We start from the raw sequence: 57,671 nt of genomic DNA, 5'->3' as shown, positions 1-57,671 counted from the left end.
CTTCTGACTTAATTCCTGAGTTACAAGGCCGTCTGCCTATTCGTGTTGAACTACAAGCACTGACTGCAGAAGATTTTGAGCGTATCCTTACTGAGCCAAATGCATCATTAACAAAACAGTATCAAGCATTAATGGCTACCGAAGGGGTAAGCATTAACTTTAGCCAAGACGGTATTCGCAAAATTGCCGAATCTGCTTGGCGTGTAAATGAAACCACTGAAAACATTGGTGCACGTCGTCTACATACGGTATTAGAGCGTTTAATGGAAGAAATTTCCTATGATGCGAGTGAACGTCAAGGCGAAACTATTCTTATTGATGCAGAATATGTGAAACAGCATCTGGATGAGCTTGTAGCAGATGAAGATCTGAGTCGATTTATTTTATAATCAACTTATGCGATCCTTAATCAGCAATATTAACGTGGGAGGCTTGCCTCCCATTCTTATTTTTATAATAACAACGAACATGAGTATTGAATTTCAGCATGAGCGCTCAACATTCCATTAGCCGGACACAAGCCTGGCTTGAAAGTTTACGACCCAAAACCCTACCTTTAGGGTTAATTGCTATTGTGACAGGCTCCGCCTTAGCGTATTGGACGGGTCATTTTGAGCTACCTATTGCATTACTGGCGATTTTAACTGCTGGCACACTACAAATTCTCTCTAACTTAGCGAATGACTATGGTGATGCCGTTAAAGGGACAGATACTGAAGAGCGATTAGGGCCACTGCGTGGAATGCAAAAAGGGGTTATCACCCCTACTCAAATGAAAAAAGCCTTAATTATCAATGTAATTATCTCCTGTGTTTCAGGTATCGCCTTGATAATTGTCGCCTGTAAAAAACCCGAAGATGCTATTGGCTTTTTAGTGATAGGCTTATTGGCTATCGTGGCTGCCATTACCTATACCGTAGGGAAACGCCCTTATGGCTATATGGGATTGGGCGATATTTCGGTATTAATTTTCTTTGGCTGGCTAAGTGTGATTGGCACTTATTATTTGCAAGCTAATGCTTTTAATATTGTGACACTACTGCCTGCCACCGCCTGCGGACTGCTCTCGGTCGCAGTACTTAACATTAACAATATGCGTGACCTTGAAAACGACATTCAAGCCGGTAAAAATACCTTGGCGGTGCGTTTGGGGGCTTCTGGCTCACGAATTTACCACACCTGCGTGATTGCCATAGCCATTATCTGTTTGATTGTGTTCACCCTGATTTATATGCACCGTTGGACGGCGTGGCTATTTTTATTAGCCGTACCAATGCTATTACTGCATATTAAACGCGTTAATGCCGATCTTAGTGGCGAAGCCATGCGACCACTGCTTGAACATATGGTCAAAGCGGCGCTGTTAACCAATATTCTTTTTTCTTTAGGTTTAGTTTTAGAGTAATTTACCGCTATTGTTGATTTGACTCACTGAATTGTCAGTGAGTCTTTTGCCAACACCCCCTGTTAAGGGATATACTGGACTTTCCTGAGGCAACCTGACGTAAATCCTATGAAATATGATACTTCTGAACTCTGTGATATCTATCAAGAAGATATCAATGTCGTAGAACCGCTTTTCTCAAACTTTGGTGGTCGTAGCTCTTTTGGTGGACAAATTACCACTGTCAAATGTTTTGAAGATAATGGTCTGCTTTATGACTTACTAGAAGAAAACGGTAAAGATCGTATTCTATTAGTTGATGGCGGAGGCTCTGTCCGCAAAGCGCTAGTCGACGCTGAATTGGCGCAACTGGCGGTACTCAACGAATGGGAAGGTATTGTTGTTTATGGTGCAGTACGCCAAGTGGACGCTTTATCTGAGCTTGATTTAGGCATTCAAGCGATGGCTGCCATTCCTGCAGGTTGCCCAAATGAAGGCATCGGCGACAGTGATATCCGCGTAAACTTTGGTGGTGTTACTTTCTTCTCTGGTGATTACCTTTATGCTGATAATACTGGCATTATCTTATCTGAAGAGCCTTTAGGCTTAGATGATGACGATTTAGATGATGATTTATTAGAAGAATAATAGACCATTCTCTTATTAACAAAGACAACGCATAAAGAGACAAAAGCCACTTTATCAGTGGCTTTGTTTTTAACTGGCGAAAACGGTGGACGATTATTGTACGTCTTCCATTTTTCCTAGCAGAGCACGTAAACGCTCTTGCCAGCTTGATTGCTCTTGTTTCAGCTCTTCGTTTTCACGAACCAAAGCTTCTCTTGATTCTCTTGCGCCCTGCACTTCTTGATTCAGTGCATCATTTTTCTCTTTTAGCTCTTCAATTTCCATCTGTAATAATGTGATGGTATCTAGTGCTTGTTGTACTTTTGACTCTAATTTTTCAAAAACTTCAAATGACATACTGTAATCCCCCATATAATCGATACTCCCGATTGTAAGTAGCCTATCAACAACTGTCTAGCATCTTCCGTGGAATTACCTGCTTTTTTCAATTTAACAAAAATACTGGTCTGATCACACTCCTAGTGTTGTACAAGTCACTATTTAAGAGCGTTTTCACTCATTTTCATGATGGGACACACAAAATTCAATTTCGCTTATTCTCGTTTACGCTCATTAACGATAAATTTACAGTTATCTTTTCAATACGAAAAGAATACTAACAATTAAAATCACCCTCTTTCAGGATAGAATATATGAGCCAGACGAAAACCTCTCTTATGGGTCAATGCATTTCCGAGTTTATCGGTACTGCATTGCTAGTCTTCTTTGGTCTTGGTTGTGTTGCAGCAGCACGTATCGCAGGCGCTCAACTCGGTCTTTGGGAGATAAGTATTATCTGGGGCTTAGGTGTTGCCTTAGCCGTTTACCTTACTGCGGGTACCTCTGGTGCTCACCTCAACCCGGCGGTCACAGTCGCATTCTGGTTGTTTGCGTGCTTTGAACGTAAAAAAGTTATCCCTTATATTGTTGCACAAATGTTAGGTGGTTTTTTTGCCGCCGCTGTTGTGTACTTTATGTATTACAATTTATTTATCGACTACGAACAGGTCAACGGAATTGTACGAGGATCACAAGAAAGCCTCTTTACTGCGGGCGTCTTCTCTACTTACCCAGCAGCCCAAATCTCTGTGATCCACGCATTTTTTATCGAAGTAATTATTGCCGTTATTCTCGTTGGCTTAATTTTAGCCTTAACAGATGATGGTAACGGTGTACCTCGTGGGCCTTTAGCGCCATTACTTATCGGTATTCTGATTGCGGTTATCGGTGGTGCATTTGGTCCATTAACTGGATTCGCCTTAAACCCTGCCCGTGATTTTGGGCCAAAATTAGTCGCATTCTTTGCCGGATGGGGTGATATTGCTTTAACAGGTGGACGCGATATTCCTTATTTCTTAGTCCCACTCATTGCTCCAATGATTGGGGGTATTTTAGGCGCACTTGCTTATCGTAAACTTATTGGCCGTCACTTACCTTGTGATACCTGCAAAATTGAAAACGACAAATAACGATGCAAGCAATATCGTTGATTATGAAAACAGGTTACTAACATGACAACAGAAACAAACAAATCGAATAGTGAAAAAAAATATATCGTTGCTCTGGATCAGGGAACAACCAGTTCACGCGCTGTCGTAATCGATCATGACGCCAACATTGTTAGCATCTCACAACGCGAATTTACCCAAATTTATCCTAAGCCCGGCTGGGTTGAGCACGATCCAATGGAAATCTGGGCAACTCAAAGCGCAACGCTAATTGAAGTATTGGCCAAAGAAGACATCCCTTCTGATCATGTTGCCGGTATCGGTATTACCAACCAACGTGAAACGACTATCGTCTGGGAAAAAGAGACCGGTAAACCTATCTATAATGCTATTGTGTGGCAATGTCGCCGTACTGCAGACTTTTGTACTCGCTTAAAAGATCAAGAAGGGGTTGAAGAGTACATTCGTCAAAATACTGGGCTTATGGTTGACCCCTATTTTTCAGGCACCAAATTAAAATGGATCCTCGATAATGTTGAAGGCGCTCGTGAACGAGCAGAAAAAGGAGAGTTACTCTTTGGTACCGTTGATACTTGGTTAGTCTGGAAAATGACACAAGGTCGTGTTCACGTAACAGATTATACCAACGCTTCACGTACTATGTTGTTTAATATTCACTCTTTAGATTGGGATCAAAAAATCCTCGATCTGCTGAATATTCCCCGCAATATGCTACCTAAAGTGGTGCCTTCTTCTGAAGTTTATGGTCAAACCAACATTGGTGGTAAAGGTGGTACACGTATTCCTATCGCCGGTATGGCTGGTGACCAACAAGCGGCACTCTATGGTCAGCTCTGTGTACAAAGCGGTATGGCAAAAAACACCTACGGAACAGGCTGCTTCTTGCTGATGAATACGGGTAAAGAAGCCGTGCGCTCTAACCACGGTCTATTAACCACTATCTGCTGTGGCCCACGTGGTGAAGTAAACTATGCCTTAGAAGGTGCAGTCTTCGTCGGTGGTGCTTCCATTCAGTGGCTACGTGATGAGCTAAAATTAATTGATGAAGCAACTGACTCAGAATACTTTGCCACTAAAGTTAATGACACCAACGGTGTTTATGTCGTACCTGCATTTACTGGCTTAGGCGCACCTTATTGGGATCCGTATGCCCGTGGCGCTATCTTCGGTTTAACCCGTGGCGCTAACCGTAATCATATTATTCGAGCTACTTTAGAATCTATCGCTTATCAAACCCGCGATGTCCTTGATGCGATGCAAGCAGACTCCGGAGCACGCTTACAAGCACTACGTGTAGATGGTGGTGCCGTTGCCAATAACTTCTTAATGCAGTTCCAATCTGACATCTTAGGTACCCGTGTTGAACGTCCTGTGGTACGTGAAAGTACTGCGTTAGGGGCTGCGTTCCTTGCAGGCCTTGCGGTAGGTTTCTGGTCTGATCTGGAAGAGGTAAAAAATAAAGCTGAGATTGATAAAGAGTTCCGCCCAGGTATTGAAACCACAGAGCGTAATTATCGTTATAACGGCTGGAAAAAAGCGGTTGCCCGTGCACAAGAATGGGAAGATCGCGGTTAATCGCTAATCCCCCCGATGAGAGAGAATTCGCCTAGGCGACATAAAACAAATGCCGATAGTAGGTATTACACTATCGGCATTTTTATTGGCGAAAACTTAAAGGCAGTCATTAAACCGTATTCTGCTGATGACTAAAACGGTGTGATAACGGGATCCAACACAACATAATAGCCACTGACATAATAAACATAATCATTCCTAAGCTAAATTGATTATGTTGTGGCAATAGTGCAGAGAACCACGTTGCTATCCCTGAGCCAACATTTTGCAATCCGCCCACCAACGCACCAGCCGCTCCAGCTAAATAAGGGAATGGCTCCATCGCCCCTGTCGTTGCCAGCGGAAATAGCATCCCAGCGCCAAAGAAAAACAGGGCAGCGGGCACCAGTAAAGTCCAAATATTAATAATATTCAGCCAGCCGGGAAGCCACATTAAAATACCTGCCGCTACACAGCAAAATACGGAGTGCCACATCAATTGCACAAAGGTTTTACCTTCACGCCCTGCGTACCACGCACCAAAGAAGGCCGCGGGAATAGGTAAAATAAATAGAATACTGATAGTAATACTATTTAAACCCAACACGCCTCCCATCAACACACCGCTGGAAGCTTCAAATACGGCAATACCTGATAATGCACAAATCAACATGATCAAAAAGGCACTAAAAGTACTGTTGGACAGCAATAAATAAAAAGATGACAACATACTGCGTCTTTCAGCCTGTACAGGTCGGGTTTCTGGCATCCAGTGATACATACTAAAGAGTACACTTCCTCCTAATAATAATAGGAAGATATAACAGGCATGCCAGCCAAAGAAGTGCGCCACCACCCCACCGATCATCGGCGCTAAGAGTGGGCTGACTAACACCCCCATATTTAATAAGCTATTTGCATAGCGTAACGCAGTACCGGTATAGAGATCACGAGGCTGAGTACGGGTCATTACCCCTGCTACCCCAGTCCCCATTCCTTGTAAGGTACTGGCGATCACTAAGGTAGTTAAGTTCTGTGAAAAAATAGCCACGATCGTCGCTAAACAGAAAATACTCATCCCCACTAAAATAACCGGACGACGCCCTACACGGTCAGAAATAGGGCCATAAATTAATTGTGAAAAACCATAAGAAAACAGATATGCGCCCATTACTTGCTGTACAGCACCTGTTGGCTCACCAAAATAGACAGCCATATCAGCAATCACAGGAACATAAATCGTCTGTGTCATTTGACCGACAGCAACCAGTGCAATAATCAGTAATAACAGATTTGCATGTTCTAACTTTCTCATTTCTTTTCTTTGCTCAGAAATTAAAAATTAACCGATTAACGGACAGGAAAGTGCTACAGAGCTTTGATAAAATAAACTCTGCAAAATGCACTTGCGCTAAATAATGAGACTAAGGTAACAAATCTAGCAAAATTTGCGAAGTAGTCAGCCATTTTTATCTCGTCAACGATGTCAGTGAAAAACACCATCGTTGTCAATATAAATGTACATTTTGTATTAACGATTAACGAAACTACAGATTAATATCGCCATCACATCATCTTGATAAATAAAAACGCCCTTCCTCTTTAGAATAAATTATCGACATAAGCGCTTTCCTAAAAAGGAGATAAGAGATTATGGCAAATTGGGTCACTGGAAAAGTCATTCAAGTTAGGCATTGGACAGATACATTAATCAGTTTGGTTGTACACGCCTCTATCGATAAGTTTACAGCAGGTCAATTTGCCAAACTGGCACTCGAAATTGACGGTGAACGTATACAGCGCGCCTACTCTTATGTTAACTCCCCGCAAGATCCCAACTTAGAGTTCTATCTAGTCACTGTACCTGAAGGTAAACTCAGCCCACGCTTAGCAGCGTTAACTGTTGGTGATGAACTCTTAGTGACAGAACAAGCCAGTGGCTTTTTTGTTTTAGAAGAGGTGCCTAGCGCGAATACCTTATGGATGTTATCAACAGGTACGGCGATCGGGCCATTTCTCTCTATTTTACAACTTGGTGATGATCTCGACCGTTTCGAAAATATTGTTTTAGTCCATGCAGTACGCTACGCCCGTGATTTAAGCTATCTACCATTAATGGAGCAGTTAGCTGAACGCTACCAAGGGAAACTGCGTATCCAAACTATTGTCAGCCGTGAAAATCATATAGGTTCACTAACCGGGCGCATTCCAGCATTAATTGAAAGTGGTGCATTAGAAAAAACCGTAGGATTAACCATTTCCCCAGAAGAGAGCCATATTATGCTATGTGGTAATCCAGAAATGGTAAGAGACACGCAACAGTTACTGAAAACACAGCGTGATATGAGAAAACATTTACGCCGTAAACCGGGACATATCACCAGTGAACAGTATTGGTAATGATAACATCAGGGCTGAATAGCACTTTATTCAGCCCTGACTGTTTAGCAGTTACACACTTTAACGAAAACTTGAGTAGTCGACCTTTTCAGTCGTGGCACCAAAATAGTTTTCTCCTTGGGTGCCAATAAACACCCCACAATCTAACAACATGATCATCATAATAAATGATGGGAGAAAACGACCTATCGCCCACTGCCAAAAGGGCTCTAAACTACTGGTATCAGTCAATCCTAGCATCACCGCCAGCAACAATAGTAACAGCCATGCACCACGTTTATTTCTATCGTGAAGTCGCTTAGTAAAAATGGCACATAACGGATATAAAATAGCCAGCGAAATTATCCCCACCAGCACAGCAGGCAATGAATAGTGCTGATTAACTGTATATAATCCGCAAAACAGCACAAAACAGAGTGCAAAACCCGCCCAAAAGTCACGGCGTCCAATTCGCCCTTTGAATGAAAAGGCCCAATGTTGTAAGGTCATTAATAATTTCTCAATATAGACTTATTTTAGTGAATTAAGCTGTCCATTTAACATCAAATAATACAGAGTGATTTTATAATATTCTATCGCACAACAGACCAAGGAGGACAGATGATAAAAAAAAGCACGCTTACTCAGTTAGCACTTATCATAATAAGCATCGCTTTATCTTTGCCAACCCTTGCTATGGCAGCGTCGCCCTCTATTGCTCATCAACCCCCAACTAAAGATGATATTCTTTACCTTAAACAGGATGCCCCTGTTTTTGAAACCACCATTCCGGAGATAAGAGCTAAATTCAATCAAAATAATGCGTCGTTATTTCTCAATGAATATAAAATTATCACCAACAACGATATTACTATTCCGTTAGTCAGGGCCGCGACACGAATAACCCCTTATTTATACTCATCAGCGGTATTAGAGCGTGGCAGTGAAAAAATTAAGAGTCTACAGATCACCCTGATCCATTCACTTGATACGCCACAAATCGAAAAAGAGCATCAAGATACTGCAATGCGCTATATCACTGCATTAGTGACACAGTTTGATCCCTCCATTAATGCAACGCAAATTCAAGAGGTGCTCAATTTATTTGCTGTTAAACAAGATGTGCCTGCTTATATTAGCCATAATGTCGGTGCTATTCGCTATATTATTGCCCACGAGGATAATCAACTAACGACCTTTGCCATTGAACCAATTAAGCTTTCACTCAATAGCAATATCGATTCAGCTATTCCGTGATAAAAAACAAAGCTATTCTATTCAATGTTCTCTATACTGTTGTGCATCAACAGAATTTGTGTTTATCGATAAATTAAATTTAAACCACTCGGTTGGAGGAAAAGTTATGCGCCATCCATTAGTCATGGGTAACTGGAAACTTAACGGCAGCATTCATATGGTTCATGAATTAATCGCTGCATTACGTAAAGAAATCAGCGGTGTTGCTGGATGTGATGTTGCTATTGCACCACCAACAGTTTATCTATGCCAAGCTCGTCATGAAATCGGTGGAAGCCGTATTGCGTTAGGTGCCCAAGATACCGGTGTTAACTTATCTGGTGCTTTCACTGGCGAAACTTCCCCAGAAATGCTGAAAAACGTTGATGTTAAATACGTGATCATCGGTCACTCTGAACGTCGCACTTACCATAAAGAATCTGATGAATTTATCGCACAAAAATTTGGTGTGTTAAAAGAGTTAGGCTTAACACCTGTGTTATGTATCGGTGAAACAGAAGCAGAAAACGAAGCTGGTAAAACACAAGAAGTGTGCGCACGTCAAATCGACGCGATTTTAAATGCACATGGTGCACAAGCATTCAAAGATGCAGTGATCGCTTATGAACCTATTTGGGCGATTGGTACAGGTAAATCAGCAACGCCTGCACAAGCACAAGCGGTACATAAATTTATTCGTGATCATATCGCTAAACAAGATGCGGCTATCGCTGAGCAAGTCATTATTCAATACGGCGGTTCAGTCAACGATAAAAACGCAGCAGAGCTATTTAGCCAACCTGATATCGACGGTGCATTAGTTGGTGGCGCGTCACTGAAAGCGGATGCCTTTGCTGTTATCGTGAAAGCGGCAGCAGAAGCAAAAGCGAAAAAATAACTTTGATAGCAAATAGTTATCTTACCGATAAATAACTATCGCGAAAATCACCTTACTGTGTCTTAACAGAAGGTGATTTTTTTATGCGTTACTCGCTAATCACGTCGGCTGATTTCATCAAATATTCCCCCGGTGGCAAAATGAGTTTGTTGTGCTGATTGCCAATCGCCAAAAAGCTCATCAATAGTGAATAATTGCAGGGTTGGAAAACGTTTTTGATATTTCTCAGCAATGCTTTTATCTCTTGGACGATAATAGTTTTTAGCAGCAATTTCTTGCCCTTGAGGTGAATAAAGATACTCTAAATAAGCGGTTGCCACTTCCCGCGTACCTCGCTTATCAACCACTTTATCCACCACAGAGACGGTTGGCTCTGCCAAAATAGAGACGGAAGGGGTGACTATTTCAAACTTATCTGTACCTAACTCATTAATCGCCAATAACGCTTCATTTTCCCATGCAATTAACACATCACCAATACCACGCTCAACAAAAGTATTTGTCGCGCCTCTCGCGCCTGAGTCTAATACTTCAACCTGTTGATACAGTGACTTTACAAAGGCTTTCGCTTTTTCACTGTCTTGCTGATTGGCCTTTAATCCATATCCCCATGCAGCCAGATAATTCCATCTTGCCCCACCGGAGGTTTTAGGATTAGGCGTGATAATCGATACACCGGGTTTAATTAAAGAATCCCAGTCGGTTATCTGTTTGGGATTACCTTTTCTCACTAAAAAAACAATGGTTGAGGTGTAAGGTGCTGAGTTATCAGGTAAGCGGGTGATCCACTGCTTATCTATACGCCCTCTTTGTGCAATGGCATCAATATCATAAGCTAATGCGAGGGTGACAATATCCGCTTCAATACCATTAATTACGGCGGTTGCCTGTTTACCAGAGCCACCATGAGATTGACGAATAGTCACATGATCGCCGGTTTTTTGTTGCCAATATTGACTAAATGCGTGGTTATATTGTTGATAAAGCTCTCGAGTCGGATCGTAAGAAACATTTAATAACTGAATATCCTTCGCCCAGATGCTTTGTGTAAACAGTGCCGTCAGCGCTAGCGTCGTCAATAATCCCCATCGTTTTAACATCGTTATCTACCCCTATCCTATTTCTAGTTGGTTTATTTGTTTTGTTTAACTAGGCTGACAGAAAGATTTATAACGATGAAATAATAAAAAACAGACTGTTATACGTAACAGCTATATAGTTGATAAAACGGGGACTCACACAGTCATTACCCATCGGATAAGAGAAGAAAAGCGCGTAGAATGAAATGTTTTCACTCGGGAAGCTGTTCTGATACAAGCTGATATTGCATCAGAACAGTCCACGAATAAGGATATAACTCAGAAAGGCTCTGGTAATAGAGTAAAACTATGGCTTAATACAGTTTTTTCGCAGTTTCATACCAATCGGCTTTAAAGACACGTTTAATATTCATAACCGCATCAATAATATCATGGTGAACCAGTTTTTCATTTTGGATCCCTACACAACGACCACCATAACCTTCTAGTAGCAGTTGTACCGAGTAAGCACCCATACGAGAGGCTAAAATACGATCGTAAGCAACCGGAGAGCCACCACGTTGAATATGGCCTAATACAGTGGCACGTGTTTCATGTTTGGTTTCTGCTTCAATAAAACGTGCTAGCTCATGTACATCACACACATGTTCAGTAATTGCCACGATAGCATGACGTTTACCACGCTCAATACCCGCTTTAATTTCTGCTAATAATTCATCACGATCAAAAGGTAATTCGGATTCAGGCAACACCACGAACTCACAACCACCCGCAATAGCAGCGGATAAGGTTAAATCACCACAATAACGTCCCATCACTTCAACGATAGAGATACGTTTATGCGATGTAGAGGTATCACGTAAGCGGTCAATCGCTTCTACCGCCGTTTCTAACGCCGTGAAATAACCAATAGTGTAATCAGTACCCGCAACGTCATTATCAATGGTGCCCGGTAAACCAATACATGGGAAACCCGCTTCAGTTAATTTTTTCGCCCCCAGATAAGAACCATCTCCCCCGATAACCACCAGTGCATCTAGCTCATTTTGCTTCATATTTTCAATAGCAACGGCACGCACATTATCTTCGCGGAATTCAGGGAAACGCGCTGAGCCTAAAAAGGTACCACCACGGTTGATCATGTCTGACACACTAAAGCGATCGAGTTTTTTCATACGGTTTTCATATAAGCCCATATAGCCATCAAAAATACCGTACACTTCTAAACCTTCGCTGAGTGCTGCACGGACAACACCACGGATCGCGGCATTCATACCCGGTGCATCACCACCACTTGTTAAAACCCCAATTCTTTTGATCCCATTAACCATGATTACCTCTGATTCTTATTCGATATCATTATTGCAATATATTGTTGGAATAACTGTTATCTTAATACCGGCTTCACGAACGTAATCCACCGATATCTCAAATGCTGAATTGATTCAACAACCCCATTGTACGCATATTTTTTATCACTTCATCATCAACGTACATTTTTTTTTATAAACTTGATGCGCATTAAATTAATTGAGTAGCCTGTATAAATACTATACTAGTCTATCGTCTCTGTATTACACCGATAAGTTAACACTTTTTATACAGATACTTTACAGCCTTTTGCTATCTATCTCAAAAAACAGTGTGTTAGCCATATATTACTATCAAGATATAAAGTGTAATGGGCTTATTGACTGTTTGCTTAACACTTTGCGCGCTGTTATCGATACTTTTGTGTTATTCGGCATAAATAGAAAAAGCGCTCACCCTACACAATTGTGACTGATGACAAAAATTTTGCGTTAATTTACCGTTTATACAATAAGGCTGATACAGTATAACAAACAGTACAGTAGGAGGTTTTATGTTTGATTTAACGGGTAAAATTGCTTTAGTTTCCGGCGGAGCAAAAGGTATTGGTAAAGGCATTGTTAGCGCATTAAAAAACAGCGGTGCACAGGTTATTATTGCTGATATTGATGATGTAGCAGGTAATGCAACCAAACAAGCACTTGGTGTTGATTTTATGCACCTTGATGTCACCTCTCAAGCAGCCTGTGAACAAGTAGTCAATGATATTGTTAAACAGTATGGCAAACTCGATATTCTTTGCTCTAATACCGGTATTTTCCCCCAAGCGACAATTAAAGAGATGAGCGAAGCTGATTGGGATAAAATGCATACCGTCAATTTAAAAGGAATGTTTTTCTTAGTAAAAGCGGCCCTTGCGGTAATGGAAAAACAACAATATGGTCGTGTGATCATCACCTCTTCTATTACAGGCGCCATTACTGGCTATCCGGGCTGGAGCCATTACGGAGCAAGCAAAGCAGGTCAGTTAGGCTTTATGCGCAGTGCTGCACTAGAATATGCACGCCACGGTATTACCATTAATGCCGTTATGCCCGGCAATATTTTAACCGAAGGCTTACAAGCCCAAGGAGAGACGTATCTTAATCAAATGAAGGCCTCTATCCCAACCCATACCTTAGGGGAGCCTGAAGATATCGGCTATGCCGCCGCATTTTTTGCCTCTAATGAAGCAAAATATATTACCGGTCAAACCATTATTGTCGATGGCGGCCAGATTTTACCTGAATCTCCAGAGGCGTTGTTGTAGTTGATTAGATTAATTAAGGAAGAATGAATCGATTATAATTCACTACCAGAAGATAAAATAATATATCAATAATAAAATTAAAAACGCAAAAAAAGCCCCTCTCCAGAGGGGTTAATTATTCAGTTATCGTTAAACATACCGACATCAAAGTCCTGCTAGCTCAATCAACGTATCCGGTCTTTTTTCAACCATTTTAAGTAGTAAAACCGCTTGTTTATTCGGTTTTACTATCCCTTGCTCCCAGTTTTGTAATGTTGTAACCCCCGTATGTAAATACTGAGCAAAAACAGCTTGAAATAAATTCAATTTTTCACGTACTGCTTTTACTTCTGCTGGCGTCATAGAAAGAGGCTTAACATTAATACGGTGAGTCTTTAGTGTTTTTTTCCCTTCATTAAATTCACTCCACGCATTCATTCCTTCTTGAAGCTCAGAAAAAATATCACGTTTAGTCATGATCCCCCCTTTTTTAATCATTTCTAACATTGCTCTCAGCTGTTCACGTTGAGTTATTGTTAAATCATCAGCAATGTTTTTACCGTAAATAAAAATTTAGAATTTGTACCTAAAAACAAAGAACAAAACTGACAAAAAAACGTTATTACATTTTTATCCTTTCTTTTTTCATAGAGGTTAGACAGAAATAAAAAGTAGGTGGTATTACTTTACCGAAGTATAGTCACAAGAAACGGGAAAGAAGCCACTAATTTAACCCACTAAAAAGTAAAGAGGAAATCTAGCATTTATAAGTCTTTAAAATGTCCACAAAGTGTCCACGGACAGCCAAAAACGTCCACCTTTAAAGACTTTTCTAGACTTTCATTACCCTTAAAAATGAAATTTAACTCTTTGTTTTAAAAGGAATGATAAACAAAAACGCAAAAAAAAGCCCCTCTCCAGAGGGGCTGCAAAAGACAGGGATGGTGTCTATGGCAAGGAAAAAACTTCGTTATTGCTACTTACACCCAGCTAGATTATTATTCTACTAATTACTCTTTTTATGTGGTTGTAAAATGAAGAAAATTATTATAACTGGTTTTGATATAGGTGGATTTGGAGGAATGGAAACAGTATTTAATACGTTTCATGATCTTTTATTTAACTATGAAGAGACCGAAGTGCTATTTGTATTCTTTGAAAACAAAAATCATGTTTGCAATCATGAATGGTTAGGTAATAGAAAATTTATAAAGTTAGAGTCAAAAATAAATAATAATAAAATTAAACGATTACATTACGCATATAAATTATCCAAAATAATAAAAAAATATAAACCTGATAATATAATTACTTATGATACTATTGGTTGTTATATTTGCCATTGGGCAAGAAAACTATCATGCTTTAAAATTCCAATTTACTCTTGGAACCATTTTTCCTTACATAATATGTATAAGTCACAATACCTTTTTTTAGCAGATAAACATCTTGCTATTAGTTCTGGTATAAAAAGACAATTAATATCTATGGGTATAGAAAAAGAAAAAATATATACCATATATAACCCTATAATAAAAAAAGAGGAAATAATCCCACGAAGCGAAGATGTGAATTTTCTTTATATGGGAAGAATCCAATTTGCTGGGCAAAAAAACATTCAGGAACTTTTTCATGCATTATCAAAAACAATTGGTAAATATCAGTTACATATAGTTGGTTCTGGTAATGAAAATGACATTATAAAGTTAAAGTCACTAGCTAACACTTTAAAAATAGAAGAAAATATTATATGGCATGGATGGCAAAAATCACCATGGATATACATTAAAAACAACATAAAAAACGTAACAAGTTTAGTATTAACATCAAATTATGAAGGATTCCCAATGGTATTGTGTGAAGCCTTATCTTATGGTATATATTCTATAAGTTCAAATTGCAAAACAGGACCTGAAGATATTATTGTGAATAAAATAAATGGCCAATTATACCAACAAAATAATATCGATGAATTAGCTAGCATCCTCCAATTTTTGATAAATAAAAATATATTATCTGAAAACAAAGAAATAAAGAATTCTATCAATTTATTTTATGATGAAATATATATTAAAAATGTAATTTCTATATTAAAATAAAGCAGTCCCTTAGAAGGACTACTTTAATCAAAGTTCAATAATATTTTTTTTCTTTGCTATAAAAAATTTAGTTATTTTCCAAAGAAAGTAAGATTTAGATTCAATAATCTTTAATCTAAATTTATACTTTCTTGACTTTTTAATTTTACTAAATAAGTGTTCATCATATCTAAATTTATTAAGATAATCATCTAAATATTCAAAATATCCAGAAGACAATAACTTCCACATAAACTGAATTTTCAAATTCAACAATTTTATATTTATTTTATTCAATAATTCATCCTTTTGAGTTAAGGTATAATGTAATTTCGTGTTTTCCAAGATAGCTTCCCAAGCATTTATTTCATCTAAATAATTATTAACTTTCCATTTCTTATTCATTATAGATGTTGGTATATGATAATAATTATACAAATGCTCATTTACACAAGTATACTTACCAAGATAAAGGCTCTGTAATATAAACCAAACATCTTCGCCAACTATCATATTAGTATCAAATTTAATTTGATGCTTTTCTATAAATTGCTTTTTAAGAAAAAGACAACAAATATCAAAATAATCAAAATTTAAAAAATTAATTATTGTATTATTATCTATATATTCTTTAGATGGTCTAATATCATTATTATCAAATACCTTATTAAATAAACAATATGAAAAATCAATATTATTTTCTTCTGTTTCTTTAAGCAGCATCATCAAAAAATCAGGTTCATAAGTATCATCGCTATCTAGAAAACAAATATATTTTCCTTTCGCCAGTTCAATACCTTTGTTTCTTGTTTTTGAAATTCCTTGATTTTCATGTGAAAAAAATATAATTTCCTTATGCAAAACGGATAGTTTTTTTATAATACTCAAAGTATCATCACTAGAACCATCGTTAATAATGATAACTTCTACATTTTTATAACTCTGATTCAATACGCTGTTAACAGCCCGCTCCAAATATTTTTTAGCATTATAGGCTGGAATAATAACAGAAACTACAGGTAGACTTTTTTTATTCATCATACACTCTCTACTTTTTCCCTATAATCTTCCAATAACAGTATATAACACGCCAATAGATTGCATTTATAAATTTATTATCTTTAAATAATTTTGTTGAATAAATTTTAGCTTGTTTATATGTTTCAGGTAATTCTAAACTCTCTTCTTTCCATGGAGATATAATAAAACATCTATAGAAAAAGTCATCATTGTTATACCATGCCTTCCACGGTTTAGGTGTTCCTGTATAATGAATCAATGTTGTATTATCATTTTTTCTAACATTCTCAATAAATCTATTATACTTCCCATCTAAATATAATATTTTATTTTCCAATAAAATATTAAGTACATCTTGATCTGGATATTTATAATTACTCTCATTAATTTTAATTAAAAATTTTTCTAAAATTTTATTTAACTTCCATTCTTCTGTATTTATCAACATTACACCAGAATTAAAATAATACTCGGTATTATTCAAAGATAAACTACTCACATAAGGGTCTATATAGGCATGATTAATAACACCTGCAATTTTATTTTTTAAATTATAGCTAAAAATATCACTTAATTTATTTATACAAATAATATCTGCATCCAAATATAATACTTTATTTATAAAAGGGTGTAATACCTGAGGTATAATAAGTCTAAAATACATAGAGATTGGTAAATTTTCTTTCACTTGCATATTTTTAAATATATTAACATTAATCTTATACAGTGTAAGAGCACATCCTTCTAACTCCAACTTTTTTATTTTATCCAAATTATCATCAGATATATTAGAATAGAAAATATGGAAATGATATTTTTCTTTATCATTTTTAATGATTGAAATAATTGAAATTATAGCATACTTTATAAAGTTATTATCTACTGAATACGCTATGTTAAAGTTTTTACTCTTACCGTCAAAAGATTTTTCTGCGCATAAAACTGAATAATTCTCTATATAACTTGAATTTATATTCATAATGATAAAAATATACCTTGAAAATGATAATCTGTATAATGCAATAAAATAAATGAAAATAAAATATAGGAATTATAAATGATACCGAAAAAAATTCACTATGTCTGGGTTGGCAAAGCTCCTAAATCAGATTTAGTCAAAAACTGCATCACCACCTGGAAAGAAAAATTACCAGATTATGAATTTATTGAGTGGAATGAGCAATGTATTAGTGAAATAAATTGTTCATATCTTTCAGAAGCTTATTCCAATGAAAAATGGGCCTTTGTTTCTGATGTGATAAGGCTTTATGCCCTCTATATTAATGGTGGTATATATTTAGATACAGACGTTGAAGTGATTGATTCTTTTGATGAGTTTTTAACATTAGATTTTTTTAGTTGTCATGAATATCATGAAGGCAATTGCTGGCCTATCACATCAGCAGTTATGGGAGCATGTAAAGAAAATCATATAATTAAAGACTTATTAGAACTCTATATGACTTTACGGTTTGAAACAAAAGAAGGTCTTGATTTGACAGCAAACACACAAAGAATAACAGAGTATTTTAAAACAAAATTCTCTTTAAGTCCGCCATTTTATGAAAATAACACTCTCAATCTTACCAAAAATGAAATCATATTTCCGGCATATTATTTTTGTTGCCCTAAAGTAGGATATCATGGATTTTCTATCCACCATTTTTCAGGTTCTTGGCTACCATCTCACTCAAGAAAAGAAAAACTTTCGTTTTTCAAAAGATTTAAGTTATTGAGATTAATAAAGCTAAGAGAAACAGGAAATTTTCCTTTAACTCGCTCAGAGAAAATTATACTTCAAGTTAGTCTAAAAGGAAAAATTTATATGCTAATAAAGAATACTTTATAGTTATTTAAAATATTATACATTCTTATTTTATTTATACGTATTATTATGCATATGATAATTTTATCATACTAAAATGAATTAACTATCACTTAGTGTACTCGATGCTATGAAAGAATTTATAAAAAAAACATATAAAATTATTAACAATCATTTGGAAAACCCGGTTCATATAGCCTTTGCTGTTGATCATAAATTTATTAATTACGCAGGTATTTCCATATATTCTATATTAAAAAATAATTGCAATAAAGAGATTATATTCCATATATTTACTCCTTTATTAGAAAAGAAAAATTTTCATGAGTTTAAAAATCTAGAATTTAAAAACTTTTCTCTTCACATTCATGAAATAGATACAACAATTTTTGATAATCTACCATCCTCATTAGAAATAACAACCGCAATGTATTATAGATTAGTTATCCCAGAATTCTTATATAACATAACTGAAAAAGTTTTATATCTTGATTCTGACATATTGTGCTTTAATAACTTTGGGAATCTTTTTGAAATAGAATTTAAAAACAATTTAATAGCTGCAGTTAATGACGAATTTGTATTAATAAAAGATAAAGAGTCTCTTAATATAAAAAAAACAACACCTTATTTTAATTCTGGAGTTATACTATTTAATACTAAAGAGTGGGTAAAAAACGATATACTAACCAAATTTATCAATTTGATAAATAAAAGAAAATATTATTATCCTGACCAAGATGTTTTAAATATTATATTAGAAGATAAGGTGCAGTTTCTAACAAAACAATTTAATTGTTTTTGCCAAGAAAATATACCTATTCTTAAGGATGCTATATTTGTTCATTACGCAGGATATCCTAAACCATGGTCTATGATGCACCATAATAATATAGATTATCTAAATTATCTTCTTTCTTCACCTTGGAAAGACATACCCTTGGTAAAGCCCACTAATTATAAAGAAATAAAAAAACTATCAAAAGTTTTATTAAAAAAGAAAGAATACACAAAGTTTATATACTGGTATATAAATTATATAGTGAAAAAAATAAAGTCAGATAAATAAATTACTACATTTATTTTAACTAGACTTAAGTATTTTATTAATCATAAACCTATCATCATTTATAATAATACTTTAATTTTTATAAACTTATTTAAAGATTAAAAAAAAGCCCCTCTCCAGAGGGGCTGCAAAAGACAGGGATGGTGTCTATGGCAAGGAAAAAACTTCGTTGTTGCTACTTACTCTCTAACTAGGTACTGCTTTACTACACTCTTACTACATTACTAAAGGACTTTACTTAATCACTAATTAGCTTTCTCTTGAGTTTGCTGGTTTTGCTGACTAACAGAAGAGACTCGCTGTTGATAATTCTTTTCTAGCTGCGCTTTTTGCTCTGGGGTTAATAGCTGATACATTTGATTATGAACTTTCGCCATTTCAACTCGGCGCTCTATTGCTTGTTTGTCCATATCTTGTATTTGCGCTCTTACCGCTGCTTCATCAAACTTATCCGCGGTAATTAGCTTATGCATATTTTCGTGACGCTGACGAAAATCACTGTTATTAAAACGATCTTGATGATGCTGGCGCATTAAATCGCGCATTTGAGTGCGTTGTTGCTCTGTTAATGTAATACCATTAAACATACGCGACTCACCGAAATTATTGTTACCCATCATATGGCCACGTTGTCCACGATGACCTCGGTTATCACGTCCATCATGCATACCGTAACCGTATCCACAATGGTAATTATCATTATACTGTTGTTGCCCAGCAGGCTGATTATTTGTATTTGATGTTTCAGCCATTACTACCGTCGGAGCTACTAAAAACATTGATGCTAGTGCAACCATTGCTACTTTACGCATTGTCCCACTCCTCATTCGGTTATAATACCGACTTATTAATGCTGACCTAAATATGTGTAATTGTTCTCGATGTGGATTACTATACCTTTACGGCTGCAAACTAGCGTCAGAGCGTGTAAAAGAACGTAAAGTCATAGATTCGCGCTATTTATTATCGTATTTTTCTCTTGGAGGAATTGACGAATGCATAAAATCTTATTAGTGGATGACGATCGCGAATTAACCTCGCTATTGAAAGAACTACTTGAAATGGAAGGCTTTAATGTTGTGCTCGCCACTGACGGCGAACAGGCCTTAAAACTTCTGGACGCGTCTATTGACTTGTTATTACTGGATATCATGATGCCACGTAAGAACGGGATCGAGACACTTAAAGAGTTACGCCAAAATTTCCAAACACCTGTCATTATGTTAACGGCAAGAGGCAGCGATCTTGATCGTGTACTTGGCCTAGAGCTGGGAGCAGATGACTATTTACCTAAGCCATTTAACGATAGAGAGCTAGTTGCACGCATTAGGGCTATTTTACGTCGTTCCAACTGGAGTGAACAGAAACAGACCGATGGCAACACCTCACCGATATTGCAAGTTGATAAGTTACAACTTAATCCGGGTAGACAAGAGGCCAGCTTTGATAATGAACCATTAGAGCTAACAGGTACTGAGTTTACGTTACTTTATCTACTTGCTCAGCATTTAGGACAAGTAGTATCGCGCGAGCATCTCAGCCAAGAAGTGTTAGGTAAACGCTTAACACCTTTTGATAGAGCGATTGATATGCATATTTCCAACTTACGTCGTAAGTTACCGGAAAGAACAGACGGGCAGCCTTGGTTTAAAACATTACGTGGCCGTGGTTATCTTATGGTTTCAATAACTTAATAAAAAATCTTTATGATAAACAGTTTGTCAGCGCGTATATTCGCCATATTCTGGCTGACACTAGCATTAGTTCTAGTGCTAGTTATGATGGTACCCAAGCTGGACTCGCGCCAGCTTACCACTTTACTTGAAAGTGAATACCGTCAAGGTGTTATGCTAGAGCAACATATAGAAGCCGAACTAGCGCAAGATCCGGCTAACGATCTGCTATGGTGGCGGCGATTAATCCGCGCCATTGATAAATGGGCGCCACCTGGTCAACGTCTTATTATTGTCACCAGTGAAGGTCGTATTATTGGTGCTCAACGTAATGAAATACAAGTTGTCAGAAACTTTATGGGACAATCTGATAACGCAGACCATCCGAAAAAGAAAAAATACGGTCGCTCTGAGATGTTAGGCCCCTTTTCCATTAGAGATGGTGAAGATCACTACCAACTTTACTTAGTGCGCCCATCAAGTAGCCCGCAATCTGATTTTATCAATTTATTATTTGATAAACCGCTTTTATTACTGATATTCACCATGCTTATCAGTACACCGCTACTGGTTTGGCTCTCTTGGAGTTTGGCAAAACCGGCCCGAAAACTCAAAAATGCGGCGGATGATGTAGCAAAAGGTAACCTGCGTCCTCACCCTGAGCTGGAAACCGGCCCGCAAGAATTTTTAGCGGCAGGCACTAGTTTTAATCAGATGATCAGCGCCTTAGAACGCATGGTTGAAGCGCAACAGCGATTAATTTCTGATATCTCCCATGAATTGCGCACCCCGTTAACTCGATTACAGCTTGCCAGTGCATTACTACGTCGTCGTAGCGGTGAAAGTAAAGAGCTAGAGCGTATTGAAACAGAAACACAGCGGCTAGATGGCATGATCAATGACTTATTAGTGCTTTCCCGCAATCAATATAAAAATGAGTTATTACGCGAAACCGTAAAAGCGAATGAGCTTTGGAACGATATTTTAGATAATGCGAAATTTGAGGCTGAACAAAGCAATAAAACTCTAACAGTAACCGCCCCACCAGGCCCATGGACAATTTATTGCAATCCTTATTCATTAGCGAGTGCCTTTGAAAATATCGTTCGCAATGCCTTGCGTTATTCACATTCTCGTATTGAAGTGGCCTTTACCGAACAAAATCAGGGTATCACTATTATTGTTGATGATGATGGCCCAGGGGTTAGCCCAGAAGATCGCGAGCATATTTTCCGACCTTTTTATCGTACGGACGAAGCACGTGATAGAGAATCCGGCGGTACAGGGCTGGGACTGGCAATAGTTGAAACCGCAATTAGTCAACATCGAGGCCATGTAAAAGCTGACGATAGCCCATTAGGGGGATTAAGAGTAGAGATTTGGTTGCCGAGAGGGAGTGTGGTAAATAAATCACAACAAGCTTAATTCAGTAATAAAATTACTATATTAAATTATTCTGCCATCTATTGAAGAATAGGTGGCATATTCTTTTCATTCCCATCTTTATAGATATTTCAGAATGATCTTGCTAATTCAGTCGATATTCCGATATTTATATATACCTAATCAATGTTAGAATACCCATCAATTACTTGACCCGCGGGTTTGAAGAGTCTAATCTCAGAGCGGTTTTGCGTACTGTTAAAGTATGCTTATATAATAAAACTCTTATATTACAGATAGATAAGAGATTATCGAGAAATTTTTTGGCGCTCTGGGGGCCATAAACCCAGTGCGGTAGCTTTTCTAAAAATTAGACTACATGATTAAAAATGATGACTATATATACAACATCTTTATATCACATCTAATTATTAATTTAGAAAATCAATATAATATATAAACAACAGTAGTAATTATACGAAAATGAATAAATTAATCGTATCAAATGATCTTCCTTTAGTCTCTGTTATAATTCCTACATATGGAAGACCGCATTTTTTAGAAAGAGCAATAGACAGCGTATTATCTCAATCATATAAAAACATAGAAATAATCGTGGTAGATGATAATTCTAGTAATTTACACCACGAACAAACAGTCAAAATAATAAAAAAATATAATCGCAATAATAAAATAATATACATTTTTGATGGTATCAATGTGGGTGGTTCATTAGCTAGAAATAGAGGAATTATCGAATCTAAAGGAGAATATATTACTTTTTTAGATGATGATGATATATATTTAGAAAAAAAGATAGAGAGTCAGGTGGAACATATTATCAATAATAATATTGATGTCAGTGTATGTAATATGTTTTTTAAAAAAAATAATAATTTCTTGGATATTAGCAATTGTTATAGTAGAGTAGGAAGCATTCAAGAATTTATCTTAAATGGTAATGCTTACACTCCAATGATTATGAGTAAGAAAGAATCACTATTAGAAGTAGGATTATTTACTCATTCCCCTCGCTACCAAGACCATATATTAATGCTAAAATTATTCATGGCAGGTAAAAAAATTAAATCATTAAATGAAAAGCTCTTTATTCATAATGATCATAATGAAAAAAGAATAACTAATAGTAATAAATCAGAGGAAGCTTATAGAATAAGACAGTCGTATGAAAGAAAAAATTTATATAAACTAAATGATATAGAAAAAAAACAATACAAAATTATTGAATGCCTTATTAATGCAAAGATATTGCGTGCAAAAAAAAATTATCTTAATTCATTAAAAAGTGTTATTTCTGCATTTACCTATATAACAAATAGGAATGATCTATATAAAATAATAAAAACATTAATTAGAATACATATCCTACCCAATAAAAAAATATAACATGATGATTAAAAATTTAAAATACGACCCTTTTATTATAATGTTTTTTTTATTGTATGTTTTATATTCTATAAAAAGTGGTTTTTTCTCATTAATTATAAATAATGAATTTATTTTTCAAATCAAGAATTTTATAAATGTATTTCTTATAATTTCATCTGTCACTTCAGCCTTTCTATTATCAAAAACAAGAACAAAATTTTATTTGGCAATATTTACTATTCTATCCATTATTGGATTATTTTTCTTCTCTAACAAAAGTTATTTAGGTTTTTTACTAATCATATCCATGCTAATATTGGCATCAAAAATAAAATGGGAAAACATACTTAAAATTATAATATTTTCAAATATTATAACCATTATATTTATATGTTTTTCCGCATATTTTAGTGAATATTATTTTTTAGAAGATGATAGGTTTGGAGAAAGGTTTACAGCTGGATTTGATAATCCAAATACGTTGGGGCAATATTCTTTAATGTTATTCACAGTAACAGCCCTTTTTTCAGAATTAAAAATTAAAGAAATTACAACTCGATTATTTATTGTAAGTGTAATATTTATTATTATACTTACAATATTATATTTGACATATTCTAGAACTAGTTTATTACTATCGGTTTTATTTTATTTTCTTTTCCTTATTTGCACAATATATAAAAAAAGTAATCAATTTTTACCAAGAAAGAAAATAAAAACTTTACTTTTTTTATTTTCTTTCTCCATTATTATAATTCAATTTTATTTTATTTTATTTTTTAAAATAGATAGTTTTCTTTATGAAGTTAATGATCTCTTAACTAGTAGATTATGGTTTGGAAACATTTTATTTAATTCCATAGGTTTCCCTAATTTTTTTATTGGAACTAATATTGAAGAATATCTTCCCATTGATTTTTATTTTATCCAAATAATATACAGCTTTGGATTAATACCGTTTTCTATCTTATATTTTATGATAACAAAAAAATTCTTTAACACAAAAATAACATTGTTAATGGGATGTACTCTTTTTGTTATGCTATTAGAAACCATGACTGAAACATATTTTTCTGTACCTTTTTATTCAATTGCTTTATTTATTATCTATAGTAAGAAAATTTAACATGAAGAAACTATTATTTTTTATAACTGATATAACAACTGGTGGTGGTACTGAAAGAGCATTAATTACTCTTGTAAATAAATTAGCTGATAAAAATTTCAATATTTATATTTATTCTCTTTACAGGAAAAATACAACACCTTTATTTGAAATAAATAAAAAAATAAAAATAGAATTCTTAAAAAGTAAACACCATATTATTAAACTATTTAATATGAAAAATATTGCTCAAGAAGACCCTTCAGCTATTAAAATTATAGTATCTATGGGAAGATTATCGATTGAAACTGCATTATTATTTAAGCTATTTAAAATAACTAATATTTTTTTATCAGAACATACGTCTTTTGAGTCTTATAGATTTTTAATTAGAAAATTAAAGTTATTAAGCTATAGACTGGCAGATAAAGTTATAGTATTAACTGAACATGATAAAAAATTACTCAATAGTGAGTATAATTTAAATAATATTTATACCATACCTAATATTAACCCATATGAAGAATATAAATATAATTTCAACTTTGACCAAAGAAAAAACATAGCTCTTGCTATAGGAAGATTGTGCTATGCTAAAAATTTTGAAAGACTAATACAATTATGGAGTAAAGCAAACACGCAAAATTGGAAATTACTAATTGTTGGTGATGGCAATGATAGAAAAAAATTAGAAAAAACTATTAATGAAACAGGTGTAAAAAATATAGAAATTTTTCCATTTACAAAAGATATTATTTCTTATTATCAGAAAGCAAAGCTATATTTAATGACCTCGCGATTCGAAGGTTTACCAATGGTTTTAATTGAGTCCCAACATTTTAGCATACCTATTATCTCTTTTAATTGTAAAACAGGTCCATCCGAAATAGTAAAAAATGACTATAATGGTTACCTAGTCGATTATAACAACGATTCACTATTTATAGAAAAGTTAGATTTTTTCATAAGAAACGAATCGTTACAGAGAAAATTAGCTATTAACTCTCCTTTGGTTTCAAGTAATTATTCAAGTAAAATAATTATAAATATGTGGGAAAATATTTTATCTGAAAATAAATCTTATGAAAAATAATACAATTTGTGTTGTTATACCTATTTATATAAATACTAATATTCACCTATTTAAAAAAGCTATTGAATCAATAGTTCAACAATCACATCCAGCAGATGAAATTCTAATTATTTGTGATGGCCTTATATCTACTCAATTAAATAATCTTATAAAAACATTTTCGAATAAATATTCATATATAAAAATAATTCGATACGATCATAATAAAGGTCCAGGCTATGCAAGAGATTATGGAATCAAATGTACTTCTTGTGATTATATAGCTATAATGGATTCCGATGATGTATCTACAATAGACAGATTAGCAATACAATATGAATTCATGCAGAAAAATAACGACATATCTTTGTGTGGTGGATTAATAAGAGAACTCGATGACAATAATCATAAAATTTCAATAAGAAATGTCCCAATGCTCCATTCGGAAATACTAAAAACAATTAAAATAAAATCTCCTATAAACAATGTAACAGCTTTTTTTCGTCGTAAAGATTATTTAGAAACTGATGGATATGCACATATTAGAAGCTCTGAAGATTATGCTCTTTGGGCTAGATTAATATATAAAGAAAAGAAACTACAAAACCTTCCACATATATTTGTCGATGTCAACTTCGATATAGGTTCATTATCCAGAAGAACTGGATTGGCTCATTTTAAAAATGACTTGTTCACACAAAAAGAATTATTAAATTTTAATTTAATAACTCGATATCAATTTTATAAAAATATTTTAAAATACTTTATATTCCGTTGTATTTTGCATAAAAATATAAAAAAAATACTATATAAATATTATTTAAGGAAATAAAATTAACATGTATAAAATCACCATCTCAGGAACCGGCTATGTCGGTCTATCTAACGGGATACTCCTTTCCCAGCACAACAAAGTTGTTGCATTAGATATCAATAAAGAAAAAGTCGAACTATTAAACAAAAAAATCTCTCCTATCTCTGATAAAGAAATTGAAGAGTTTTTAGCCACTAAAGAGCTCGACTTTACGGCAACTTTAGATAAAGAATTCGCTTATAAAGATGCTGAATTTGTTATCATTGCCACTCCTACCGATTATGATCCTAAAACTAACTACTTTAACACCTCTTCTGTCGAGTCGGTTATTCGTGATGTTTTAGAATATAATCCAAACACCACTATGATTATAAAATCAACCATTCCGGTTGGTTTTACTAAACAGATGAGAGAGAAATATAATACCGATAATATTATCTTCTCTCCTGAGTTCTTACGTGAAGGTCGCGCCCTTTACGATAACCTCTATCCATCTCGTATTGTGATTGGTGAGCAGTCTGCAAGAGCAGAGAAATTTGCTGAGCTTTTACAACAAGGGGCATTAAAAAAAGATATTGATGTTCTTTTTACTGATTCTACAGAAGCAGAAGCTATTAAGTTATTTGCTAATACTTATCTCGCACTGCGTGTTGCTTATTTTAATGAACTTGATAGCTACGCCCAAGCTTACGGTCTAAATGCAAGACAAATTATTGAAGGTGTTTGTTTAGATCCGCGTATTGGTAATCACTATAACAACCCATCATTTGGTTATGGTGGCTACTGCTTACCAAAAGATACTAAACAACTGTTAGCAAATTACGAATCAGTACCGAATAATATTATTGGTGCCATTGTTGAAGCTAACCGCACCCGTAAAGACTTTATCGCTGATTCTATTATCGCTAAATCACCAAAGATTGTTGGCGTTTACCGCTTAATTATGAAATCAGGCTCTGATAATTTCCGCTCATCTTCAATTCAAGGCATTATGAAGCGTATTAAAGCAAAAGGCATTGAAGTGGTAATTTATGAGCCAGAAATGAAAGAAGAGACTTTCTTTAACTCAAAACTCATTCGTGATTTAGATGAGTTTAAAGCCATGTCTGATGTCATTATTACCAATAGAATGGCTACAGCGCTAAACGATGTGGAAGAAAAAGTTTATACTCGTGATCTCTTTGGTAACGATTAGTTTTCTTTCTATAGAGATAAAAAGAGTATAATTGAAAATACTTTCAATTATACTCTACTACAATTTTTATATATTTAAAATATAAAATTAGGTTTCTACTATATTGAATAAAAAAATATTACATAATGCTATTTGGATGATTTCTGAAAAAGCAATCTCCATCATAGGATTATTCTTAGTCACTTCTTATGTTGCTAAATACGTTGGTCCAGAAACATTTGGTATTATTGCTTTAGCAACCGCTACATTTCAAATAGTTCAAATCATTGCACAATTGGGTAATGACAACATTATTTTCAAAAGAGTATCAAAAAATAATCGTTCTGGTATTAAACTAATAAAATCTACTTTCCTTATACGCACTATTATTTATATAACTATAACTATACCACTTCTTATATATTTTTATTCATACAAAAATAATTTAACTTTTATATTCTCTATTGCTATTTCTGTAGCATGTTATTTTTCTTCCATAGATGTTTATTCAATTTATAACAATGCCATCCTTAAATCAAAACAAAATACTATATCTAATATGGTTGGATTAACTTTAGGATTAAGCATTCAGTTTATAATAGCTTACAAGAAATATAACCCTATCTATTTATCCATACCAATAATTATAACAACCTTTCTCCCATTTTTGATTAGATTCATTTTATTTAATAAAATGAATCTAGTAAAAGAAATCGTTGTCAAAAAAAAATCAAGGTATAATAAATATATATTAAGCTCTGGTTTAGCAATTGTGTTCTCCTCATTATCAATTGCTATTTATACTAGAATAAATCAATTTATGATTTCTTACTTAGACAGTGATTACAGTTTAGGAATTTATTCAGTTGCAGTAACATTATCAAGCTCATGGGCATTCATTTTATCTGCACTAATAAGTTCAACACTACCTTCTATATTTGGAGAAAAAGATGATAATAAAGCGATTAGAATAGGAGTAAAACTTAACATTATTATAACATTAATATCATTACTAGTTCTTTCTTTTATAACTTTATTTGGTAAGCTTTTTATAAATTTACTTTTTGGTGAAGAATATATCAATGCTTACTATTTATTAAAAATATTATGTATATCAACAATGTTTTCAAACCTTGGAATGCTATCATCTAGATTTATTGTTCGTTCGTCAGGCTATTCATTTCTATCAAAAAAAATGTTTATTATGGTTCTACTTAGTATTCCTATATCTTATTGTCTTATAAAAAATTATGGTTTAATAGGCGCATCATATAGTGTATTGATAATAGAATTTGTCTCATTAACATTAATGAACTATTTTTTCAAGAAAAGAATAGTTTGGAAGCTTCATCTAGAAACATTAAAAATGAATCTAAAATAACAGTAACTTTCTAAATTAGAAATATGCTCAATATCGTCTTATTTGAACCCGAAATTCCACCGAATACGGGTAATATTATTCGCCTGTGTGCCAACACAGGCTTTCATCTTCATTTGATCCAACCATTGGGTTTTACTTGGGATGATAAACGGCTACGCCGTGCAGGGCTTGATTATCGTGAGTTTGCTGATATCAAACAGCATCACGATTATTATACTTTTTTAGAAAGTGAAGGATTAAGCCCTGATAATGCACAATCACCGACAGGTGCGCGGTTGTTTGCATTAACCACTAAAGGTACTCCCGCCCATAGTAATGTAAATTATCAAGATGGGGATTATCTACTCTTTGGCCCTGAGACACGAGGTTTACCACCTTATGTGTTGGATAATATGCCAACACAACAAAAAATCCGTGTACCAATGTTAGCAGATAGCCGCAGTATGAATCTTTCTAATACGGTTGCCGTGGTTGTTTTTGAGGCATGGCGTCAATTAGGCTATCCTGGTGCATTATTAAGAGATTAATTTATCTTTTTAATTTATAACCATAAAAAATGACCTCGAGACTTTATTGTCTCGAGGTCATTTTTATGTATATGCTTTGTGCTAGTTTTAGCTTTTCTTATTTTATATCTTCTTTTTATCTTTTTTATCTTTCGGTTTTATTTCTTAGCTTTTTTAGTTATTTTTCTTATCAAGAAATACCATCTTGCACTTACTTTTATTAAAAATGATGAAAAATCAGTTACTAATACCTTTCTTTCTAATAATCTTTTCTTAAATTCATTTTTTTGTATTAACTCTTTTCGATACTCTTTAGCATTAAATTGTTGGTTAATCTTTTCAAGTAACCTTTTACAGCGTACTACTTGCTCTACTGTTTTTTTATCATTATCCAATAATAATGAATAATCCTCTTTATTCACTTCAATGCCAAAATATATTAATAATTTTCGCCCTACTCTTTCTGCTGTATCTTTTTGTATCGCTTTATATTGTGAGCGATCGACATTTGGATGAGTACGATAATAAAGAAGTGGTACAGGAAGATTATGGAGCTTAAATTTTCCAGCAATAATTAAGTTCACCCATAAACCATAATCTTCTGCATAGAGGTCTGCTTTATCATATCCACCAACAGATAATATATCTTGCTTACGATAGATAATGGTTGGATGCGCTAAGGAGCAATCATAAAGACTAGAAATCACAATATCACTATGTGTTTCTGGATAAGTATTAATTCTATTTGGCTCTTCTTGGTAGATAAAAGCACCACCACAAACACTCACTTCAGGATGTTGTAACATAAATTGATATTGCGCTTCTAGTCTGGTTGAAACGGCAATATCATCTGAGTCCATTCTAGCGACTAAATCACATGAAGCTAATTGTAATCCTTTGTTTAAAGAAGCGATCAATCCGATATTTTGTTCATTAATAATCAGTTTTATTCTGGGATCTTTTTTGGCATTTTCTTTTAAAATAGATAATGAGTTATCCGTTGAGCCATCATTAATGATAAGAAACTCAAATTCTTTAAATGTTTGATTTAATATAGAATCAATAGACTCCTGAAGGTATTTCTCATCATTGTATACCGACATTAATACGGTAATTTTGGGCATATTGTTTTTCATTATCTATTTTCAGCAATATTTATTAATTTCAAAATTCATCTTATTGATATACCGACACCCTTCTCCCACATCCTTTAATACTAATGCATGGGCGCCAATAATCGCATTATCACCAATATTAATCTCTCCACCAATAATGGATGAATTACAGCCAATATAAACATGGTTTCCTACTTGGATATTGGCTTTTCCCCCTTTCTCTTTTACGCCAATAGTCACCCCTTGCATAATAGTGACATATTCCCCCAGTTGACAGTAATTAGTCAGTACAATGCCAATCGGGTGTGGTAAAGAAAGGCCTTTACCAATACGGGTTTTTAACGAGATATCATTACAGTATTTACGGTTATTGCTAGCACCGATCCGAATACCTAATTTATGTAAAAAGCGATGGGGAGAGAAATAAAAATATTGTGCTACCCGCCACCAAAATAGGTAACGGGAACGCTGACAGAAAAACACTCGATGAAACAGTCTTAACCAACTAAAGGGTTTTTTATCACCAATATATTCAGCCTGTAAGCACTCTTTTAGTTCAGCAAGGGTAACCTTAGCTTGGGCATGCATAGTTAAATACCATCACCACACTCAAAGCCGGGTACAACACCATTAAAGTGTTGATCCATATCGAATGACGGTTTTTCACTATCAGGACGACCGACAATGCGGGCAGGCACCCCGGCCACCGTAGTATGAGCTGGTACTTCATGTAATACTACCGAGCCAGCACCAATTTTAGCACCACGACCAATCTCGATATTACCAAGAATTTTAGCTCCTGCGCCAATCATTACCCCTTCACGCACTTTCGGATGACGATCGCCCCCAGTTTTACCTGTTCCCCCTAAGGTCACAGATTGTAAAATGGAGACATCATTTTCAACCACCGCCGTTTCACCAATCACAATACCTGTCGCATGGTCGAGCATAATACCGTGTCCAATACGTGCCGCTGGGTGGATATCCACCCCAAAGGTGACTGATATTTGGTTTTGTAGATAAATGGCTAGCGCTTGGCGATTTTGTTGCCATAGCCAATGGGCAATACGGTAGGCTTGTAGTGCATGAAACCCTTTTAAATAAAGCAATGGGGTTGAATATTTATCTACCGCGGGATCACGTAGGCGTACCGCGGAGAGATCACAAGCGGCCGACTCAATCATTGAGCTATCGTGACTATAAGCCTCTTCAACAATTTCGCGTACTGCAATGGCTGGCATAGTCTGAGTTGCCAGCTTATTGGCCAGCATATAGCTTAATGCACTACCTAAATTTTCGTGTTTGAGAAGTGTCGCATGAAAGAAACTGGCTAACATTGGCTCACAATCTGCCAATGCACGCGCTTCGCTCTTAATATGATCCCAGACTCTTGTTAGTTCTTCTAGCGACATACTCACTCTCATTTTTTACACGAAAGCCTAAGTAAATACTTAGGCTTTGAATTTTCAAACAAATGGATAGTTAAAACAGATACCCTAAGAATATTATTTAAAATAAACTGACTACAGGCTGCTGTCTATCTCATCTTTGGTTGCTCGCCCTAATAAAGCCAATGCAGCCTCTTTTACATCTTTATGTTGATATAAAATTTGGTAAATCTGTTCGGTGATTGGCATTTCTACACCCACTTGTTCGGCTAATGCGCGAACTTCTTTGGTGTTACGATAACCTTCGACTACCTGACCAATTTTCTCTTGGGCTGTATCAACATCTAAACCTTGACCTAGCATCATACCAAAGCGACGATTGCGTGATTGGTTGTCAGTACAGGTTAAAACTAAATCACCCAAACCAGCCATGCCCATAAAAGTTGCCGCATCTGCACCTAAGGCTTTACCTAAGCGGCTCATTTCGGCCAGACCACGGGTAATAAGTGCAGTACGCGCATTAGCGCCAAATCCCATACCATCAGACATACCCGCACCAATAGCAATCACGTTTTTAACAGCGCCCCCCAGTTGCACACCGATAAAATCAGGGTTTTTATAGACTCGGAAGCTTTTACCACAATGAAATAGCTGTTGTAACTGTTCTAAAAAGAGATTATCCGTCGAGGCCACTGCAATCGCGGTGGGTAAACCCGCTGCAAGCTCTTTAGCAAAAGTAGGGCCAGATAATACTGCGAGCGGGATTTCATTACCTAATACTTCACGGGCAACATCTTGTAATAAGCGACCAGTATGTGCTTCAAGACCTTTTGTCGCCCAAACAACACGCGCATCCTGACGTAAAAAGGGTTTGATTTGTTGCAGTACTTCACCAAACACATGGCTTGGGATCACCACAAGAATATTACGGCTCGCTTCAATCGCTTTTTGCAAAGAAGCTTCCATATATAAACTATCAGGAAAGGAAACATCGGGCAGAAAGGCTTGATTACAGCGCGCTTGTTCTAATGCCGCAACGTGCTTGGGATCATGCCCCCACAGCACAACATCGTGCCCATTACGCGCTAAGGTAATCGCTAAAGCGGTGCCGTATGAACCGGCACCGATAACTGTCATAGAAGCGTTCATTAAGCTTCTTCAACTCCTGAGTTTGCTGCATCCTGTTGCTGTTGTTGCTGTAAGTAGTTCATAAACAACGCATCAAAGTTAACAGGTGCTAAGTTTAATTGTGGGAAAGTACCACGACCTACTAAGTTGGTGATACATTCACGTGCATAAGGGAATAATACGTTCGGGCAGTATGCACCTAAGCAATGTGCTAATTGTGTACCTTCGATACCTTCAACAGTAAAGATACCTGCTTGTTGTACTTCACACAGGAAAGCGGTTTCTTCTTCCATTGTTGCCGTAACAGTGACACGTAAGATAACTTCATATACATTTTCAGCTAGCGTATTAGAAGAAGTATCTAAATCTAATTTAACTTCTGGTTGCCACTCTTTTTGGAAAACTTGTGGGGCATTTGGCGCTTCGAAAGAGATATCTTTTGTGTAGATACGTTGAATTTGAAAAGTCATCTCTTGGTTTTGCTGTTCTGACATAATAATCTTACCTTTTTATATCCTTATTAAATTGAATAGCAGTAAGTATAGAACTCAATCTGCCCGCTCGTTACTTTTTACCTTTTGCCAGTGGTAAATTCTCACCACTCCAACCTGAAAGACCATCTTTTAAAATAAAGACTTTTTCAAAACCTAATTTGATAAGGCTTTCAGCAGGTTTTGCACCCTCAATACCTGATGGTGATACCACAATCACCGGCTGTGATTTATATTTCTCCAGCTCAGCAATATTGTTACTTTTGATCTCAGAAGGCGTTAAATTGATAGAATCGATGATGTGTCCTTTACGGAACTCATCACGGCTACGGATATCAACACAAACCGCATTCTCTTTGTTTATCAAAGAAATCGCTTCTGTACGGGAAATATTTTTCGTTTTAGAAAAAAGGCCTTTAAAGGTCAATACAATGACCGCCACCAGCAGCGCAATCCAGATAAAACTTAACAGGGTGTGCCGGCTAAAAAATTGCATTACTTCTTGCAGCATAGGATGCAATCACTCTCGTTAGTTAAAAATAGTATTAAAGAGCCAAAGTATACCTTTGTCATGGCGCAATTACAGCCTATTCCTTCGTTTCTCTTTCAGTTTTTGCGGAAAGTTTCTCAACAATCATTTTTTTTATTGACGGATTTATGTACCATTAGCGCCGAAAAATCCTGTAAAACAGCGTTTAAAAGAGTCTCTCTTTTCACTTTACCGGATCTCTCTTCAGGTAAGCTATTAAGAAATCAGCATTCATCATCAAAGCCTGTGACAAAAATAGTCACTCGTACGTAGAATTTCACACCTGTCTGAGATACAACCACTATTTGTTATTTATTAAAAGTATTGAGAACACGAGCATGTCGCAAACAAACCAAGTGCCTAAAATTGGATTCGTTTCTTTAGGTTGTCCTAAAAATTTAGTGGACTCTGAACGTATCCTCACCGAACTGCGTACAGAAGGTTATCAAGTTGTTCCTACCTATGATGATGCTGATTTAGTCATCGTCAATACCTGTGGCTTTATTGATAGCGCAGTACAAGAATCTCTTGAAGCCATTGGCGAAGCACTCGATGAAAACGGTAAAGTTATCGTCACCGGTTGTTTAGGTGCCAAAGAAAATCAAATCCGTGAAGTTCACCCAAAAGTGCTGGAAATCACCGGCCCTCATAGTTATGAACAAGTGTTATCACATATTCATCACTATGTTCCCAAACCTTCCCATAACCCATTTACCAGCTTGGTTCCCGAGCAGGGCGTTAAATTAACCCCTCGTCATTACGCTTATCTAAAAATTTCTGAAGGTTGTAATCACCGTTGTACTTTTTGCATTATTCCTTCAATGCGAGGTGATTTAGACAGTCGCCCAATTGGTGAAGTGTTAAATGAAGCGAAAAGATTAGTCAATGCTGGGGTGAAAGAGTTACTGGTTATCTCACAAGATACTTCCGCTTATGGGGTTGATACCAAACATCAAACCGGTTTTTGGGATGGTATGCCAGTTAAAACCAGTATGGTCAGTTTATGTGAACAACTGGCAAAATTGGGTATTTGGGTACGTTTACATTATGTTTACCCTTATCCACATGTGGATGAGGTTATTCCATTAATGGCAGAAGGCAAAATTTTACCTTATTTAGATATTCCGCTACAACACGCTAGCCCGAAAGTGCTGAAATTAATGAAGCGTCCAGGCTCTGTTGAACGTACTTTAGAGCGTGTAAAACGTTGGCGAGAAATTTGTCCTGAATTAACGTTACGTTCAACCTTTATTGTCGGTTTCCCGGGGGAAACAGAAGAAGATTTCCAAATGCTATTGGATTTCTTGACCGAAGCTCGTTTAGATCGCGTGGGTTGTTTTAAATATAGCCCCGTTGAAGGTGCGAAAGCGAATGAATTACCTGATCAAGTTCCTGAAGAGGTAAAAGAAGAGCGTTACCATCGTTTTATGCAACTACAGCAACAAATTTCCACCGAGCGTCTGCAAGAGAAAATAGGTAAAGTTTTACCGGTTATCATTGATGAAGTGGATGAAGAAGGTGCTATTGGCCGTAGTATGGCGGACGCGCCGGAAATTGATGGTGCTGTTTACCTTAATGAGCAGTTTGATGTCGAGCCAGGACAGATCGTACGTGTGCTGATTGAGCATGCTGATGAATATGATCTGTGGGGTACCATCGTCGAACAATAATTTATCCTGTGTACAGCGTGATAGCTATTCTATTGCGCTGTTACACATTGTGCTGCTTTTTTCCTCTTTCCGACTATTATTGCTTTATTATCATCTCTGAGTTCATTAGATTAACTGTTAGGTATTATCTGAAATTACGACTTTATTTCCTGTTAACTGGTCAGTTGATTAGCGACATGAAATAATCTTATAAACTGTTATTAAAGGTACTTTGGTCAGATGGCAGAGAAAAAGGATCTTCAGAACACAACACACCGTACTTACCGTGTATTTTCTTTACCGTTAATCACGCTACTGATTAGCACATCTCTGTTTTCTGCAATCAGCGCTTTTGCCAATACATTAACGGATAATCGTAGTCAGTTAAAAGATCTGCAAACCACCATTGCTGAAAAAGAAAAGCGCGTTCAAGAGCAACAAAAACAGCGCACGGCTTTACTTGGACAACTCAAATCACAAGAGACGCAAATCGCTAATGCCAGCCGCTCTGTGCATGAGACGCAAAACCGCTTACAAACCTTAGCTAAAGAGATCAAAACCATCACCGCAAATATTGCCCGATTGCAAAAGCAATATAACGAGCAACAAGCACTGCTAGCACGCCAACTCGATGCGGCTTACCGACAAGGGAAACATCAAGGTATTGAGTTACTGTTTCGCGGTGAAGAAGGTCAGCGAGAAGAGCGGATCTTAGCCTATTACAGTTATATAAATGAAGCGCGTAAACAGTCAATGGAGCAATTGGCTCAAACTTCCAAAGAGCTACAGGCAGAAAAAGACGCCCAACAAGCGAAACAGAACGAGCAAAAGCAGGTACTCACCAAACAGCAACAAGAGAAACAAAAACTAGATAATGCGCTAGCTGCACGTCAAAAAACATTAACGCAACTAGAATCAACCTTAAAAGAAGATCAACGCAATTTAGCCACCATGCGTGCTAATGAAACACGCTTAAGAAATAAAATTGCTCAAGCAGAGCGTGAAGCCAAAGCGCGAGCTGAGCGTGAAGCACGGGAAGCTGCTCGTATTGCCGCCAAGCAACGTGAAGCGCAACAGCGTGGTTCGACCTATAAACCCACCGCCGAAGAACGCTCTTTAATGTCCCGTACTGGCGGATTGGGTAAACCTGCAGGTCAGGCTATTTGGCCTATTAGAGGCAGTTTATTACACCGCTTTGGTGAGTCTATTTCCGGCTCGGGTGAATTACGTTGGAAAGGAATTGTGATCCCCGCGGCACAAGGCACTGAAGTAAAAGCGATTGCGGATGGTCGGGTGCTGTTAGCCGACTGGCTACAAGGGTATGGTTTAGTGGTCGTCGTTGAGCACGGTAAAGGGGATATGAGCCTTTATGGCTATAACCAAAGTGCGTTAGTCAATGTTGGTCAACAAGTCAAAGCTGGACAACCTATCGCCTTGGTAGGAAACAGTGGTGGACAAGAGCGCTCAGCGCTCTATTTTGAAATTAGACGCCAAGGAAAAGCAGTCAACCCAGTTCCTTGGCTTGGGAGGTAGTTTTGCATTTACTTGGCACATTACAACGAAATATCGCGCTAACACTTAGTTTAATGTTGCTAAGTTTTCTATTCAGTGCACCTGCTTTTTCGGCAAAGTTGGCCATTGTTATTGATGATTTTGGTTATCGAAAAAAAGAAGATAACCAAATCTTACAACTGCCAACAGCCGTTTCTATTGCCATCTTACCCAACTCGCCCCATGGTAAAGAGATGGCAACAAAAGCCCATGCCCAAGGACGAGAGATTCTTATTCATATGCCAATGGCACCCATTAGCAAACAACCATTAGAAAAAGATACCTTAAAGCCTTCCATGGATCAGGCTGAAATTAATCGCATTATTCAAAATGCAATTAATCGTGTGCCTTATGCTGTGGGTATGAATAATCATATGGGGAGTGCGATGACATCGGATAGGCAAGCGATGGATAGAGTGATCAAAGCCCTTAATCATTCTGATCTCTATTTTCTTGATAGTGTCACCATTGGCAATACGCAAGCGGCCACAGCAGCCAAAGCGGCTGGCGTTCCTTCTTTACGCCGGCATGTATTTTTAGATAATGTGCAAACAGAAGCAGAAACCCGACAACAGCTTAATCGTGCTATTAATTTAGCGCGTAAAAATGGTTTTGCCATTGCTATTGGTCACCCCCACCCTTCAACCGTAAGGGCATTACAACAGCAGTTGCCACTACTACCTGCCGATATTCAGCTAGTCGCACCCAGTGGTTTGTTAACCCCTTCACCAGACAGCCCAATGGTACAAGAGCCACCCGCTGTTATACCGCCAACAGAACAATCTAAAGAGCCAAAACCTGCAACATGGTTAAAACCAGCACAACAAGCCATTATTTCAATGAAAAAAAGTACTCTTATGAAAGTACTTACTAAAAAATTAATGACCTTCGAACAAGATAAGCAATTCCCTTCCCAGCATTTAGAAAGCAACAAAGATAAAGTCGAATAAATAAAAATATTTAGTGGAAAATATTCAGATCAAATTAGGTTACTTGAAGAAAAAGAAGATGATATTAATTTCTATTTTTTGAGAGGACTAGGCTAATTGTTTTGTTTATTATATCCCCAAAAGACAAATCCCAAGGTCTGCTAACTAAAGCTCGCCTCGGGACTCTAAGTAGATTGTTTAAGGGCGCATAACAACACAAGTTGCCAGTGGGGCCAAAAAACTGCTCTGAAAGGGATTATAGAAAAACATGGCGGAAAGTCAACAACCTTACCCATATACAGAAATAGTTAACTTAAAACAAAAAGCACAATGGATTGAAACAAGCCTATCTATTGAAAGACTGCTTCCTTATATGAGGAGCGCTGGTTATGATTACGAAAAAGCATTTCATCAATATCTATATAATGCTAGATTATCAAAATCTCTGTTGTTTCCATTACATATATTAGAAGTAACTTTACGAAATCGCATACAATGGGTACTAAAAGAAGCATTCAATCGTGATGATTGGCATGAAGATCCTAACTTTATTGATATGCTCAAACCCAAAAGCAAAGATAGCCTACAAAAAGCAAAGTCAAACGCAAAATCAAACTCTATCGACGATGTAGTCGCTAGTAGCACATTTGAGTTTTGGACATTCCTACTTCACGCTGATTACAATAAATTTTGGCGAACTAATTTCTCTAAATTTAGCTATAGTAACCTATCCCTATCTCGAGGTGAGTTTTTTGCTCTTATAAAGAAAATCAATGATTTTAGGAATCGAATCGCTCATTATGAGCCAATTTTAGACCAACCTTATAATGCACGCTATCAAGATATTTTAAAGGCTATAGGTTATATCAATAATGAAGTTCAAATTTGGGTGAAATCACATTCAACCGTTGAGTTAGTTATTGCATCGCAACCAGCACCATCTGGACAACCTAAACCCCTATTAAAAGATAAAGCGGATATCGATTTTACTATTGTCCAAAGTTCAGATGCCTTATTACCAATTCCCAAAAGCCGCTTTATCTATTGTGAAGACAAAGAGCTCATCGTAGATCTACGAGAAATTGCTCAATACTTCCTTTCCGCTGTTGATAAAGATAAAACTCTTATGATGGATCTTAGTACATTAACTATTGGTGACATCGTTACTAATAGAAGAATTAAAAAGAATATTGCTATTTTTGGTGATTCTGAAAGTTTTCTTCATGCAAAGAAAATATTTCAAAGTAAAAAAATAAAATATCTAGTTGTTACAAATTCAAATAATCTTGTTAGAGGAATAATAGAAAAACCTCATCGACAAATATAATACAAATCTATTTTACCCTTAATATAGGTATTTATTTAAAAGAGGTAGCGCCCTTTCACCGTTCAGGGCGCTTTATAACTCCTACTGCCAATCTAAAATTACTTTGCCCGATTGACCTGAACACATAATATCAAAGCCTTTTTGGAATTCATCGATAGGAAATTGATGAGTAATAATCGGTGAGAGATCAAGACCCGACTGGATCAGCGCCGCCATCTTATACCATGTTTCAAACATCTCACGACCATAAATACCTTTAATAAATAATCCTTTAAAAATGACTTGTCCCCAATCAATAGCCATATCTGAAGGAGGAATACCCAGTAAAGCAATACGACCACCATGATTCATCGTACTAAGCATGGTGCGAAAAGCCGGTGGCGCACCGGACATTTCTAATCCAACATCAAAGCCTTCGGTCATACCTAATTCTTTCATCACATCTGTTAGATTTTCTTTGCTAACATTGACTGCTCGGGTGACACCCATTTTTTTAGCCAGATCAAGGCGGTATTCATTAACATCGGTGATCACCACATGGCGTGCCCCCACATGTTTACAGATTGCAGCCGCCATAATACCAATGGGTCCCGCACCTGAAACCAGTACATCTTCCCCCACTAAATCAAAAGATAACGCCGTGTGTACTGCGTTACCAAAGGGATCAAAAATAGCCGCCAGTTCATCCGGAATATTGTCAGGAATTTTAAATGCATTAAAGGCGGGAATAACCAGATATTCAGCAAAACAACCGGGACGATTTACGCCAACACCAATGGTATTACGGCATAAGTGTGTACGCCCACCACGGCAATTACGACAATGACCGCAAGTAATATGCCCTTCCCCCGAGACGCGATCACCAATATTAAAACCTTTAACCTCTTGGCCAATAGCAACAATCTCACCAATATATTCATGGCCAACCACCATGGGAACCGGTATGGTTTTTTGTGACCATTCATCCCAGTTATAAATATGAACATCTGTACCACAAATGGCAGTTTTACGGATCTTGATCATCACATCGTTATGACCAAGCTCAGGTACGGGTACATCGGTCATCCAGATACCGGGTTGTGCTTTTAATTTTGACAATGCTTTCATATTAGAACCTTATGCAATCACATTAAGTTGCTTACCGATTTTAATAAATGCAGCAACAGCACGTTCAATTTGTTCTGGGGTGTGTGCCGCTGACATTTGTGTACGAATACGTGCTTGCCCTTGTGGTACTACTGGGTAGAAAAAGCCAGTGACATAAATACCTTCATCAAGTAAACGTGCTGCAAATTGTTGCGCTAATTTGGCATCTCCTAACATCACAGGAATAATCGCGTGATCAGCCCCCGCCAAAGTAAAACCTGCTGCCGTCATTTTTTCACGAAAAAGTGCTGCGTTACGCCATAAACGAGCGCGCAGGTCATCCCCTGATTTCAGCATATCTAAAACTGCAATAGAGGCGCTCACAATTGCAGGGGCTAAAGAATTTGAGAATAGATAAGGACGAGAGCGTTGACGTAACCACTCCACCACTTCTTTACGAGCTGCGGTATAACCACCCGATGCGCCACCTAAAGCTTTACCTAATGTTCCTGTGATGATATCGACGCGATCTAATACATCACAATACTCATGAGTACCGCGCCCTTGTGCGCCGACAAAACCCACCGCATGCGAGTCATCCACCATCACTAATGCGCCATATTCGTCAGCCAAATCACAGATACTTTTTAGATCAGCAATCACCCCATCCATAGAGAACACCCCATCGGTGGCAATCATAATATGGCGGGCATTATCTGCTTTGGCCTGTTCAAGTTGGGCACGTAACGCCACCATATCGTTATTGGCATAGCGATAACGCTTGGCTTTACATAAACGAACACCATCAATAATCGATGCGTGATTTAGCGCATCAGAAATAATTGCATCTTCAGATCCCATCAGTGTTTCAAATAACCCACCATTGGCATCAAAACAAGAGGAGTACAAAATGGCATCTTCCATACCCAAAAATTCAGCGATGTTCTTTTCTAATGTTTTATGTAGATCTTGCGTTCCGCAGATAAAACGCACCGACGCCATACCAAAACCGTGGCTATCCATTCCCGCTTTCGCCGCTGCAATAAGTTGTGGGTGGTTAGCTAAACCTAAGTAGTTATTGGCACAAAAGTTAATAACATGACTACCATCAGCAACCGCAATATCGGCACTTTGCGAAGAAGTGATGATCCGCTCATTTTTAAATAAGCCATCTTGACGTGTTTGTTCGAGTTGTTGATTAATTTGTTGATAGAAAGAGTGAGTAGACATGCTTTCTCCTAAGGCAGAGACGAAAAGAGATAAGAGCTAGAGTTGACTATAATATAATCATTATTGTTTCTTATTTTATGCTTTTGTTCGATTAAAAACGACAAATGTAAATAAATAATGTTATTTATGTAATTAAGATCACTAATCATCACTGCGATTTTCAAGAATTTCACTCTACTCTTCTATGATGAATGCTACCGTTCACGCTGTTCAGTGTTATTATAGTTGCAGAGCTAATTTTTAGATTTTATATAAAGGGGTAGCCATATGATTATCGTCACTGGCGGTGCAGGTTTTATCGGCAGCAATATTGTTAAAGCATTAAATGATGAAGGTTATACCGATATTTTAGTGGTTGATAACCTAAAAGATGGCACAAAATTTGTGAATCTTGTCGATCTTAATATCGCTGACTATATGGATAAAGAAGACTTTATTGCCAGTATTGTAGCCGGTGATGATTTTGGTGATATTGATGCCGTATTCCATGAAGGAGCATGCTCTTCTACTACCGAATGGGATGGCAAATATATGATGGATAATAACTATCAATATTCTAAAGAGTTATTGCATTATTGCCTCGATCGCCAAATTCCTTTCTTATATGCCTCTTCTGCTGCCACTTATGGTGGCCGTACTGATCATTTTATTGAAGAAAGAAAATATGAAGCCCCACTTAATGTCTATGGCTACTCTAAATTCTTATTTGATGAATATGTGCGCCAAATTTTACCTGAAGCACAATCTATGGTGTGTGGTTTCCGTTATTTCAATGTGTATGGCCCCCGTGAAGGGCATAAAGGCAGTATGGCCAGTGTCGCCTTCCATTTAAATACACAAGTCAATGACGGGCAAAATCCCAAATTATTTGAAGGTAGTGAAACCTTCCAACGTGACTTTATTTATGTGGGTGATGTGGCTGCGGTTAATTTATGGTTCTGGCGCAACAATGTCTCCGGTATTTATAATTGTGGTACCGGCCGCGCAGAATCGTTCCAAGCCGTGGCTGATGCAGTTATTGCTTATCATAACGATAAAGAGCTTTCTGTGGAACATATTGAATTCCCTGAGAAACTCAAAGGTCGTTATCAAGCCTTTACACAAGCTGATCTGACAAATTTACGCAAAGCAGGCTACAGCGCCCCTTTTAAAACGGTCGCAGAAGGTGTTGCTCTTTATATGCAATGGTTAAATCAGGATAAGTAATCGCGGTTTATGAAAATTTTTGTGGTAGGGCCTTCTTGGGTTGGGGATATGATGATGTCCCAAAGCCTATATCGTACATTAAAAGCGTTACATCCTGCGGCAACTATTGATGTGATGGCACCCGCTTGGTGTCGTCCATTATTAGAGAAAATGCCTGAGGTCGATAATGCCATTGCTATGCCTTTAGGTCACGGTGCCTTAGCAATTGGTGAGCGTCGCCGCTTAGGTAAACAACTAAAAGCCAAAGGTTATACTCATGCTTATGTTTTACCTAACTCATTTAAATCCGCTTTAGTGCCTTTCTTTGCCGCTATTCCTAAACGTACTGGCTGGCGAGGAGAAATGCGTTATGGATTATTAAATGATTTACGCCCATTGGATAAAGCTGCATTTCCATTAATGGTAGAGCGTTATGTCGCGCTAGCTTACGATAAACAGCAGGTACATTCAGCCGCTGATTTACCAAAGCCGTTATTATGGCCAAAACTGGCTGTTTCTGACAAAGATATCACTACCACACTTAAGCACTTTTCATTATCTACACAGCGCCCTGCTATCGGTTTTTGTCCGGGGGCGGAATTTGGTCCTGCTAAACGCTGGCCTCATTACCACTACGCGACATTAGCCCAGAAACTTATTAGCGAATATGGCTATCAGATTTTCTTATTCGGTTCACAAAAAGATAAGCCTGCAGGGGAAGAGATCAAACACGCCTTAACCCCCGATGCCCAAGCAGCTTGTATTAATCTGGCCGGTGATACTTCTCTTGAGCAAGCCGTTAACCTCATTGCCGCTTGTAAGGCCGTGGTCAGTAACGATTCTGGCTTAATGCATGTCGCCGCAGCATTAGAGCGTCCATTAGTTGCACTTTATGGCCCAAGTAGTCCCGACTTTACCCCCCCGTTATCCGATAAAGCCCGTGTTATTCGTTTAATTACTGGCTATCACAAAGTGCGTAAAGGCGATGCTGAACAAGGTTATCACCAAAGCTTAATCGACATTCAACCGGAACAAGTCTTTAGCGAACTCGAGCAATTACTCGCTACGGAGCCATCGCTATGAAGCGGGTACTGATTGTTAAAACCTCTTCCATGGGGGATGTACTACATACCCTACCAGCATTAACTGATGCAAGAGCAGCATATCCTGAGATCTGTTTTGATTGGGCCGTTGAAGAGGGTTTTGCACAAATTCCAAGCTGGCACCCAGCTGTTGATACCGTTATTCCTGTCGCAATACGCCGTTGGCGTAAAAACTGGTTTAGTGCGCCTATTCGCGCTGAGCGTGCACAATTTCGTCACGCGATACAAGCACATCACTATGATGCGGTGATTGATGCCCAAGGTTTACTAAAAAGCGCTTTTTTAGTTACACGCTATGCGAAAGGCACTAAACACGGCTATTCTCGTCAAAGTGCTAGAGAGCCTTTAGCGAGTTTTTTCTATAATATTCGCCACAATGTCAGTAAAAAAATGCATGCGGTAGAGCGTATCCGCCAGCTATTTGCCCTCAGCCTTAATTACCCACTCCCCACTACTCAAGGGGACTATGGTATAGCACAGCATTTTCTCTCATTACCCGCTATTGATAAACGCCCTTATTTAGTCTTCTTACACGCCACTACCCGTGATGAGAAACATTGGCCCGAAGCCCATTGGCGAGAGTTAATTGCATTATTGGCGAATTCAGATTTGCGTATCAAACTACCTTGGGGTGCAGAGCATGAACATCAGCGTGCAATACGCCTTGCACAAGGTTTTGACTATGTTGATGTATTACCCAAAATGTCGCTCGCAGAAGTAGCTCAAGTGATTGCTGGAGCGCAAAGTGTCGTTTCTGTCGATACCGGATTAAGCCATTTAACCGCAGCCTTAGATAAGCCGAATATTACCCTTTTTGGCCCTACCGATCCGGGATTAATCGGCGGTTATGGTAAGGCACAAAGGTCGTTAAAAGCAGCAGGTGGGGATATTGGGGAGATCACGCCTCAAAAGGTTTTTAATATACTTAAGATTTAACCCAATACCCTAAAAGTTATTTATCTTTTAGGGTGTTATTCTTCATCTTATTTTGCCTGCACTTTATTTTGATAATACTCAGCCAATGTCATTCCCTGTACTTTATCTTGTAAGAAATTAAATAGTGTTTCTAAATCATTATATAAGCCATCAATATCTTGTTCTGTTCTAAAAGTAGGGCTTCCACCAGGCATAAACTCTGAAGAGTGCAACATAAATTCAATATGAGAGTGACCTTGGGCTAAAGATTTTTGTGCCACTTCAATCATCTGTTGTGCATTTCCCCCTTTAGGGCGTAACCAATTAACTGAAGGTGAGCGTTGTTTACCTCTTAGCTTATCGTACCCTTGCTTAATTTTATTCATAAAAGGGGAATGTTTATATTGAATACTCATTGGCACTTCAAGTAACGTTGAATCCCCTGCTTTGCTGATATCATTAACATCCAAAAAGTACGCATGGCTTGGGAAATTACTGTAATCTGTACCGCCTGATTGTGCCGGATCACCTTTAGTAAAACACCAATCGACTTTGGGTGTGACAGAGCAATCGACTTGATAACCAAATTCAATCAATAGCTGCGCATAAGTTTCATTAAATGCCCAACGCCCAGCACGGTGACTTAACATTTTTGTTTGTAATTTATTTTCCAGTAAGTCAGTCATAAAGGCAATTTTGTCGCGCATCTGCGATTTGGGATATTCAATTAAATAAGGCTGATAATGAAGATCATTGTCCGTTAACGCAACAATTGGGGGACTATTCCATGCATGAAGGTGCATACCAATTTCCCCAGTGTTACGGGCTATCACATCTTGTGCAAACTCAATATAGGCTTCATCTATTGCCATTTCATAGTTGGTTAGCCAAACGGGTTTAAATTGAAAACGTTCGCAAAGTTGCTGAAAACGGGGTAAAAAATGCGTATTTTGCGTAGTAATGTTATGCTCATTTTCCCAAAGATTATCGCCTTCGGTATCTAATGTGATAATAAATGCTGGTTTTTTCATGCATTCCCCGTCAACTTATGGATTATAGGCTCATAATTGTATCAATTGACTTATGTTACGCAGTAGAAAACGTCAATTCAAATAATATAAACAAGGTATGGTAGATGCATTCTACGGATTTGTTTACAATTAAAGTATCTCATTGAAGCTAAAGTAATTATGAATAATATAAATCAATCATTTAACAGAATACTGGTTATTAAACTTCAACATCATGGAGATATGTTATTAACGACACCTGTTATTAATTCGTTAAAATCAGCTTATCCTAATGCAAAGATTGATGTTTTATTATACAAAGAAACATTACCGATGCTTGAACATAATCCATTAATAAATCATATTTTTTATCTTGACCGAAATTGGAAATATCAAGGTAAGTTCACACGATTAAAAAAAGAGTGGCAACTAGGGAAAATCTTACAAAAACAGCAATATGACTTAGTGGTGAATTTAGCTGACCAATGGAAAGCCGCTATTTTCGCCTTAGTTACCAAAGCCCCAGTGCGCCTAGGGTTTGAATTTGAAAAACGGCAAAATAGTAAGTTTTGGCAAAAATGTCATAACATTATTGTCCCTACTGCAGAGCATGGACAATTACACACTGTAGAGCAAAATCTTTCTATTCTAGCCCCTCTTAATGTACCAATTATTTCTGATGTTACCATGGCATATAGCCACCAAGATAAACAATGGTTAGAAGAGACAATTAAAAAGCATCATATCCCTAAAAACTATATTGTTATTCAACCAACCTCTCGTTGGTTTTTTAAATGTTGGAATGAAGATAAAATGGCGACATTAATTACTCAGCTTCAGCAAGATAATTACTCAATTGTGTTAACATCAGGGCCAGAAGCGAAAGAGCTTGAGATGATAGAAAATATTTTAGCTCAGTGTCCTGATAAAACATCAATTAATGTATTAGCAGGAAAAACATCACTCTCTCAGCTTGCGGCATTAATTGATCATGCGGCTCTTTTTATTGGTGTTGATTCTGTAGCTATGCATATGGCGGCTGCATTAAAAACACCGCTAGTCGCACTCTTTGGCCCATCAAAACTAGAGCATTGGCATCCTTGGCAAGCCATTGGAGAAACTATTTGGGCAGGTAATTACGCTAAAATCCCCCACCCAGATCAAATAAAAACCGATACACAACAACGTTATCTTTCTGCTATTCCCGTTGATGCTGTATTTAATGCAGCAAAAAGGTACTTAAGCTAATGAATGCCCCTTTACGATTAGCCATTGTTAGACAAAAATACCGTCCAGATGGCGGTGCTGAGCGCTTTATCGCACGTGCACTTGATGCCTTATCTAGTGATGCACTAGAACTTAACGTCATTACTCGACAATGGCAGGGTGATACCCATCCTGATTGGCATATACATCTATGCAACCCCAAAAAATATGGTCGTATTAGTCGGGAGTCTGGTTTTGCTAAAGCGGCTAGAGCATGCTGGCAAGAAAACCACTTTGATATTGTACAAAGCCATGAGCGTATCGCGGGATGTGATATTTTTCGTGCAGGTGATGGCGTACATCGTCGTTGGTTATTACAACGACAGAAAATATTACCTCGTTGGAAAGGACGTTGGTTACTTTATGATAGATACCACCGTTATGTGATGAATGCAGAACAACAGATGTATGCTGATCCAGCGTTAAAACAAGTTATTTGTAACTCACAGATGGTGAAAAAGGAAATTATTGCGGATTTTGGCCTCTCTGCCGATAAAATATCTGTTATTTATAATGCAATTGACCATAATGTTTTTGTACCAGCAACAAATTCTCAAAAACAGCGCTTAAAAACACAGTATAATATCCCTCAAGATAAGCCTTGTTTTATTTATGTAGGATCGGGATTTGAACGAAAAGGGTTAGCTGCAGCTATTTCAGCCATTGCCAATACATCGTCAATCTTACTTGTCGTAGGTAGTGATAAAAATCAGCCAAAATATGAACAACTTGCAACACAATTAGGCTGTAGACAGCGTATCTTCTTTTTGGGTATGCAAAAAAAGACGCTCGACTTTTATCAAATAGCCGATGCCTTATTACTACCAACGCTTTACGATCCGTTTCCCAATGTTATTCTTGAGGCGTTATCATGTGGTTTGCCTGTGATCACTTCAACCAGTTGTGGTGGTGCAGAATTTATTCAAAATGGTAAAAATGGGTTTGTTTGTGATGCGTTAGATATTCCTGCATTAACAGAGGCAATTGTGCAAATTCCAACAAACTCAGCATGGTCTGAAATGTCGCAAGTGGCGCGAGAAACTATCCTCCCCTATACACCGAAGCGATTATCAGACGAGCTTATTTCACTTTATAAACGGATATTAACTTTGTGAATCAACAACATATACTTTTTATTATTGATGGATTACCAGGTGGTGGCGCTGAAAATGTCACGCTCAGGCTGGCTAATGGTTTTCATCAGCAAGGATATCAAGTCACTCTTTTATCCTTACATAATAAATTGGCGTATGAATTACCTGATTTTATTGACTATATTGTTGATCATGATGAATACCGAGGTATTTTTAGAAAACTAACAGAGATATCTCGCAGAGCAAAATCTCTTGATAAGGTATTAACGCGACTTTTTGCACAAAAAGGTCGTCCTGCATTGGTACTTTCTAATTTACATAAGACAGACCGTATTGTTTGTCGAGCGAAACAACTAAGACATTGTAATGTTTGGTACTGTATTCATGGGATCTATTCACAATCTTATCTTGGTAATAAATCGGGTTTCTCTTATTGGTTAAAAAAGAAGAAAATTCAGCGAGTTTATAAAGATAAAAACCTTATTTGTGTTTCTAATGCGGTAAAAGACGATTTAATACATGCTATTGGCGTCGATGCACAGCAATTAAAAACAATTTATAACCCATTTAATATTATGGAGATCCAACATAAAGCCTCACAACCTAACCCGTTTGCAGGGAAAGCGTATATTTTGCATGTTGGGCGATTCCATGAAGTTAAACGACAAGATAGATTGATAAATGCTTTCGCTAAAGCCAATATACCTTGTCAACTTATTCTATTAGGAGAAGGTACTCCCGTTATTAAGCAACAATTACAGCAGCAAATTGCCCAACTCAATTTAAATGAAAAAGTCATATTAGCGGGTTTTATCGCCAATCCACTCCCTATCATTCAAGGTGCTAAAGTTGTTGCACTCAGCTCTGACAGTGAAGGATTACCAACCGTACTAATTGAAGCTCTTATCTGTGGAACGCCCATTGTAAGCACTCGTTGCCCTGGTGGCGTAAGTGAAATTATGACAGACGAACTGACTAACTATCTTTCAGATATGGATGCAGACTCACTCGCAGATAAACTACGTCTCGCTTATTACGCACCACCTCAAATATTGCCATCATCTTATGCAAAATTTGAAATAAACCATATTTTAAAGCAGTATATCGCTTTAATTCCGTAATACACGCCGACTTGTTTTACACACTTTCTCCTACACAGTGTGGTACTATAGGCTTTCGTCCAGATAAGTGAATTTGATAGCATGTTGTTGCGTTTATATCAGGTACTTCTTTACCTTATTCAACCTCTGATTTGGCTACGTCTTTTATTACGCAGCCGCAAAGCACCCGCCTATCGCAAACGGTGGGGTGAGCGCTATGGCTTTTGTCGAGGCAAAGTCGCGCCTCATGGCATTTTATTACACTCCGTTTCAGTGGGTGAAACACTTGCCGCTGTACCTCTTGTTCGTGCATTACGCCACCATTATCCCGATTTACCTATTACCGTCACCACCATGACACCAACAGGCTCAGAGCGCGTACGCTCTGCATTTGGTGACGATGTGTACCATGTCTACCTTCCTTATGATTTACCCGGCTCAGTTAATCGTTTTCTTACAACGGTTGATCCTAAATTGGTGATCATCATGGAAACAGAGCTGTGGCCAAATCTTATCTCACAGCTTTATCGTCGCAAAATCCCATTGATTATTGCTAATGCTCGCTTATCAGAGCGCTCAGCAGCGGGTTATCAAAAACTAGGTAGTTTTGTCAAAACGATGCTGAGAAAAATTACCTTAATTGCTGCCCAAAATCAGGAAGATGGCGAACGTTTTATTGCTTTAGGGCTAAAACGCTCACATCTGCATATTACCGGTAGCTTAAAGTTTGATATCTCGGTCACCCCTGAGCTCGCCGCTAAAGCCGTGGCACTACGTCGCCAGTGGGCAGCACATCGCCCTGTCTGGATAGCCACCAGTACCCATGAAGGGGAAGAGGCGATTGTCTTAGATACCCATAAAAAATTACTGGCACAATTTCCTCAACTGTTGCTGATTTTAGTTCCCCGCCATCCAGAACGTTTTGCAAAAGCAGAGCAACTTACCCAAGAGGCTGGCTTTAAATATACCCTACGCAGTAGCGATGCTATTCCCGATGCACAAACCCAAGTGGTGATAGGCGATACTATGGGAGAGTTAATGTTGCTATATGGTATTGCTGATCTGGCCTTTGTTGGAGGCAGTTTAGTCGAGCGCGGTGGACATAACCCATTAGAAGCCGCAGCCCATGCCATTCCGGTATTAATGGGGCCTTATACTTTTAATTTTAAAAATATCTGTGCCAAGTTAGACCAAGCTGAAGGACTAATTACCGTCACTGATAGTGACTCTATGGCGACGGCTATCGCCTCATTACTCAATGATGAAGATTATCGCCGCTATTATGGACACCATGCCGTTGAGGTACTTCATGAAAATCAAGGGGCGTTATTGCGCTTATTAACCTTACTCTCTCCTTATCTGCCACCTCGGAGTCATTGATGAGTGAAAATAAACGTCTCTCGGTCGTGATGATCAGTAAAAACGTTGCGGATGTTATTGAAGCATGTTTAGACTCGGTACAATGGGCTGATGAAATTATTGTTTTAGACTCAGGGAGCGACGATGCAACTTGCCAATTGGCCCGTGAAAAAGGGGCTAAAGTATTTAGCAACACCCCATGGCCGGGGTTTGGTAAACAGCGACAATTAGCACAGCAATACGCCACAGGCGATTATATTTTTATGATTGATAGTGATGAGCGTATTACCCCTGAGTTAAAAGCCAGTATTCAAGCCGTGTTACAACAACCTGAATCGGGTGTGGTTTATAATTGTGCTCGCCGTAACCTGTTTATGGGCCGTTTTATGAAACATAGTGGTTGGTATCCCGATAAAGTAACCCGCCTTTATGCTCGTGAGCAGTATCAATATAATGATAATTTGGTTCATGAATCATTAGAAACCCAGGGTGCAACCATTAAAACTTTACCAGGGGATCTGCTGCATCTTACTTGTCGTGATTTAATCGAGTTCCAACAAAAACAGCTAAAATACGCTAAAGCATGGGCACAAGAGCGCAATCAGCAAGGTAAAACCACCCGTTATAGCGCCATTATTAGCCATACGCTGGGGGCGTTTTTTAAAACTTGGTTACTGAGAATGGGTATTTTAGATGGAAAACAGGGATTAATATTGGCATTTGTTAATGCACAGTATACCTTTAATAAATACGCCTCATTATGGGAACTTAGCCGGAAAAACCGTGAATATGAAAAATAAAGCTATCTACCCTGGAACCTTTGATCCCATCACCTATGGGCATATTGATATTCTCACTCGTGCTGCGGGTATGTTTGACACGGTGTTATTAGCCATTGCCGCCAGTGCCCGTAAAAACCCTATGTTTAGTTTAGAAGAGCGTGTCGCTTTAGCAAAAGAAGTCACCCAACACCTGCCGAATGTGGAAGTTGTCGGCTTTTGTGAGCTAATGGCGAATTTTGCTAAAAAACAGCAAGCGACCATTTTGATCCGTGGCGTACGCTCGGTTTCTGATTTTGAATATGAGTGGCAACTGGCGAATATGAACCGTCATTTTGCCCCAGATCTCGATAGTGTCTTTTTGTTACCTTCACAAAATCTCTCTTTTGTTTCTTCTTCACTTATCAAAGATGTGGCACGTCATGACGGCGATGTATCGACTTTTTTACCTGAAGTGGTTGCTACAGCAATGCTACAAAAACTCGGTAAGCGTTAATCGGTTATCTCACCATGTTGGCAATGTCGGCAAAAGAAAGTGCTACGTTGCCCCTGCTTAATACTTTCAATAGTATGACCACAAATTAAGCACGCTTTATCTTTGCGCCCGTAGACAAATAGCTCTTGGGCAAAATAACCTGGTTTACCATCAGATTGTAGAAAATCTTTTAAGGTGGTTCCCCCTTGCTCTATCGAGCGAGTTAATACCGTTTTAATGGCATTAACCAATACGTCACACTCTTGCTCGGTTAAGCTACTGGCTTTTCTATCTGGCATGATCCCTGATGAAAAGAGTGCTTCGTTCGCATAAATATTGCCAACACCCACCACCAGCTTGTTATCCATTAGCCATGGTTTGATGGCGATTTTTTTATTTTTGCTCTGTTGATATAAATATTGCGCGTTAAATTGCGCCGAAAGCGGCTCTGGCCCTAAATGGGCTAATACGGAGCTGGTGGCTAAATCTTCACACCATAGCCATGCACCGAAACGACGCGGATCGGTATAGCGTAGTACCTTGCCATCACGAAACACTAAATCAATATGATCGTGTTTCTCTTCAGGCTGCTCTTCTGGCAAGATACGTACACTGCCGGACATGCCTAAATGAACAATGATCCACCCTTGATTTAATTCAATTAACAGATATTTAGCGCGCCGTTTAACACTTAAAATCGGTTCATCCAGCAAGGTTTTGATTTTTTCAGAAACAGGCCAACGTAATTTACTGTTACGCACTATCGCGTAGTGCAAGATATTGCCCACTAAATGAGGCTCAATACCTCGGCGACTGGTTTCAACTTCTGGTAATTCTGGCACAAGTCACTCCATTATTGTCACTTGAGAAATACAGCGATAACATCATTTTTATTGTATGATGAGCCATTCATCCCCACAAACCGCTAGAGCAATATAACATAAAGGACAGTGGTAGCTTATTATGATGTTGTTTAAAGACGATAGTAAAAAATCTTTGTGGAATTTATCCATTATTGGACTTTACATTATATTGATCTACTTACCCGATATCACTCGCTATAAAAATATAGTGATGGGGCTAATTGGTGCAACGGCACTTTGGTATCTGGTGCGTGATTTTCGCACTATTGGTCAGATTTTTAAAAATAATCTCGCCTATGCGCTGTTTTTCTTATTGCTCGCCATTGGCTATTCAGTGGTGATTTCCGTAGAGCCAGCACTGAGTCTAAAGGAGATGAATAAGCCGATTTTAAATGGCTTACTGCTCTTTGCTATTGCGTTTCCCATTGTATTGTATAAAGAAACTCCTATAGCAATTGCAAAGATGGTGATGGTATCATTCGCCATGGGTTTATTAGTGATTATGGCAAAGGAGTTGGTGCAGTATTATTTGGAATATCAGAAAGGTATTTGGCCTTTTACATGGCAAAGTCAAAAATTTCATCGAGACATTTCTTATAGTTTACTTTTCTTCTTTCCTATAATCATATCATCATGGGCATTAAAAAAAGTTTATAATACTATTAATTGGTTATTACTAATCATTATTAGTTCATTATTTTTGTTCATAATGCTAGGAACTCTAGCTCGAGGTGCATGGGTTGCATTAATAATTACTACACTATTGATGCTTATAATAAATAAACAATATAGATTAATTTTTATAAGCCTAATCATATGTGTAGTTTTACTATTTTTAGCTAAACTACTACCTGCAAATGATTATTTTAATAGAACCCTCCAATTCAAATTAACCCAAACCAATAGCGGACTAAGATTTGATGGTGGTACCCAAGGCTCAGCCTTAGATTTAATCTTAGAACAACCTATTAAAGGCTATGGTTATGGTAATCAGCTTTATCATAATGTTTATAATCAGCAAGTAAAACAGCATAAAAACTGGGTCTTTAAAAAATCCATTGGTCCCCATAATGTATTTTTAGCTTTCTGGTTTGCCGGCGGTATTTTGGGGTTAATAAGTCTACTCTATTTCTGCGCGTCTTTTATCGCTCAAGGTATTCAATTGATCCGCAAGAATCAGGGAATTATTCGCCAAGCAGCGCTGGTGTTATTAATGTCGTTTTTAGGGGTTTATGTACTGCGTGGATTATTTGAAAATGCCTATATTAATCAAGTGGGTATTTTATTAGGGTTAATGTTAGCATTGCGCTATTCATTATTAAATCAGCCCTCAGCGACACCGACCCAAGAAGATAAATCCGTTAGCTAATCAGTTTATTGATGGTATGTAAAATCGTCTCTGCCCGTTTATCCCAGTTGTAATAATTTTCAACTAATGAGCGGGCGTGATTGATTTTCTCACTGGTACGTTGTGGCTCTTCTCTTAGTAATTTAATTTGTTGGGCAAAACTCTGCGCATCACCACTATCAGCAAAACTCACCGCTTTTTCATCCACCACATCACGAATTGATGGAAAATCTGAAATAACCACCGGTTTTCTCATCGCCATATATTCAAACAGTTTTAACGGAGAGGTGTAGCGACTACCGATACTGGTTAAGGTTAAAGGCAGCACACAAATATCATGTTGAGCAATCGCCTGAAAGCGTTGTTTAGGATCGATAAAACCAAGAAAGTTAACTTTCTCTTTTACATCCATCTCCTTAGCAAGCAATTGCAGCCCTTTAATTTGCTCAGCCGTTCCACCAGCAATATTCAGTCTAGCGTTATCCAGATATTTCATCGCTCGCATCATGGTGGGGATCCCTTTCCATTTATGCAAACTACCTAGATAAAGTACCTCTGTTACATTATTGGTCGTAGCGGTTATATCTCTATGGCTATCTTTGTTGCTATCTGCGGCATATAAATCCACCCCATCGGGTACAATAGTAATAGGCGTGGTTACTTGATATTGCGAAATAATATCGTCCCTTAACAGCGAGGTCAGCACAAATACTGCCGTTGCGCGACTGTATACCAACTTCTCCATTTTTAGCAGTTTATGGTATTTCAGGCGATTTTTTTTCGTTTCAAAAGAGTGCGACTCTGCAAAAGATTGCGCAAAAATCTCATGGCTTTCGAAAAAAAGCGGAATATCTGCATGGTTCTCAGCCAAATAGCAGGCCAGTTTTAAATTACGCGTAAATAGTGCATCAACAGGGTGTTGTTTTAACCAACGTGCAATTTGTAATGAAAATAGCTTTTGCGAATTAAAGGGAAAATACCATTTACGTCTGATATCTCTTAGCGCAATTAACCGCGCATTGTTATGAATATCACGCCCGAGAATATCGCTATCTCGATACTGTCCTTTAGGGGTGACTAGCGTCACTTGTGCACCGGCACGGGCAAACGCATCAACGTTTTGCAATATTTGCAATGAAGCCACACGCAAATCGGGAACGGGATAAGGATCAAGATAGGCGATTTTCATCATTCTGTTTTTAATGCCTGTAGTAATCGTTGTGCTGAATGTTGCCAAGTATAGTGAGAAGCAATGCGTTGGCGTGCATTTTCGCCCATTGCTTTACCTCTATCCGGCAATGCCCGAAGATGGTTGATGGCTTTCACCATCGCGGTTACATCACCTGGGGTTACCAATAATCCTGCACTTTGCTCATTGCCTACCACCTCAGGAATACCGCCGATATAGCTGGCAATCACCGGTTTTCCACATGCCATTGCTTCTGCAATGGTGATCCCAAATGCTTCATCGCCGATACTTGGGAAAACCCCTGCATCACAAGCGGCATAAAACTCAGGTAACATTGCGTGCTCAACGGGTTGATGAAAAATAACTTGTTCAGCAACACCTTTTACCATCGCTTTATTTTTTAATTGTTCCAGCGCATCCCCCGCGCCGATGATCAGTAACTTAACGTCTTCATCTCGCAATTGGGCTATTGCATCAATAGCAACACTTAAGCCTTTCCAACCGACTACACGCCCCGCAAATGCCAATAAAAATGTAGGCTCACTCACCCCGAGCTGTTGGCGCAAAGATGTTGTCATAGGCTTAAACTTTGCCATATCAACACCATTATAGATAACCGCAGGAAATTGTTTAAAATGCTGCTGAATTTGCCAAGCATTAAAATGGCTACACGCAACCCAAGCAGAGATTTTTTTCGCCAGTTTACGATCACCTTTAAAAAAGCTGGTGCCACCACTCATATAACAAAAACGTGTCGAGCAAGATTTGGGCATCATTGCAGGCCAAAAGAAATCAAACGGCTTAGTTAAAATAACCCAATCAAAATTTTGTCGAATAACATCTTGTTTAGCATAGCGAGCAAAACTATAACGTTCAACAATACGACGAAAACGACCACCGAGATCGATAACTTTCTCTCTTGGTGTATAAGGATAGGTATGAATATGAATTTGTCGGCCTGCTAGTTCATGCCTGACATCACCATTGCCCCCATAAAGATGTACCTCATGTCCCGCATCATGTAACTGTTTGGCAAGCTCCCATACTGCGGTTTGGATCCCACCATAAGACATTGTGATTGTGACATCAATTAAGCCAATCTTCATGAGTTACTGTTTCACCTTTATTCCATTTAAAATATCGCTAACGGCATGCCAAACATTGGCGACAGAAATATCAGACATACTATCTTCACGACTTGCATCGGCTAACGCAATAGGATGTTGGATAATATGACAACATGAATGTTGTAATGGCGCTAAATAACATCCGGGATGATAGCTGTGATACATGGCTACCATCGGAATACCTAACGCGCCAGCTAAATGCGTCGGCCCTGTATCAACCCCGATATAGAGCGACAAATGCGCCATAATGGCAGCATTTTCGCGCATAGAAACTTGCCCTGCTAATGCCAAACAATGCTCAGTACCTATTTTTTTCGCCAGTTCAATGGCGACTTGTTGGCTCTCTTTCCCACCTAATAACAGAAAATAGGCCTGCTCGTCATGAGTCATTATCTGTTTGGCTAACTGCAAAAAGTGTTCTATAGGCCAATCGCGGTAAGCTTTGGCAGGAAAACTTTGTAATTGTAAGCCAATAATGTGCTTATTAATTAATGCATTACTCTCTATAAACTGTTGGGCAAATTGCTTTTCTTCTGAACTAATAGAGTAGCGTAATTGCCAATTGGTTGGGTAAATTCCTAATGCATTAATTAATAAAGCACGCTCTTTTTGTGCCACCATTAACTCTTTAGGGTAAGCCACCCATGTTATGTCTGATTGCTTTTGGTTATTTTCAGCAAAAGCCACTACATGTTGTGATTGACGGCGGGCATACTGCACTAATGAATGATCATTTCCATATACCAAAGCTAAATCATAA

58 protein-coding genes (2 of these 58 cut by a window edge) are annotated in these 57,671 nt (G+C 37.5%); 36 read left to right on the top strand and 22 right to left on the bottom strand.

Annotation, left to right across the window (positions count from 1 at the left end; all coding sequences use genetic code 11):
- The 3 genes from hslU to rraA form a co-directional block, all read left to right on the top strand.
- Positions 1-389: the 3' end of an HslU--HslV peptidase ATPase subunit gene (gene hslU / locus HMPREF3129_RS13690; protein WP_004246417.1), read on the top strand. The gene continues 952 nt to the left of window position 1, outside the view; only the last 389 of its 1,341 coding nucleotides appear in the window; its start codon lies beyond the left edge, outside the window; its stop codon occupies positions 387-389.
- A 98-nt stretch (positions 390-487) separates the two neighbouring features.
- A complete protein-coding gene (locus tag HMPREF3129_RS13685) occupies positions 488-1,405 on the top strand; it encodes a 1,4-dihydroxy-2-naphthoate polyprenyltransferase (RefSeq protein ID WP_070487087.1) in 918 nt (305 codons plus the stop codon).
- Positions 1,406-1,513: 108 nt separating this feature from the next.
- Positions 1,514-2,032, top strand: coding sequence for a ribonuclease E activity regulator RraA (gene rraA / locus HMPREF3129_RS13680; RefSeq protein WP_036919541.1), 519 nt, complete (start codon positions 1,514-1,516; stop codon positions 2,030-2,032).
- A gap of 93 nt (positions 2,033-2,125) precedes the next feature.
- Here the strand turns inward: rraA and zapB are convergent, their stop codons facing one another.
- The gene (gene zapB, locus HMPREF3129_RS13675) at positions 2,126-2,368 is read right to left on the bottom strand and encodes a cell division protein ZapB (protein ID WP_012368679.1); all 243 of its coding nucleotides are present in this window, start codon (positions 2,366-2,368) and stop codon (positions 2,126-2,128) included.
- A gap of 296 nt (positions 2,369-2,664) precedes the next feature.
- Between zapB and HMPREF3129_RS13670 the strand changes: the two genes are divergently transcribed.
- Positions 2,665-3,480, top strand: a complete 816-nt coding sequence (locus HMPREF3129_RS13670) for an MIP/aquaporin family protein (RefSeq protein ID WP_004246421.1) — start codon at positions 2,665-2,667, stop codon at positions 3,478-3,480.
- Positions 3,481-3,522: 42 nt separating this feature from the next.
- The gene (gene glpK, locus HMPREF3129_RS13665) at positions 3,523-5,055 is read left to right on the top strand and encodes a glycerol kinase GlpK (protein WP_004246422.1); all 1,533 of its coding nucleotides are present in this window, start codon (positions 3,523-3,525) and stop codon (positions 5,053-5,055) included.
- Between the two features lie 109 nt (positions 5,056-5,164).
- Here the strand turns inward: glpK and emrD are convergent, their stop codons facing one another.
- The gene (gene emrD / locus HMPREF3129_RS13660) at positions 5,165-6,349 is read right to left on the bottom strand and encodes a multidrug efflux MFS transporter EmrD (RefSeq protein WP_004246423.1); all 1,185 of its coding nucleotides are present in this window, start codon (positions 6,347-6,349) and stop codon (positions 5,165-5,167) included.
- A 338-nt stretch (positions 6,350-6,687) separates the two neighbouring features.
- On the opposite strand from emrD, the gene fpr reads away from it, so the two are divergent.
- Positions 6,688-7,434 carry a ferredoxin--NADP(+) reductase gene (gene fpr, locus HMPREF3129_RS13655; protein ID WP_036919539.1) on the top strand — a complete coding sequence of 249 codons (747 nt, stop codon included), beginning with the start codon at positions 6,688-6,690 and terminating at the stop codon, positions 7,432-7,434.
- Positions 7,435-7,494: 60 nt separating this feature from the next.
- Here fpr and HMPREF3129_RS13650 read toward each other — a convergent pair whose 3' ends face one another.
- Positions 7,495-7,923: a DUF805 domain-containing protein gene (locus HMPREF3129_RS13650; protein WP_004249714.1), complete on the bottom strand. Its 429-nt coding sequence runs from the start codon at positions 7,921-7,923 to the stop codon at positions 7,495-7,497.
- A gap of 111 nt (positions 7,924-8,034) precedes the next feature.
- Here HMPREF3129_RS13650 and HMPREF3129_RS13645 point away from each other — a divergent pair, with 111 nt between their 5' ends.
- On the top strand, positions 8,035-8,670 hold the full coding sequence (locus tag HMPREF3129_RS13645; RefSeq protein WP_070487085.1) for a DUF1454 family protein: 636 nt from the start codon (positions 8,035-8,037) through the stop codon (positions 8,668-8,670).
- Between the two features lie 106 nt (positions 8,671-8,776).
- Positions 8,777-9,547 (top strand): triose-phosphate isomerase, encoded by a 771-nt coding sequence (gene tpiA, locus HMPREF3129_RS13640; protein WP_004249716.1) that lies wholly within the window; start codon positions 8,777-8,779, stop codon positions 9,545-9,547.
- Between the two features lie 95 nt (positions 9,548-9,642).
- Here tpiA and HMPREF3129_RS13635 read toward each other — a convergent pair whose 3' ends face one another.
- Entirely contained in the window at positions 9,643-10,647 is a 1,005-nt protein-coding gene (locus HMPREF3129_RS13635; protein ID WP_004249717.1) for a sulfate ABC transporter substrate-binding protein, read from the bottom strand.
- A gap of 293 nt (positions 10,648-10,940) precedes the next feature.
- The gene (gene pfkA, locus HMPREF3129_RS13630) at positions 10,941-11,918 is read right to left on the bottom strand and encodes a 6-phosphofructokinase (RefSeq protein ID WP_070487082.1); all 978 of its coding nucleotides are present in this window, start codon (positions 11,916-11,918) and stop codon (positions 10,941-10,943) included.
- A 533-nt stretch (positions 11,919-12,451) separates the two neighbouring features.
- Between pfkA and fabG the strand changes: the two genes are divergently transcribed.
- Positions 12,452-13,207: a 3-oxoacyl-ACP reductase FabG gene (gene fabG, locus HMPREF3129_RS13625; protein ID WP_036895948.1), complete on the top strand. Its 756-nt coding sequence runs from the start codon at positions 12,452-12,454 to the stop codon at positions 13,205-13,207.
- Positions 13,208-13,351: 144 nt separating this feature from the next.
- On the opposite strand, the gene HMPREF3129_RS13620 is transcribed toward fabG, so the two are convergent.
- A complete protein-coding gene (locus HMPREF3129_RS13620; RefSeq protein ID WP_070487089.1) occupies positions 13,352-13,663 on the bottom strand; it encodes a helix-turn-helix domain-containing protein in 312 nt (103 codons plus the stop codon).
- 557 nt (positions 13,664-14,220) lie between these two features.
- On the opposite strand from HMPREF3129_RS13620, the gene HMPREF3129_RS13615 reads away from it, so the two are divergent.
- Entirely contained in the window at positions 14,221-15,285 is a 1,065-nt protein-coding gene (locus HMPREF3129_RS13615; protein WP_070487080.1) for a glycosyltransferase, read from the top strand.
- 27 nt (positions 15,286-15,312) lie between these two features.
- Here the strand turns inward: HMPREF3129_RS13615 and HMPREF3129_RS13610 are convergent, their stop codons facing one another.
- Entirely contained in the window at positions 15,313-16,305 is a 993-nt protein-coding gene (locus HMPREF3129_RS13610; protein WP_081215063.1) for a glycosyltransferase family 2 protein, read from the bottom strand.
- 7 nt (positions 16,306-16,312) lie between these two features.
- Positions 16,313-17,263 (bottom strand): glycosyltransferase family 8 protein, encoded by a 951-nt coding sequence (locus tag HMPREF3129_RS13605; protein WP_070487078.1) that lies wholly within the window; start codon positions 17,261-17,263, stop codon positions 16,313-16,315.
- Between the two features lie 78 nt (positions 17,264-17,341).
- On the opposite strand from HMPREF3129_RS13605, the gene HMPREF3129_RS13600 reads away from it, so the two are divergent.
- A complete protein-coding gene (locus tag HMPREF3129_RS13600) occupies positions 17,342-18,133 on the top strand; it encodes a glycosyltransferase family 32 protein (protein WP_049219353.1) in 792 nt (263 codons plus the stop codon).
- A 106-nt stretch (positions 18,134-18,239) separates the two neighbouring features.
- Positions 18,240-19,178 carry a glycosyltransferase family 8 protein gene (locus tag HMPREF3129_RS13595; RefSeq protein ID WP_049219352.1) on the top strand — a complete coding sequence of 313 codons (939 nt, stop codon included), beginning with the start codon at positions 18,240-18,242 and terminating at the stop codon, positions 19,176-19,178.
- A 245-nt stretch (positions 19,179-19,423) separates the two neighbouring features.
- Here the strand turns inward: HMPREF3129_RS13595 and cpxP are convergent, their stop codons facing one another.
- Positions 19,424-19,990: a cell-envelope stress modulator CpxP gene (gene cpxP, locus HMPREF3129_RS13590; protein ID WP_004249721.1), complete on the bottom strand. Its 567-nt coding sequence runs from the start codon at positions 19,988-19,990 to the stop codon at positions 19,424-19,426.
- A 183-nt stretch (positions 19,991-20,173) separates the two neighbouring features.
- On the opposite strand from cpxP, the gene cpxR reads away from it, so the two are divergent.
- The 9 genes from cpxR to trmL all read left to right on the top strand — a co-directional run bounded on the left by cpxR (position 20,174) and on the right by trmL (position 29,696).
- The gene (gene cpxR, locus HMPREF3129_RS13585) at positions 20,174-20,872 is read left to right on the top strand and encodes an envelope stress response regulator transcription factor CpxR (RefSeq protein WP_004246432.1); all 699 of its coding nucleotides are present in this window, start codon (positions 20,174-20,176) and stop codon (positions 20,870-20,872) included.
- A 12-nt stretch (positions 20,873-20,884) separates the two neighbouring features.
- Positions 20,885-22,276, top strand: a complete 1,392-nt coding sequence (cpxA, locus tag HMPREF3129_RS13580) for an envelope stress sensor histidine kinase CpxA (RefSeq protein ID WP_049219349.1) — start codon at positions 20,885-20,887, stop codon at positions 22,274-22,276.
- Between the two features lie 441 nt (positions 22,277-22,717).
- Positions 22,718-23,641 carry a glycosyltransferase family 2 protein gene (locus tag HMPREF3129_RS13575; RefSeq protein WP_049219347.1) on the top strand — a complete coding sequence of 308 codons (924 nt, stop codon included), beginning with the start codon at positions 22,718-22,720 and terminating at the stop codon, positions 23,639-23,641.
- 1 nt (position 23,642) lies between these two features.
- Positions 23,643-24,749, top strand: a complete 1,107-nt coding sequence (locus HMPREF3129_RS13570) for an O-antigen polymerase (RefSeq protein ID WP_049219346.1) — start codon at positions 23,643-23,645, stop codon at positions 24,747-24,749.
- A gap of 1 nt (position 24,750) precedes the next feature.
- Positions 24,751-25,821 carry a glycosyltransferase family 4 protein gene (locus HMPREF3129_RS13565; RefSeq protein WP_049219343.1) on the top strand — a complete coding sequence of 357 codons (1,071 nt, stop codon included), beginning with the start codon at positions 24,751-24,753 and terminating at the stop codon, positions 25,819-25,821.
- Positions 25,811-26,632, top strand: coding sequence for a glycosyltransferase (locus tag HMPREF3129_RS13560; RefSeq protein WP_049219342.1), 822 nt, complete (start codon positions 25,811-25,813; stop codon positions 26,630-26,632). The genes HMPREF3129_RS13565 and HMPREF3129_RS13560 overlap by 11 nt, the downstream gene beginning before the upstream one ends.
- A 7-nt stretch (positions 26,633-26,639) precedes the next feature.
- Complete coding sequence (locus HMPREF3129_RS13555; RefSeq protein ID WP_049219340.1) at positions 26,640-27,809, top strand: nucleotide sugar dehydrogenase; 1,170 nt, start codon at positions 26,640-26,642, stop codon at positions 27,807-27,809.
- Between the two features lie 103 nt (positions 27,810-27,912).
- Positions 27,913-29,169 (top strand): flippase, encoded by a 1,257-nt coding sequence (locus tag HMPREF3129_RS13550; RefSeq protein WP_065429006.1) that lies wholly within the window; start codon positions 27,913-27,915, stop codon positions 29,167-29,169.
- Between the two features lie 23 nt (positions 29,170-29,192).
- Positions 29,193-29,696 carry a tRNA (uridine(34)/cytosine(34)/5-carboxymethylaminomethyluridine(34)-2'-O)-methyltransferase TrmL gene (gene trmL, locus HMPREF3129_RS13545; RefSeq protein ID WP_049219338.1) on the top strand — a complete coding sequence of 168 codons (504 nt, stop codon included), beginning with the start codon at positions 29,193-29,195 and terminating at the stop codon, positions 29,694-29,696.
- A 137-nt stretch (positions 29,697-29,833) separates the two neighbouring features.
- Here trmL and HMPREF3129_RS13540 read toward each other — a convergent pair whose 3' ends face one another.
- From HMPREF3129_RS13540 to HMPREF3129_RS13515, 6 genes are all read right to left on the bottom strand, one after another.
- Positions 29,834-30,811 carry a glycosyltransferase gene (locus tag HMPREF3129_RS13540; protein WP_065429005.1) on the bottom strand — a complete coding sequence of 326 codons (978 nt, stop codon included), beginning with the start codon at positions 30,809-30,811 and terminating at the stop codon, positions 29,834-29,836.
- Positions 30,812-30,820: 9 nt separating this feature from the next.
- On the bottom strand, positions 30,821-31,378 hold the full coding sequence (locus tag HMPREF3129_RS13535; RefSeq protein WP_049219334.1) for a serine acetyltransferase: 558 nt from the start codon (positions 31,376-31,378) through the stop codon (positions 30,821-30,823).
- A 2-nt stretch (positions 31,379-31,380) separates the two neighbouring features.
- Entirely contained in the window at positions 31,381-32,202 is an 822-nt protein-coding gene (cysE, locus tag HMPREF3129_RS13530; RefSeq protein ID WP_004249733.1) for a serine O-acetyltransferase, read from the bottom strand.
- Positions 32,203-32,313: 111 nt separating this feature from the next.
- The gene (gpsA, locus tag HMPREF3129_RS13525) at positions 32,314-33,327 is read right to left on the bottom strand and encodes an NAD(P)H-dependent glycerol-3-phosphate dehydrogenase (protein ID WP_004246453.1); all 1,014 of its coding nucleotides are present in this window, start codon (positions 33,325-33,327) and stop codon (positions 32,314-32,316) included.
- Positions 33,327-33,800: a protein-export chaperone SecB gene (secB, locus tag HMPREF3129_RS13520; protein WP_004246454.1), complete on the bottom strand. Its 474-nt coding sequence runs from the start codon at positions 33,798-33,800 to the stop codon at positions 33,327-33,329. The genes gpsA and secB overlap by 1 nt, the downstream gene beginning before the upstream one ends.
- 70 nt (positions 33,801-33,870) lie before the next feature.
- Positions 33,871-34,308 carry a rhodanese-like domain-containing protein gene (locus tag HMPREF3129_RS13515; protein ID WP_004246455.1) on the bottom strand — a complete coding sequence of 146 codons (438 nt, stop codon included), beginning with the start codon at positions 34,306-34,308 and terminating at the stop codon, positions 33,871-33,873.
- Between the two features lie 3 nt (positions 34,309-34,311).
- Between HMPREF3129_RS13515 and HMPREF3129_RS18380 the strand changes: the two genes are divergently transcribed.
- The 5 genes from HMPREF3129_RS18380 to HMPREF3129_RS13495 all read left to right on the top strand — a co-directional run bounded on the left by HMPREF3129_RS18380 (position 34,312) and on the right by HMPREF3129_RS13495 (position 39,782).
- Positions 34,312-34,599 carry a hypothetical protein gene (locus HMPREF3129_RS18380; RefSeq protein WP_071531011.1) on the top strand — a complete coding sequence of 96 codons (288 nt, stop codon included), beginning with the start codon at positions 34,312-34,314 and terminating at the stop codon, positions 34,597-34,599.
- Between the two features lie 65 nt (positions 34,600-34,664).
- Positions 34,665-35,996 (top strand): 30S ribosomal protein S12 methylthiotransferase RimO, encoded by a 1,332-nt coding sequence (gene rimO / locus HMPREF3129_RS13510; RefSeq protein WP_004246457.1) that lies wholly within the window; start codon positions 34,665-34,667, stop codon positions 35,994-35,996.
- A 219-nt stretch (positions 35,997-36,215) separates the two neighbouring features.
- Entirely contained in the window at positions 36,216-37,508 is a 1,293-nt protein-coding gene (envC, locus tag HMPREF3129_RS13505; protein ID WP_070487075.1) for a murein hydrolase activator EnvC, read from the top strand.
- A 2-nt stretch (positions 37,509-37,510) separates the two neighbouring features.
- The gene (locus HMPREF3129_RS13500) at positions 37,511-38,476 is read left to right on the top strand and encodes a divergent polysaccharide deacetylase family protein (RefSeq protein ID WP_004249736.1); all 966 of its coding nucleotides are present in this window, start codon (positions 37,511-37,513) and stop codon (positions 38,474-38,476) included.
- A gap of 247 nt (positions 38,477-38,723) precedes the next feature.
- A complete protein-coding gene (locus HMPREF3129_RS13495; RefSeq protein ID WP_004249737.1) occupies positions 38,724-39,782 on the top strand; it encodes an Abi family protein in 1,059 nt (352 codons plus the stop codon).
- An 81-nt stretch (positions 39,783-39,863) separates the two neighbouring features.
- Here HMPREF3129_RS13495 and tdh read toward each other — a convergent pair whose 3' ends face one another.
- Positions 39,864-40,889, bottom strand: a complete 1,026-nt coding sequence (gene tdh / locus HMPREF3129_RS13490; protein ID WP_049236072.1) for an L-threonine 3-dehydrogenase — start codon at positions 40,887-40,889, stop codon at positions 39,864-39,866.
- A 9-nt stretch (positions 40,890-40,898) separates the two neighbouring features.
- Positions 40,899-42,098 (bottom strand): glycine C-acetyltransferase, encoded by a 1,200-nt coding sequence (locus HMPREF3129_RS13485; protein ID WP_049236074.1) that lies wholly within the window; start codon positions 42,096-42,098, stop codon positions 40,899-40,901.
- 267 nt (positions 42,099-42,365) lie between these two features.
- Between HMPREF3129_RS13485 and rfaD the strand changes: the two genes are divergently transcribed.
- From rfaD to rfaC, 3 genes are read left to right on the top strand one after another with little or no spacing between them, the layout of a single operon-like run.
- Entirely contained in the window at positions 42,366-43,304 is a 939-nt protein-coding gene (gene rfaD / locus HMPREF3129_RS13480; RefSeq protein WP_004246462.1) for an ADP-glyceromanno-heptose 6-epimerase, read from the top strand.
- A 9-nt stretch (positions 43,305-43,313) separates the two neighbouring features.
- Positions 43,314-44,366, top strand: coding sequence for an ADP-heptose--LPS heptosyltransferase RfaF (gene rfaF / locus HMPREF3129_RS13475; protein WP_004249926.1), 1,053 nt, complete (start codon positions 43,314-43,316; stop codon positions 44,364-44,366).
- On the top strand, positions 44,363-45,322 hold the full coding sequence (gene rfaC / locus HMPREF3129_RS13470) for a lipopolysaccharide heptosyltransferase RfaC (RefSeq protein ID WP_070487073.1): 960 nt from the start codon (positions 44,363-44,365) through the stop codon (positions 45,320-45,322). The genes rfaF and rfaC overlap by 4 nt, the downstream gene beginning before the upstream one ends.
- Before the next feature lie 47 nt (positions 45,323-45,369).
- Here the strand turns inward: rfaC and HMPREF3129_RS13465 are convergent, their stop codons facing one another.
- Positions 45,370-46,332, bottom strand: a complete 963-nt coding sequence (locus HMPREF3129_RS13465) for a polysaccharide deacetylase family protein (RefSeq protein ID WP_070487070.1) — start codon at positions 46,330-46,332, stop codon at positions 45,370-45,372.
- A gap of 159 nt (positions 46,333-46,491) precedes the next feature.
- Here HMPREF3129_RS13465 and rfaQ point away from each other — a divergent pair, with 159 nt between their 5' ends.
- The 6 genes from rfaQ (at position 46,492) to coaD (ending at position 52,405) form a co-directional block, all read left to right on the top strand.
- The gene (gene rfaQ / locus HMPREF3129_RS13460) at positions 46,492-47,559 is read left to right on the top strand and encodes a putative lipopolysaccharide heptosyltransferase III (RefSeq protein WP_049199802.1); all 1,068 of its coding nucleotides are present in this window, start codon (positions 46,492-46,494) and stop codon (positions 47,557-47,559) included.
- Positions 47,559-48,692: a glycosyltransferase family 4 protein gene (locus tag HMPREF3129_RS13455; protein ID WP_049236080.1), complete on the top strand. Its 1,134-nt coding sequence runs from the start codon at positions 47,559-47,561 to the stop codon at positions 48,690-48,692. Before rfaQ ends, HMPREF3129_RS13455 begins: the two co-directional genes overlap by 1 nt.
- Positions 48,689-49,792 carry a glycosyltransferase gene (locus tag HMPREF3129_RS13450; protein WP_049219326.1) on the top strand — a complete coding sequence of 368 codons (1,104 nt, stop codon included), beginning with the start codon at positions 48,689-48,691 and terminating at the stop codon, positions 49,790-49,792. Before HMPREF3129_RS13455 ends, HMPREF3129_RS13450 begins: the two co-directional genes overlap by 4 nt.
- An 81-nt stretch (positions 49,793-49,873) precedes the next feature.
- Positions 49,874-51,151: a lipid IV(A) 3-deoxy-D-manno-octulosonic acid transferase gene (gene waaA, locus HMPREF3129_RS13445; protein ID WP_004246472.1), complete on the top strand. Its 1,278-nt coding sequence runs from the start codon at positions 49,874-49,876 to the stop codon at positions 51,149-51,151.
- Positions 51,151-51,930, top strand: coding sequence for a glycosyltransferase family 2 protein (locus HMPREF3129_RS13440; RefSeq protein WP_036908582.1), 780 nt, complete (start codon positions 51,151-51,153; stop codon positions 51,928-51,930). The genes waaA and HMPREF3129_RS13440 overlap by 1 nt, the downstream gene beginning before the upstream one ends.
- A complete protein-coding gene (coaD, locus tag HMPREF3129_RS13435) occupies positions 51,920-52,405 on the top strand; it encodes a pantetheine-phosphate adenylyltransferase (protein WP_004246474.1) in 486 nt (161 codons plus the stop codon). The genes HMPREF3129_RS13440 and coaD overlap by 11 nt, the downstream gene beginning before the upstream one ends.
- Here the strand turns inward: coaD and mutM are convergent.
- A complete protein-coding gene (mutM, locus tag HMPREF3129_RS13430) occupies positions 52,402-53,226 on the bottom strand; it encodes a bifunctional DNA-formamidopyrimidine glycosylase/DNA-(apurinic or apyrimidinic site) lyase (protein ID WP_004249937.1) in 825 nt (274 codons plus the stop codon). The genes coaD and mutM overlap by 4 nt on opposite strands.
- A gap of 121 nt (positions 53,227-53,347) precedes the next feature.
- Here mutM and rfaL point away from each other — a divergent pair, with 121 nt between their 5' ends.
- Complete coding sequence (rfaL, locus tag HMPREF3129_RS13425; RefSeq protein ID WP_049219324.1) at positions 53,348-54,616, top strand: O-antigen ligase RfaL; 1,269 nt, start codon at positions 53,348-53,350, stop codon at positions 54,614-54,616.
- On the opposite strand, the gene HMPREF3129_RS13420 is transcribed toward rfaL, so the two are convergent.
- The 3 genes in view from HMPREF3129_RS13420 to HMPREF3129_RS13410 are tightly spaced (at most 3 nt apart) and all read right to left on the bottom strand, a layout consistent with a single transcriptional unit that may run on beyond the window.
- Complete coding sequence (locus HMPREF3129_RS13420) at positions 54,609-55,787, bottom strand: glycosyltransferase family 4 protein (RefSeq protein WP_017826991.1); 1,179 nt, start codon at positions 55,785-55,787, stop codon at positions 54,609-54,611. The genes rfaL and HMPREF3129_RS13420 overlap by 8 nt on opposite strands.
- Positions 55,784-56,890 carry a glycosyltransferase family 4 protein gene (locus HMPREF3129_RS13415; protein WP_036919452.1) on the bottom strand — a complete coding sequence of 369 codons (1,107 nt, stop codon included), beginning with the start codon at positions 56,888-56,890 and terminating at the stop codon, positions 55,784-55,786. The genes HMPREF3129_RS13420 and HMPREF3129_RS13415 overlap by 4 nt, the downstream gene beginning before the upstream one ends.
- 3 nt (positions 56,891-56,893) lie before the next feature.
- Positions 56,894-57,671, bottom strand: partial view of a glycosyltransferase family 9 protein gene (locus HMPREF3129_RS13410; RefSeq protein ID WP_012368652.1) — the 3' portion only. Its footprint extends 224 nt past the window's final position; the window shows 778 of its 1,002 coding nt (coding positions 225-1,002); its start codon lies off the right edge, out of view; it ends in the stop codon at positions 56,894-56,896.

Source organism: Proteus sp. HMSC14B05 (assembly GCF_001808035.1).
GTDB lineage: Bacteria > Pseudomonadota > Gammaproteobacteria > Enterobacterales > Enterobacteriaceae > Proteus > Proteus mirabilis.
Note: the sequence above shows the minus strand (reverse complement) of the source record. Positions and strands in the feature narration are given on the sequence as shown.

Excerpts from the sequence above, each read along its gene's own strand:
- HMPREF3129_RS13465 (WP_070487070.1), bottom strand. The coding sequence starts at position 46,332 with ATGAAAAAACCAGCATTTATTATCACATTAGATACCGAAGGCGATAAT.
- HMPREF3129_RS13540 (WP_065429005.1), bottom strand. The coding sequence starts at position 30,811 with ATGAAAAACAATATGCCCAAAATTACCGTATTAATGTCGGTATACAAT.
- cpxR (WP_004246432.1), top strand. The coding sequence starts at position 20,174 with ATGCATAAAATCTTATTAGTGGATGACGATCGCGAATTAACCTCGCTA.
- HMPREF3129_RS13535 (WP_049219334.1), bottom strand. The coding sequence starts at position 31,378 with ATGCATGCCCAAGCTAAGGTTACCCTTGCTGAACTAAAAGAGTGCTTA.
- HMPREF3129_RS13570 (WP_049219346.1), top strand. The coding sequence starts at position 23,643 with ATGATGATTAAAAATTTAAAATACGACCCTTTTATTATAATGTTTTTT.
- HMPREF3129_RS13485 (WP_049236074.1), bottom strand. The coding sequence starts at position 42,098 with ATGTCTACTCACTCTTTCTATCAACAAATTAATCAACAACTCGAACAA.
- cpxP (WP_004249721.1), bottom strand. The coding sequence starts at position 19,990 with ATGCGTAAAGTAGCAATGGTTGCACTAGCATCAATGTTTTTAGTAGCT.
- HMPREF3129_RS13670 (WP_004246421.1), top strand. The coding sequence starts at position 2,665 with ATGAGCCAGACGAAAACCTCTCTTATGGGTCAATGCATTTCCGAGTTT.
- rfaQ (WP_049199802.1), top strand. The coding sequence starts at position 46,492 with ATGAATAATATAAATCAATCATTTAACAGAATACTGGTTATTAAACTT.
- HMPREF3129_RS13495 (WP_004249737.1), top strand. The coding sequence starts at position 38,724 with ATGGCGGAAAGTCAACAACCTTACCCATATACAGAAATAGTTAACTTA.
- emrD (WP_004246423.1), bottom strand. The coding sequence starts at position 6,349 with ATGAGAAAGTTAGAACATGCAAATCTGTTATTACTGATTATTGCACTG.
- HMPREF3129_RS13560 (WP_049219342.1), top strand. The coding sequence starts at position 25,811 with ATGAAAAATAATACAATTTGTGTTGTTATACCTATTTATATAAATACT.
- pfkA (WP_070487082.1), bottom strand. The coding sequence starts at position 11,918 with ATGGTTAATGGGATCAAAAGAATTGGGGTTTTAACAAGTGGTGGTGAT.
- HMPREF3129_RS13595 (WP_049219352.1), top strand. The coding sequence starts at position 18,240 with ATGAAAGAATTTATAAAAAAAACATATAAAATTATTAACAATCATTTG.
- HMPREF3129_RS13440 (WP_036908582.1), top strand. The coding sequence starts at position 51,151 with ATGAGTGAAAATAAACGTCTCTCGGTCGTGATGATCAGTAAAAACGTT.
- HMPREF3129_RS13575 (WP_049219347.1), top strand. The coding sequence starts at position 22,718 with ATGAATAAATTAATCGTATCAAATGATCTTCCTTTAGTCTCTGTTATA.
- fabG (WP_036895948.1), top strand. The coding sequence starts at position 12,452 with ATGTTTGATTTAACGGGTAAAATTGCTTTAGTTTCCGGCGGAGCAAAA.
- HMPREF3129_RS18380 (WP_071531011.1), top strand. The coding sequence starts at position 34,312 with ATGCAATCACTCTCGTTAGTTAAAAATAGTATTAAAGAGCCAAAGTAT.
- envC (WP_070487075.1), top strand. The coding sequence starts at position 36,216 with ATGGCAGAGAAAAAGGATCTTCAGAACACAACACACCGTACTTACCGT.
- zapB (WP_012368679.1), bottom strand. The coding sequence starts at position 2,368 with ATGTCATTTGAAGTTTTTGAAAAATTAGAGTCAAAAGTACAACAAGCA.
- tdh (WP_049236072.1), bottom strand. The coding sequence starts at position 40,889 with ATGAAAGCATTGTCAAAATTAAAAGCACAACCCGGTATCTGGATGACC.
- HMPREF3129_RS13565 (WP_049219343.1), top strand. The coding sequence starts at position 24,751 with ATGAAGAAACTATTATTTTTTATAACTGATATAACAACTGGTGGTGGT.
- trmL (WP_049219338.1), top strand. The coding sequence starts at position 29,193 with ATGCTCAATATCGTCTTATTTGAACCCGAAATTCCACCGAATACGGGT.
- glpK (WP_004246422.1), top strand. The coding sequence starts at position 3,523 with ATGACAACAGAAACAAACAAATCGAATAGTGAAAAAAAATATATCGTT.
- HMPREF3129_RS13605 (WP_070487078.1), bottom strand. The coding sequence starts at position 17,263 with ATGAATATAAATTCAAGTTATATAGAGAATTATTCAGTTTTATGCGCA.
- HMPREF3129_RS13455 (WP_049236080.1), top strand. The coding sequence starts at position 47,559 with ATGAATGCCCCTTTACGATTAGCCATTGTTAGACAAAAATACCGTCCA.
- HMPREF3129_RS13685 (WP_070487087.1), top strand. The coding sequence starts at position 488 with ATGAGCGCTCAACATTCCATTAGCCGGACACAAGCCTGGCTTGAAAGT.
- cpxA (WP_049219349.1), top strand. The coding sequence starts at position 20,885 with ATGATAAACAGTTTGTCAGCGCGTATATTCGCCATATTCTGGCTGACA.
- secB (WP_004246454.1), bottom strand. The coding sequence starts at position 33,800 with ATGTCAGAACAGCAAAACCAAGAGATGACTTTTCAAATTCAACGTATC.
- HMPREF3129_RS13555 (WP_049219340.1), top strand. The coding sequence starts at position 26,640 with ATGTATAAAATCACCATCTCAGGAACCGGCTATGTCGGTCTATCTAAC.
- HMPREF3129_RS13620 (WP_070487089.1), bottom strand. The coding sequence starts at position 13,663 with ATGACTAAACGTGATATTTTTTCTGAGCTTCAAGAAGGAATGAATGCG.
- HMPREF3129_RS13515 (WP_004246455.1), bottom strand. The coding sequence starts at position 34,308 with ATGCTGCAAGAAGTAATGCAATTTTTTAGCCGGCACACCCTGTTAAGT.
- HMPREF3129_RS13615 (WP_070487080.1), top strand. The coding sequence starts at position 14,221 with ATGAAGAAAATTATTATAACTGGTTTTGATATAGGTGGATTTGGAGGA.
- rimO (WP_004246457.1), top strand. The coding sequence starts at position 34,665 with ATGTCGCAAACAAACCAAGTGCCTAAAATTGGATTCGTTTCTTTAGGT.
- rfaD (WP_004246462.1), top strand. The coding sequence starts at position 42,366 with ATGATTATCGTCACTGGCGGTGCAGGTTTTATCGGCAGCAATATTGTT.
- fpr (WP_036919539.1), top strand. The coding sequence starts at position 6,688 with ATGGCAAATTGGGTCACTGGAAAAGTCATTCAAGTTAGGCATTGGACA.
- HMPREF3129_RS13635 (WP_004249717.1), bottom strand. The coding sequence starts at position 10,647 with ATGTTAAAACGATGGGGATTATTGACGACGCTAGCGCTGACGGCACTG.
- HMPREF3129_RS13610 (WP_081215063.1), bottom strand. The coding sequence starts at position 16,305 with ATGATGAATAAAAAAAGTCTACCTGTAGTTTCTGTTATTATTCCAGCC.
- tpiA (WP_004249716.1), top strand. The coding sequence starts at position 8,777 with ATGCGCCATCCATTAGTCATGGGTAACTGGAAACTTAACGGCAGCATT.
- gpsA (WP_004246453.1), bottom strand. The coding sequence starts at position 33,327 with ATGAACGCTTCTATGACAGTTATCGGTGCCGGTTCATACGGCACCGCT.
- rfaC (WP_070487073.1), top strand. The coding sequence starts at position 44,363 with ATGAAGCGGGTACTGATTGTTAAAACCTCTTCCATGGGGGATGTACTA.
- waaA (WP_004246472.1), top strand. The coding sequence starts at position 49,874 with ATGTTGTTGCGTTTATATCAGGTACTTCTTTACCTTATTCAACCTCTG.
- HMPREF3129_RS13415 (WP_036919452.1), bottom strand. The coding sequence starts at position 56,890 with ATGAAGATTGGCTTAATTGATGTCACAATCACAATGTCTTATGGTGGG.
- cysE (WP_004249733.1), bottom strand. The coding sequence starts at position 32,202 with ATGTCGCTAGAAGAACTAACAAGAGTCTGGGATCATATTAAGAGCGAA.
- HMPREF3129_RS13600 (WP_049219353.1), top strand. The coding sequence starts at position 17,342 with ATGATACCGAAAAAAATTCACTATGTCTGGGTTGGCAAAGCTCCTAAA.
- HMPREF3129_RS13650 (WP_004249714.1), bottom strand. The coding sequence starts at position 7,923 with ATGACCTTACAACATTGGGCCTTTTCATTCAAAGGGCGAATTGGACGC.
- HMPREF3129_RS13420 (WP_017826991.1), bottom strand. The coding sequence starts at position 55,787 with ATGATGAAAATCGCCTATCTTGATCCTTATCCCGTTCCCGATTTGCGT.
- HMPREF3129_RS13645 (WP_070487085.1), top strand. The coding sequence starts at position 8,035 with ATGATAAAAAAAAGCACGCTTACTCAGTTAGCACTTATCATAATAAGC.
- coaD (WP_004246474.1), top strand. The coding sequence starts at position 51,920 with ATGAAAAATAAAGCTATCTACCCTGGAACCTTTGATCCCATCACCTAT.
- rfaL (WP_049219324.1), top strand. The coding sequence starts at position 53,348 with ATGATGTTGTTTAAAGACGATAGTAAAAAATCTTTGTGGAATTTATCC.
- rfaF (WP_004249926.1), top strand. The coding sequence starts at position 43,314 with ATGAAAATTTTTGTGGTAGGGCCTTCTTGGGTTGGGGATATGATGATG.
- rraA (WP_036919541.1), top strand. The coding sequence starts at position 1,514 with ATGAAATATGATACTTCTGAACTCTGTGATATCTATCAAGAAGATATC.